This window comes from Pseudomonas sp. Irchel 3H7 (genome assembly GCF_900187605.1).
GTDB lineage: Bacteria > Pseudomonadota > Gammaproteobacteria > Pseudomonadales > Pseudomonadaceae > Aquipseudomonas.
Map to the genome: position 1 here is coordinate 339441 of NZ_FYEA01000006.1, position 57671 is coordinate 397111.

Here is a 57671-nt window from a genome sequence, read left to right on the forward strand (position 1 = left end):
CTGGACGAGCCTATGAAAGCCAAGGCTGATGTACCTTTCGTGCCGCTCAATATTGCGGTGCTGACTGTCAGTGACACTCGAACACTGGAAACCGACACCTCAGGTCAGGTCTTCGTCGACCGTTTGACGGCGGCAGGCCATTTTCTGGCGCAGCGGGTGTTGCTCAAAGATGACCTCTACAAAATTCGTGCGCAAGTCGCCACCTGGATTGCCGACGATGTCGTACAGGTCGTGCTGATCACCGGCGGGACCGGATTCACTGGCCGCGACAGTACTCCTGAAGCAGTTGCCTGCCTGCTCGACAAACAGGTCGACGGGTTTGGTGAGTTGTTCCGGCAGATTTCGGTAGCCGATATCGGTACCTCCACGGTGCAGTCCCGTGCGCTGGCCGGTCTGGCCAATGGCACGCTGGTTTGCTGCTTGCCGGGTTCGACCAACGCCGTACGCACCGGTTGGGATGGCATCCTGGGCGAGCAGTTGGACGCGCGTCACCGTCCGTGCAATTTCGTGACTCACTTGAAGCAGGCGGCGCCTTGTGAATCCCGTGGGTAAGCCGGGCAAGACCGGGGCATTGATGCCGGTTGAGTTGGCGCTGGCGCGTTTGCTCGAGATGGCCGAAGCCTCGCCAATTGCAGAGCATGAAGACTTGCCGTTGGCTCAGGTTCAGGGACGTGTGCTGAGCGAAGATCTGATTTCGACGCTGGATCTGCCGCCTTGGCCTAACAGTGCCATGGACGGATATGCGTTGAACCTGGCGGACTGGACTGGCGAACCCATGCCGGTCAGTCAGAAAGTGTTCGCCGGGCAATCCCCGGAGCCTTTGAAACCGGGCTCCTGTGCACGGATTTTCACCGGCGCTCCAGTGCCCGCGGGCGCTGACTGCGTGGAAATGCAGGAAAACGCTGAGGTTCAAGCTGATGAAACGGTGCGCTTCCTCGAGCCGATGAAGACCGGGCAGAACATCCGTCCACAAGGCCAGGAAACCACCGTCGGTGAGCTGATCCTGCCTGCCGGAACCCGCTTGGGTCCGATAGAGCAGGGACTGGCTGCGTCGTTGGGGTGTGCCGGGTTGAAGGTCGTGCGCAAGGTTCGCGTTGCGGTGATCTCCACGGGTGATGAATTGGTCGAGCCGGGCCAGGCATTGGGGCCGGGTCAGATTTACAACAGCAATCGGGTGTTGCTATGCAGTTGGCTGCAACGTCTGGGCTGTGAGGTGATCGATGCCGGTATTCTTCCGGATAATCTGGCCACTACCCGTGCCCGTCTGGGGGAGTTGCAGGATGTTGATCTGATCCTTTCCACGGGGGGCGTGTCGGTAGGTGAGGCGGATTTTCTGGGTGTCGCCTTGCGAGAAGAGGGCGAGCTTGCCCTTTGGAAGCTGGCGATCAAACCTGGAAAACCGCTGACATTTGGCCATTTCCGCAATGTACCGGTCATTGGTTTGCCAGGAAATCCGGCATCGACGCTGGTGACCTTTGCGCTACTCACTCGGCCATATCTGTTGCGCCGTCAGGGCGTGCAGGACGTCGAGCCGCTGAAGTTCAGCGTGCCAGCGGGTTTTGACTGGCCGGTGGCAGGCAATCGGCGTGAGTACCTTAGAGGCCGTCTGGAGCAAGGGCGGGCCACTGTTTATCGCAACCAGAGCTCAGGCGTACTGCGTAGCGCCGCATGGGCAGATGGATTGGTCGAAGTGCTGGAGGGCCGCACACTGAGCGCCGGCGATGAAGTGGTCTTCATTCCGCTGAGTGATCTGCTGGACTGACCGCTGTCTCGCAAATGCAGGCGTCGGCTGTCGTCGGCGCCTGCAATGACTCATTCATTTAATTGCTGATCAGTGTTACAAGCTGGTCGAATCGGCTATTGGCCACCCAACCCAGCAGACCCAGCACTACCGCTGTCGCACCCGCCGAGTAGGCAAGCCGGTGTTTGATTGTTCTGACATCACTGCGGACTTCGTCCATGTCCCGCCGAAGGTACTTGAGATGGGTTTCCAGCTCGGTTACACGAGGTTCCATATCAATTTCTCCAGTGGTTCTGGCGCTGTTTTTGAATTCTGACTTTTGATTCGAGCGACTTTCGACGAGAGGGCCAACCGGGCTCAATGGCACTCTGGCTTCATGACTGGGCATGGAAGCATCCACCGATCGTTTCAACTGTTCGCTTGCAAACTTTTTCAGCTATCGAGCTGGCAAGAGCCTTGGGGGGGTATCCACTCATTACATGCACATCCTTGTGTGTTGGATTGAAGATTGCTACCGCCGGCACACGGTGACCCAATGTCGAAGCCGGGTCAATTAAGCCGATTCCGCATGTTTTGTAAGAAAAAATACCGCTGTGTAGGACGTTTAGGCCAGAAGGCCGAATTAATTACAGGTCTGACGGCTTTTTTGCGGGCGGCAGTGGTCAAGATGTCTCGAACCGATTCGATTAGGGAGTGATGTGATGAGTGAACGCCGGGCACTGTTGATTTTGCATGGCAAGCAGGCACTCAACGAGGCGGTACGCACCGCCGTCGAGGACAAGCGCAAGCAAGGCTGGGAGCTGGCCGTGCGCCTGACGTGGGAGGCAGGGGATGCTCAGCGGTGGGTGGAGCAAGCCTTGGCGGACGGCTACACAAAGATTATCGCCGGTGGTGGAGATGGCACGTTGCGCGACATCGCCGAAGCGCTCGCGGCGCACCCGGGCAAAGCCAGCCTCGTTCTTTTACCCTTGGGCACCGCTAACGACTTTTCCCGCGCCGCCGGTGTGCCATTGGAGCCTGCCGAAGCGCTTGAGCTGCTTGATGTGCCGCCGCGCGACATCGATCTGGGCGAGGTGGGCGGGCAGATTTTCCTCAATATGGCCACGGGTGGTTTCGGCAGTCAGGTCACGGCCAATACTTCCGAGGACCTGAAAAAAGTACTCGGTGGTGCAGCCTATCTGTTCACCGGTTTGTCACGATTCAGCGAGCTGCATGCTGCTTATGGTGAGCTTCAGGGGCCGGACTTTCACTGGAGTGGCGAAATGCTCGCGCTGGGTATCGGCAATGGCCGTCAGGCCGGTGGCGGGCACGTATTGTGCCCGGAAGCGCTGGCCGATGACGGTTTGCTGGATATCAGCATCCTGCCGGCGCCACAGGAGCTGGTCGGCACGTTGAAGACGCTGCTCAGCGATGGTTTCGGCATCGATAACATGTTTGTCCGAGCCCGTTTGCCATGGGTCGAAATCAAAGTGGCCGAGGGGCTCTGCATCAATCTGGATGGCGAACCACTGGAAGGTGAGAGCTTGCGATTTGAGGCGCGTCCGGCAGCGTTGCGCGTGCACTTGCCGGAGCATTCTCCATTGTTGGGCGGCGCCCGCTCGGTCAGTCGTCCAGGCTGATGATCTGTTCGCGCACGGCGAACAGTACCAGGCCCGCTACGTCGTAGATTTGCAGGCGCTTCATGATCTGTGAGCGGTGGGTCTCGACTGTCTTGATGCTCAGCCCCAGGCCATTGGCGATTTCCCGAGTGGATTTCCCCCGCACGATCAAACGCAGGATTTCCAGCTGGCGCGCGGTCAGATTGTGCGAGTCGGCGGCCTCCGGCTGCTGCTTCTGATTACGGGTCAGGGCCTGATTGATCACGGTGTGTGCGATGGCGGGGCTCAGGTAGCGCTCGTTGTTGCGCAAGGCTTCCAGTGCATGTTCGAGCTCGGTAGCGGTCGTGTCCTTGAGCAGATAGCCGTGGGCGCCGGACTCGAGCGCCTGCATGATCAGCGCCGGATCGGTGTGCATCGACAAGATCAGCACCTTGCTCTGCGGACGCACCCGCTTGAGCCGTTGCAGGGCTTCCAGGCCACCGGTTTCTTTCATGGAGATATCCAGCAACACGATATCCGGACTCAGTTGCTCGACCATTTCGAGCAACTGCGAACCGTCATTGGCCTCGCCAATCACCGCGTAACCGGGAATATCCAGCACCAGAGCGCGCACGCCGGCCCTGATCAGCGAGTGGTCATCCACCAGAAGTAAGTTGCAAGTCAACGCATAACCTTATTCGTACTGGCCCGCTCGAGTGCGCGAGGCGCCCAGGGGAAGAGTGCTTCGATTTGAGTGCCTTTACCCGGTTCGCTGATGACGTTCAGGGTGCCACCCAGTTGCTCGATTCGTTCGGCCATCCCGGCCATGCCTCGTTGTCCTTCTCGACCCGGATTGGCCGACGGGGCGAATCCCATACCGTCATCGCTGATCAGCAGCGTCAGCCCTTTAGGCAGACGTTGCACGCGTATCACCAGGTTTTTTGCCTGGGCGTGACGCAGGATATTGGTAACAGCCTCCTGGGTGATGCGAAAGGCGGCGACCGCCATTTCTTCCGGAATACCGTTGAGGCGCTGCTGGCAATCGAGGCTCCAGTGCACGCTGGTGTTGGTCAATGTCTTGAGCAGATGTGCACGCAGACTGGCTTCAAGCCCCAGGCTGGTCAACTGCCGTGGATTGAGAATGGCCGAAACGTCGCGCACTTTGTCGAGGGTTTCTTCCAGGGTGGCGCACAGCACCGTGCATTGCTCCTGCAAGTCATCCGGCAGGCGTCGCTTGAGCCACTCGCTCTGCAGTTTGGCGGCCGTCAGCAATTGGCCGATATCGTCGTGCAATTCGCGGCTGAGGCGATGGCGCTCGTTTTCCTGGACTTCCAGCAAGCGGTCGGCGAGCTCCTGAGGCTGAAATTTGATCGATTTGCGTGACAGTCGATATTGCACCCAGACACATGCGGTAGCGGCGATGTCGAGCAGTAGCAGCCCGAGGCTAAGGGGTGTCGAAAGACCATAGGTCAGCAGGCTGCCGAGGGTGGCCGCGACACACAGTATGAGCGTGAACCGGCGTGCATTTTCCCGGGAAGGTGGCCATGTAGTGATTGACTTGAGACTGGCGTACATAACGGATGGAGCCAATGGATGTTCGCTGCGGGCAGACCGGCCTGAGGCTGGCGGGTCTCTGTCTGAAAATGCTGTCAATTATGTTATTGCTTTCAACGCGGTCCAGTGAATGTATTGACCGCCAACTTCAGTGGACAGCGGTCGCTGAAATCACTGTGCCATTAATTTGAAAGCAACTAATGGGCGGCATAATACCACTTAAGATACCGTTGGTCGCGCTCGCTATATATGTCCATTGAGTCAGGAAATACGTGTTTTGGACGCAAGTTCCATAATGGAAAAAGTCGATTTATTGAGTTCGATAGATGTAGGTGTTACCTGAAGTTGTGCTTCTTAACACACAGGTAAACCCTGAGGTCGGCAGAAAACATGGGTGTCTGTCGTCGGTGATTATTTAATTCGATTTTGTCGCTGGCAGGTATGAAGTATTCAATTACGACATTCAACGTTTCGCTGCAAGCGCCTGCGTGGATACAGCGTGTTGATCAGGCTTGTCCCGAGTAGGGCAATTGAGGCAAACGTTTGCCCGTCAGTGGCGGCTTGAGCTGGCTTTGACCAACCTGGAATGCGAAAGCTTCGATCAGCGAAGTCTGTTCACTTTCATCCAGACTCAGTTGCCCGGTCTGTTGATCGACCAGTTCAAGCTGCCAGGCCATCAACGTGAAGCAATCCTGCAACGCGACCAGGGCCTCTTCGTGAAGGTCGACGCGATCCTGGGTCAGGTTGAGCAGGCTGTAAATATGCAGAGAGAACTCGGAAATTGCCTCCAGCGCCAGGGCTTCAGCCCTGCGTGCGAGTTTCAGGAGGGTATTGAGCATGCACTCGATAGCGTCCTTGTCATTGCTGATCAGTTGCAGATGGCTGAGGCATTCTTCGGACTTGGCCAAGAGTTGTTCGGCCTCGACAAGGAATTCGGGGAAGCGTTGTACCCACTCTTTGCGGTCCATTGGCATGCTTATCTCCACCACGTCATGTCTCATGAGGGAATGCCGTGTGTGGCGACGATCATGAATCGTCGGGAGATCGCGCCCAGACGTGCAGGTGCACTGGCTGAGGGGTTCCAGAGGGGTTGTTTCCACTGAACTGCGATCGCACACAATAGCCTGACTCCGTTCATGCAATGAGAATGGCGTCACATTAATGGCTATTGGATATTGCGAATATCAGGTTGGGCCTGATTGTTACTAGGGGAATCCCTTAGACACGGGAACCTACGGTGCAAACCGAGGTCGCGCCGCAGAGAATGTAGCAGATGAAAATCACCGGGCCAGTAAAGCATGATGTTAATGTGACATCAATGCCTGATCATGGCATTTTTGACGGGTCGGGTTTGGCAATCAAGAACTGCCATTTGCCGCCGATAACCTCACATAGTGAATTCATCAGAACAAGCCCAGGAGTCATTGATGGCCGGCATTCTCGACACGGTAGACCAACGCACGCAACTGGTGGGTGAGAATCGCCTGGAAATTCTCATGTTTCGACTGGCCGGGCGCCAGTTGTTCGCGATTAACGTGTTCAAGGTCCAGGAAGTGCTGCAACTGCCGAAACTGACTTTGATGCCGCAGCGTCATCCGTTTGTGTGCGGGGTGGTCAATCTGCGCGGTCAGACCTTGCCGGTGATTGATCTGTCGCAGGCAATCGGCATGCGTCCATTGGTGCCTGGCCCAAACAGCACCATCATCGTCACCGAGTACAACCGTTCGGTGCAGGCATTCCTTGTGGGCGGTGTGGACCGCATCGTCAACATGAACTGGGAAGCCATTCTGCCGCCGCCGACCAGCGCCGGGCGTCAGCACTATCTGACTGCGATCAGCAAGGTCGACGATCAACTGGTGGAAATCATCGACGTCGAGAAAGTCCTCGCCGAAATCGTCCCTTACAACGCCAAGGTCTCGCGTGAAAAACTCGAAGATCCGGTGCTGGAGCGCGCCCGTGGCCGTGAAGTACTGCTGGTGGACGACTCCAACGTGGCTCTCTCGCAATTGCGCGACACCCTCGGCCAGCTCGGCGTGAAGATGCACATTGCCAGCGATGGTCTGAAAGCCCTGAACATGCTCAAGGCCTGGGCCGATACTGGCGTGAGCATGACCGACAAACTGCTGATGATCTTCACCGATGCGGAAATGCCGGAAATGGACGGTTATCGCTTGACCACCGAAATTCGCAATGACCCGCGTCTGCGTGGCTTGTACGTGGTGTTGCACACCTCGCTGTCCGGCAGTTTCAACGACTCGATGGTGAAGAAGGTCGGCTGCGACAACTTCCTCTCCAAGTTCCAGCCGGACAAGCTGGTCGACGTGGTGCGCCAGCGTCTGATGCTCGACGAAGTCCCGGCCTGATCACACACCCATTGTAGGAGTGAGCCTGCTCGCGGAAGCGGTGTGTCAGCCCCCAATCATTACCTGACACATCGCTATCGCGAGCAGGCTCACTCCTGCAGTCATTGCTCTTTGATTCCTGATCAAGCTCGTATAGGGTGGCGTTTTTATCCTCCAGGGAGCTGGCCATGCTGCGTCTGAGCGCGCTTTATCGTTACCCGTTGAAATCCGGCAAAGTCGATGTGCTGCAACGCGTCGACCTCGACAAGCTGGGGCTTGATGGCGACCGACGCTGGATGCTCGTGGACGAAGCCAGCGGCCGCTTTCTGACCCAGCGCGCCGAAGCGAAGATGAGTCAGTTGTCGGCCCTGTGGAATGCGCAGGGCGGTCTGACCCTGAGCGCACCTGAACAGTCCTCCATCGAAATCGCCTTGCCGGGCAACGACGCCGAACTGCGCGGTGTGACGATCTGGCGCGACACCTTGCGCGTGCCGGATGCCGGTGATGAGGCCGCGCGCTGGGTCAGCGATTTCATCGGCAAGCCGACCCGGCTGGTGCAGGTGCCGCTGGATCGCGCTCGCACCACCCAGGCGGGCTATGGCAACGATGAGGATCAGGTCGCGTTCGCCGATGGATTTCCTCTGCTGTTGATTGGTGAGGCATCCCTGCAGGATCTATCGCAAAAGGTCGGACGACCGCTGGAAATGCTGCGTTTTCGGCCTAACCTGGTGATCGAAGGCAGCGAGGCGTATGCCGAAGATGGCTGTAAGCGCATACGCATTGGCGAAGTCGAGTTCCGTGTGGTCAAGCCGTGTTCGCGCTGCATTCTCACCACCATCGACCCGCAAACCGGTGAGCGCAGTGCCGATCGCGAGCCGCTGGCAACCTTGCAGAAGTATCGCGCTCAAGCCGATGGTGCGATGTTCGGGCAGAATCTGGTGAATGACAGCAATGGTCGACTCGAAGTCGGCATGCCGGTGGAGATTCTCGAGTAGTCCGTCACTGCAACGAAAAATGCCCGTGTCCTTGGACACGGGCATTTTTGTTGGTGCGGTGAAACCGTTGCTTTAGCCGCGGTATTCGCACAGGTAAGCGGTGTCGACCGCGACCTTGAGCTGGAACTTGCTGTTGGCCGGAACGTTGAACTGGCTGCCGGCGGCGAAGGTTTCCCAGTCGCTGCTGTCGGGCAGTTTGACGGTCAATGCGCCGGACACCACATGCATGATTTCACGCTGAGCGGTGCCGAACTCGTATTCGCCCGGGGCCATGACGCCGATGGTCGCCGGACCTTCAGCGGTGCCAAAGGCGATCGACTTGACGGTGCCGTCGAAGTACTCGTTGACTTTAAACATGGGCGATTCCTCGAAAAGGGTTAAAAAATGGAGGCGGCCAGTATGCACAAGGCTTTTCGCGCCGTCACCTGCCCGGCTTCTGTCTGGTGAGTTCTCGAATTCACCCTAGAGTGGCAAGACCAGTGGCAACAACCGTGCGGTGTTGCGCGCATCCTCCAGCGCCCGATGCTGCTGACCACTGAACTGCATGCCAGCCAGTTGCAGCGCACCGTTGAGGCCCAACGGCCGCTCCAGGCGTCGGGCCTTGGCGAAGCGTTGTTTGAGGTTCATGTGCGGCACCTTGCTCAATCCACTGTCGATTTGCAGACGCTGCCATTCCTGCAACAACTGCTTGCGGTCGTAATCGCCCCAGCTGGCCCAGCCTTCGAGGCGCGTCTGATGCTGCGCGAGCCAGCGTTCGAACGCCGGCCAGACTTCAGTCAACGGCTGCGCCGTGTCGATATTGGCCTGGGTGATGTGCGTCAGTTCACGACAAAAAGGTGTGAGCAACGGCCGCCGCGTCGGTTTGACGAAGCGCTGGAAGTGATCCTGCTCGCGCCCGGCACGATCGACCAGTGTGGCGCCGATCTCGATAATTTCCATTTCGGTGACCGGCCAGCCACCCTCATCGGTGGTGGCTTCCAGATCTATGACCAGCCAGTGAGGCATCGCAGGGTTCCTGATTTCCGCGTTCTGATAACTCAGAGCGTAGTCAAAACCCGCATGCGTGTGTGGGCGACTACTCGACCTGCAACAGAACCTGACGATTTTTTACCTGATCGCCGACCTTGACCTGCACCCGCTTGAGCACGCCGTCGATGCCGGCCTTGAGCGGGTGCTCCATTTTCATTGCCTCCAGTACCACCAGCAGCTGACCTTTGCTGACCGGGCTGCCTTCGCTGACCAAAACGTCGACGATGGCGCCGTCCATCGGTGCTTTCAAGGTGCCGGAGCTGACGCTGGTCTGACTGTCGATCACGGCATGAGTTCGATCCTCCAGGCGCAGACTGCCGGGATGGCTGAACAGCCAGAGGTGCCCGCTATCCAGTCGATACGCGTGACGCTGGCGCAAACCGTCGATTTCCAGTGTCAGCGACTGCGTGTCCTGGTCGATGAGTTTTAACTCGAGCGCGCGCTCGGCAACCTGCACGGTGAAGGCGCCTTGCGCTTGAGCGAGCAGTTGCACTGTCCAGTTCTGATCATCAAGCCCGAGTCGATAATGCAGCGGCACACTGGCGTTGTTGCGCCAGCCGGTGAGTGGCGCGCGGTGGGCGAGGGCGCTTGCTTGATAGAACAGCATCGCCGCAATCGCCAGTTCCTCGGCATCCGCAATGTAACGGTGCAAACAAGGGTGTTCGCTGAAGTGCCGGGCAATAAACGCGGTACTGAATTCGCCACTGATGAACTGCGGATGTTGCAACAGGCTGACGAGCAGGCGCTGATTGCTTTGCACCCCGAGCAGCACCGTGTCTTGCACCGCGCGCAACAGTTTGCGCCGGGCCTCTTCGCGGGTGGCGCCGTGGGCGATCAGTTTGCCGAGCATCGGGTCGTAGAACGGGCTGACCGCTTGCCCTTCAAGCAAGCCATGATCGATTCGCGCGCCGTGTTGCAGCGCCGGCTCCCAGGCCTCTACTCGACCGGTTTGCGGGAGGAAGTCTTGCGCGGGATCTTCGGCGTAAAGCCGCACTTCCATGGCATGTCCGTTGAGCAGGATCTGGTCCTGGGTCAGCGGCAACGGCTGACCTTCGGCAACCAATATTTGCCACGCCACCAGATCCAGTCCGGTGATCAATTCAGTCACCGGGTGTTCCACTTGCAAACGCGTGTTCATCTCCAGAAAGTAAAACTGCCCACGCGCATCGAGCAAGAATTCCACCGTGCCAGCACCGACGTAATTCACCGAGCGGCCAGCCTTGAGCGCCGCTTCACCCATGGCTTGACGCAGCTCAGCGGTCATCACCGGGCAAGGTGCTTCTTCGATGACTTTCTGGTGGCGACGCTGAATCGAACAGTCGCGCTCGCCAAGGTAGATCAGGTTGCCGTGTTGGTCGCCGAACAGTTGCACTTCGACGTGCCGTGGTTCGATCAACGCCTGTTCGAGGATCAATTCGTCGCTACCGAAACCGTTCAATGCTTCGGAGCGCGCGGTACGCAGTTGCGCTGGCAAATCAGCGGCGTCGTGCACCTGACGCATGCCGCGTCCGCCACCGCCGGCGCTGGCCTTTATCATCAGTGGAAAACCGATGCGTTCGGCCTCGCGCAGCAACGTTGCGTCATCCTGTTCAGCGCCCTGATAACCGCCGATGCACGGTACGCCGGCTTCGAGCATGGCGATTTTTGAGCGGCGTTTGCTGCCCATCAGTTCGATGGCTTCGGCGCTGGGACCAATGAAGATCAGCCCGGCCTGTTTGCAGGCGCGGGCGAATTCGGCGTTCTCCGAGAGGAAGCCGTAGCCGGGGTGGATGGCGTCGGCGCCGCTGCGGCGGGCGGCGTCGAGGATGGCCTGGGTGTTCAGGTAGGACTGCTGCACGGGGGCGGGGCCGATGTGTACGGCTTGATCGGCCATTTTCACGTGCAGGGCATCGGCGTCGGCATCGCTGAAGACGGCGACGGTGCGATAGCCGAGGGCTTGCGCGGTGCGCTGGATGCGGCAGGCGATTTCACCGCGGTTGGCGATCAGGATTTTGTGGAATGCAGGCATGGGCTATTTCCTTGGAAAGTTGCATTGCATGTGCTGGCCTCATCGCTGGCAAGCCAGCTCCCACAGGTTTTGTGAGCGACGCAAATCCCCTGTGGGAGCTGGCTTGCCAGCGATGCTTTTAGGTCGCCCACCGCGGTTTCCGCTTTTGCACAAAAGCCATGGTGCCCTCGATCCCTTCGTCGCCAGTCACTGCTTCGCTGAACCACTGCGCGGCCTCATCGAGCAATTCGCTAGACGGCTGACCGGCACTCGCCAACAACAATTTCTTGGTCATCGCATTCGCCTCGGGCGCGCAACACAGCACATGCTGCAACACTTCATCGAGTCGCTCGGCCAGCGCTTGGGCATCCTGCTCGACAAAGTGCACCAGCCCCAGACGCCGTGCCTGATGCCCATCGAAACGCGCCGCCGTCAGCGCCAATCTTCGGGTTTCGGTCAGGCCGATACGTTGCACAACAAACGGCGCAATCTGCGCCGGCAGCAAGCCGAGGCTGGTTTCCGGCAGGCCGAATTGCGCCTGATGGTCGGCAATCGCGATATCACTGACACACGCCAGCCCGAAACCGCCGCCAAGCACCGCGCCTTGCAGCACCGTGATCAGCACTTGCGGCGCGTGCTGTGCTTCCTCCAGCAAGGCACCGAACGCGCGATTCAAATCGCGGTAAGCCTCGGCGCCCTGAGCGCGTGCATTGGCCATGTCCTTGATATCGCCGCCGGCACAGAAATGCCCATCGGCCCCGCTGAGCACCAGTGCCCGAACAGCGCGGTCATCGCACACAGCCGCCAGCACCGCGCGCAGTTCGCTGACCATCTGCAGGCTCATCGCATTGCGACTGTCCGGCCGATTGAGGGTGATGTGCAGCACGCCGCCATGCAGTTCCAGCAACAGCGTCTGACATTGCGGCAGGTTGCTCATTTCTTTTTCCCCGGCAGGATGCCCATCAGTTTGCAGATGATCCCCAGCATGATTTCGTCGGCGCCGCCGCCAATCGATACCAGCCGCACATCGCGGTAGGCGCGGGCCACCGGGTTGTCCCACATGAAGCCCATGCCGCCCCAATATTGCAGACAGCTGTCGCTGACTTCGCGGCCGAGGCGCCCGGCCTTGAGCTTGGCCATCGACGCCAGCCGTGTCACATCCTGACCTTTCACGTATTGCTCGGTCGCCTGATAGACCAGCGCGCGCAGGCATTCGATTTCGGTCTGCAATTCGGCGAGGCGGAAGTGAATGACCTGGTTGTCGATCAGCGCATTGCCGAAGGTCTTGCGCTCCTTGCAGTACTCGATGGTGCTGTCGACGCAATATTCCAGGCCCTTGATCATGTTCGCCGCACCGAACAGACGTTCTTCCTGAAACTGCAGCATCTGCATCATGAACCCGGCGCCTTCATGGCCGATGCGATTGCGCTGGGGCACGCGTACGTTGTCGAAAAACACCTGTGCGGTTTCCGAACTGCGCATGCCGAGTTTGTCGAGGTGCGAACTGAGGCTGATCCCCGGCGTGTTCATCGGCACCATGATCAGCGACTTGTTGATGTGCGGTTTGTCGTCCGAAGTGTTGGCCAGCAGGCAGATGAAATCGGCGCTCGGCGAGTTGGTGATCCACATTTTGCTGCCGTTGATCACATAGTCGTCGCCGTCCTTGCGCGCGGTGGTTTTCAGCCCGGCGACGTCGGAGCCGGCGCCGACTTCAGAGACACCGATGCAGCCGACCTGCTCACCAGTGATCGCCGGACGCAGGAACTCTTCGCGCAGTTCATCAGAGCCGAAGCGGGCGAGGGCGGGGGTGCACATGTCGGTCTGCACGCCGATCGACATCGGAATGCCGCCGCAGTGAATGGTGCCGAACTCTTCGGCAGCGACAATCGAATAGCTGTAGTCGAGGCCCATGCCGCCGAATTTTTCCGGCTTGGAAATACCGAGCAAACCGAGGTCGCCGGCCTTGCGGAAAATTTCGTGAATGGGAAAGCGTCCGGCCTTTTCCCATTCATCGACGTGCGGATTGATCTCGTGCTCGACGAACTGGCGGACGGTACGGCGCAGGGCTTCGTGTTCCGGGGTGAAGATCATTGTTATTGTTCTCCGTAAGATCCGTGGCGGTCAGAACCGGCTGACGCCGAAGCTGTTGGGTTGCAACGTGCGAATGTCGGCTTCGTGACAGATATCGAGCAAATAACCGAGCAGGGTGCGCGTGTCGCGCGGATCGATCAGCCCGTCGTCCCACAGGTTGGCGCTGCCATAAAGCGCGGTGGACTGGCTGTCGAGTTTCTGCGCGGTGACCTGTTCGAGCATGTCGAGCATCTTCGGGTCCGGCGTCAAGCCGTCCTTGAGCTGTTTGGCTTCGGTAACGATGCGCAACACCTTGCCGGCCTGCGCACCGCCCATCACCGCCGTGCGGCTGTTCGGCCAGGCGAAGATGAAGCGCGGGTCGAGGCCGCGGCCGCACATCGCATAGTTGCCGGCACCGTAGGAACCGCCGACGACGATGGTCAGTTTAGGCACCCTTGCATTGGCCACCGCTTGAATCAGTTTCGAGCCGTGTTTGATCACGCCTTGCTGCTCGGATTCGGTGCCGACCATGAAGCCGGTGGTGTTGTGGAAAAACAGCAGCGGGGTCTGGCTCTGGTCGCACAACTGGATGAACTGCGCTGCTTTGCTTGCACCGTTCGGGGTGATCGGGCCGTTGTTGCCAATGAACCCGCAGGCGCGGCCCTGAATCTTCAATTGGCCGCAGATGGTTTGCTGATCGAACTCGCCCTTGAATTCGACGAAGCAGGATTCATCGGCGATGCGCGCGATGATTTCGCGCACGTCGTAAGGCTTTTTCGGATCATCGGGGATCAGCCCGAGCAATTCATCGATCGGGTAAAGCGGCTCTTTGTATTGCGGCTCCGGCAGCCACGGCAGCTGCTCGTTCCATGGCAGCATACGGAGGATTTCACGCACCTGACGCACGCCATCGGCATCGTTTTCCGCGAGGTATTCAGCCGTGCCGGCGACTTGCGCGTGCATCTCGGCACCACCCAGTTCTTCATCGGTGGCGACTTCGCCGGTGGCGGCTCTGAGCAACGGCGGGCCGGCCAAAAACAGCTTGGCCTTGCCGCGCACCACCACCACGTAATCCGACAGCCCCGGCTGATAGGCGCCGCCCGCCGTCGCCGAGCCGTGCACCACAGTGATCTGCGGCAAGCCCATTGCCGACATCCGCGCCTGATTGGCAAAACTGCGCGCGCCTTCGACGAAAATCTCGGCGGCGTAATTGAGGTTGGCGCCACCGCTCTCGGCGAGGGTGATCACCGGCAGTTTGTTTTCCTGAGCGATCTGTTGCAGGCGCAGGGATTTTTTCAGGCCGCTGGGCGAGATCGTGCCGCCCTTGATCGCGCTGTTGTTCGCCACGATCATCGCGCGGATGCCGCAGACGTAACCGATACCGGCGATCAGCCCGCCACCGGCCGAACTGCCATCCTTGTCGTCATGCAATTTGTAGCCGGCGAGGCTGGCCAGTTCGAGGAATGGCGCACCGGGATCAAGCAACAGGTTCAGGCGCTCGCGGGGCAGCAGTTGCCCGCGCTTGTCGAATTTCGCTTTGGCTTCGGCGGCTTTGTTCAGCAGGTTCTGTTCGAGTTGCTGCACTTGTTCTATGGCCGTAAGCATGGCCGCACGGTTGCGGGCGAACGCTTCGCTGTGCGGATCGAGTTGGGACTGGATCTGCGGCATGAGCTACTCCTTGTCCTTCAGCACATCGGGCAAGTAGGCCCGGTGAAAGCCGTTGAATGACTCGCTGTGAGTGGCCTTGTGCAGTGGCCATGCACGACTGCCGAGGCTGGCTGCGCCATCGATTTTCAAGGTGCTGCCACTGATGAACGCCGCCGCCGGGCTGAGCAGAAATACAATCGCCGCGCTGACTTCCGATTCGGTGCCGATGCGCTTGAGCGGTACATGTTCACGCAGGGTTGGAATCACCGCTTTGAACGCGCCTTCGTAAGTGTCCATACCGCTGGAGGCGATCCAGCCCGGCGCCACCGCGTTGACCCGCACGCCGGCATGACCCCATTCGAACGCGGCGGTTTTGGTGAAGTTGTCCATGCCCGAACGCGCCGCGCCGGAGTGGCCCATGCCGGGCATGCCACCCCACATGTCGGCGAGCATGTTGACGATATTGCCGCCGTGTTTGCTCATCGACTGGTTGAACACTTCGCGAGCCATCAGGAAACCGCCGACCAGATTGGTGCGCAACACGGTTTCGAAACCTTTCTGATTGATCGAGGCCAAGGGCGACGGGTACTGGCCGCCGGCATTGTTGACCAGACCATGGATCGGCCCGTGTTCGGCAATCAGTTCTTTCACCAATTGCTTCACCGCTTCTTCATCGCGTATATCGCAGGCCTTCCAGGATGCGCGGCCACCGTCCTCGGCGATTTCGGTGGCGACTTTTTCGAGCTTCTCCGGCTTGCGCCCGACCAGCAGCACATTGGCCCCGAGCGCTGCCAGTTCATGCGCGGTGCAGCGACCGATGCCGCTGCCGCCGCCGGTAACGATGATGGTCTGGCCGCTGAACAGATCGGCGTTGAAAATCGACGCGTAAGCCATGCAAACCCTCCTCTAGTCGAGCTGTTCGGCGATGCTCTGTGGCACCGGGATCTGGATTTCCAACAGTTGCTGGGCGAAGGCTTTGCCTTGCGGGTCGATGCGCAGACTGGCCACGCCACCACCGCCAAGTGCGTTTTCCAAAAGAAAATTCAGGCTGTGGGTGCCGGGCAGATACCAGCGTTCGACCCGGCCGTGGATCGGGTCGAGCACGTGGCTCATCCAGTCGACGATAACGGCTGGGGTCAGTGCTTCGGCGATCCACGCTAGGTACTCGGGTTTGCGCGGCATGACGCCGATGTTGCTGTGATTGCCTTTGTCACCGGAGCGCGCCACGGCCAGTTTCACCAAGGCCACACTGGCATCGGCGCGGCCCTGTGGTTTGGGCGGCTGATGGGGCAGGGGTAAATTCTCGCTGTCGAGCGCGCTCAGTGAGGGCAGGGTGCATGGATAGTGTTCACCGGCCATGTCGATGTGCAGCGAGCAAGCGCTTTTCTCGATCAGAAAGGAGAACAGACGGATCAACGGATACACCGTCGGCCGTCCGCCGACGATGCCGGTCAGCCCCGGTGCCATGCCGGTGGCGGCCTGGGCGATTTCCCGGGAGAACAGCACCAGTGCCTGTTTCAGCGGGTGGCGCACGGCGAGTTTGATCACCACTTCACGGCTGTCGCGGCGCTGGCCATGAGGGCCGTAGGTGGCTTCGCTGCCGAGCAGTTCGATGTTGATTTCGCTGTAGGGCGCCCAGCCGCGCTGGCTGTACATTTCCGAAGTCTTGTCGATGATCGCCTGACTGACGCGTCGTGCCTTATCCACCGCATCGATGCCGGCGATCAGGCAACTGGCGGTACAGCGAAAGCCATCCGGATAGGTGGCGCTGACCTTGTATTTATCCGGCGGCGGCAGGCCTTTGGCGCCGTGGACATGAACGAGGTTTTTGCCTTGTTGCTGAAGTTTGACCTGAGTGAAATCGCAGACCACGTCAGGCAACAGATACGCCTGCGGATCGCCGATTTCATACAGCATCTGCTCGCCAACGGTCAGTGGTGTGACCAGGCCGCCAGTGCCTTCAGGCTTGCTGACGATGAATTGGCCGTCGGCGCTGACTTCGACGATAGGGAAACCGATGTGCTCGTAATCCGGCACCTCGCGCCAATCGGTGAAATTGCCGCCGGTGCATTGCGCGCCGCATTCGATGATGTGCCCGGCCAGCGCGGCCTGGGCGAGTTTGTCGTAGTCGTGCCACGACCAGCCGAATTCATGCACCAGCGCCGCACTGACCACGGCGCTGTCAACCACGCGCCCGGTGATGACGATGTCGGCGCCCAGGCGCAAGGCTTCGACAATGCCCGGCGCGCCGAGGTAGGCGTTGGTCGATACGCATATCGGCGGCAGCGGGGCGCCGCTGAACATCTCGGTGATGCCGCTGAGTTGTTTGAATTGTGGTTGCAGGTCATCGCCGAGTAACACGGCGATTTTCAGCAGGACGCCGGCCTTGTCGCAGGCCGCTTGCAGGGCGGCGGCGCAGGCTTGTGGATTGACCCCGCCGGCATTGCTGACGACGCGGATGTTCTGCTCGGCCAACTGCGGCAACAGAGGCGTGAGCACTTCGATGAAGTCGCCGGCGAACCCTGCCTGCGGATCCTTCATGCGTGCGCCGGCCATGATCGACATGGTGATCTCGGCGAGGTAGTCGAACACCAGATAGTCCAGCTTGCCGCCCTCCACCAACTGCGCGGCGGCGGTGGACGTATCTCCCCAGAATGCACTGGCGCATCCGATGCGAACGGTGGTGGGCATTTTTATCTCCGACTCAGCAACCTGCGACAGAAGTGTCTGGAGGCTACCAAGCAAGCGCTTGGTTTGTAAACAGTTGAAACTATCTTCTGCCCAAGCGCTTGCTTGGTTGCCGCTGGCGGCTTAAATTGCGCGCAACCCTGCGGTTTCAGGGGGCAACAGACTGATCGACTGTAGGAGAGAACGGGTGGACGAGCAAAAAGCCCTGAGGGTCATGCGTGATTTGGTCGACGAGGGCCAATTGACCGACCCCGACAGCGCCCGTGGCAAATTGCTGCAAGTGGCCGCTCACCTGTTCCGTAACAAAGGCTATGAACGCACCACAGTGCGCGATCTGGCCGGCGCCGTCGGTATTCAGTCGGGAAGCATTTTTCATCACTTCAAAAGCAAGGATGAAATCCTCCGCGCGGTGATGGAAGAAACCATCCGCTACAACACTGCGTTGATGCGTGCTGCACTCGCCGATGCGGCTGATGTGCGCGAGCGCGTGCTGGCACTGATCCGCTGCGAATTGCAGTCGATCATGGGCGGCAGCGGTGAAGCCATGGCGGTGCTGGTCTACGAATGGCGCTCGCTGTCCGAAGAGGGCCAGGCCAAAGTGCTGGCGTTGCGCGATGTTTACGAAGACATCTGGCTGCAAGTGCTGGGTGAAGCCAAAGACGCCGGATTTATTCGTGGCGATGTATTTATTACCCGACGTTTCCTCACCGGCGCACTGTCGTGGACGACCACATGGTTCCGTGCCGGCGGCAGTTTGAGCCTCGATCAGTTGGCCGACGAGGCGTTGATTCTGGTCCTTGAAGCGCGCTGAAGCACTTTCTATCCGGCCGGGAAACTGGCTAACTTGGCGAAACCGCCTAGCTTGAATGCATTGATCGGTATTTTTTCGGGGAGTGGGGTGTTTTGAAGTCTTCGCCAATTCGGACGGCCGCGGGTTTGATGCTCGCAGCGCTGGCTGCATTTTGGGTTTTGCCCGCTCAGGCAGCGCAACTGGTTCGGGTCGGCGCGGCGCATTTTCCGCCTTACACCATTCGCCCGGAGAACGGTGCCGACACAGGCCTCCTGCCGCAACTGGTCGAGGCCCTCAATCGTTTGCAAAGCGACTATCAGTTCGTCCTCGTGCCGACCTCGATTCCCCGGCGTTTCGGTGATTTCAAGCAGGGCCGGATCGACATGGCGATTTTCGAGAATCCTGATTGGGGCTGGAAAGACATTCCGCACACGGATGTCGACATGGGCCTCGAGGATGCGGAGATTTTCGTCGCGCAACGCGAGGACGGTCGTCAGCAGAACTACTTTGCCGACCTCACCGGCAAGCGCCTCGCGCTGTTCAGCGGTTATCACTACGAGTTCGCCAACTTCAACGCCGACCCCAAATTTCTTGCACAGAATTACAAGGCCACGCTGACCTATTCCCACGACAGCAATCTGCTGATGGTCCTTCGTAGTCGCGCCGATATCGCCTTGGTGACCCGTTCCTATCTGTTCGATTATCTGCTGCGTAACGAAAAGGTGCGCGACGAGTTGCTGGTGTCACAACGTATCGATCAGGTCTATCACCACTACGCGATTCTTCGCCCGACGGCGCCGATTACCGGTGCGGCGTTTGGCAAGCTGCTTAAGGGGCTGCGCGACAACGGTGAAATGCTGAAAATTTTCGAGCCGTACAAGATTGCGGTGGTACCGGTGCCGAAGTAACGGCGTGTCATGCCCATCCGTTGGTCGGATACTTGGCTGACCCTGTCAGATCTGACAGTAGACGCCGTATTGGCTTCAGGTTTTGATTCCTTTCCACACCCGCTCTTTGTGAGCGGCTTGAGAAAAAGGAATTTGCCATGTCCAATCCATCCCCGATTTCACTGCGTTGTGTGCCTGCTCCATTCGTAGAGCAAGCCAGCGGGAATGTCCTCACCTTGAACAAACCCGATGGTTCGACCGGCATTACAGTCGAAGTGTCGAGGTGGCCCTTTATGGCGCTCGGGCAACCGACGACGCTGCATGCCTGTGGTCAGACAAGCGATGGTTCGCCAATCATGTTGCGCATCGCCGATGCTGAACCATTGACGCAGCAGGAATTTGAGGAGGGCTGGCGCAGAACGATTGCGTGGGATGACCTGCAGGATCTGAAACACAACAGTCAACTGATGCTTATTTTTCAGCTGGCCCTGAATAACGCGGGTTGTGATTGCCCACTGCTGTTTCCTCCGATCAGCCTCAAAGTGCGAGTTCCCTTCGAGGATCTGACGACCTTCTCCGACGCTGAAGAAGCGCCCTGGAACGGCTGGACAAAAGGCCCGGCTGCAATCGACCCGAGAGATCTGGTTGTCGCCAAGGACGGGGACATCTACGTTCTCAACAACCGCACGTACACCAACGCATCGGCTGGCATTATTCTGGAAAAAAACTTCGCGAACCTTGAAGCCGGTACGCGTTATGAGTTCGGTCTACAGGTTCGTCGAACCAACACCAGCTCCAGTGTGCCGAGTCTGTCGCTTGCAGCAGGCACCCAGACCGTCACTGAAGCCAAGGATTTTCCAGCCATGACTTGGGAATCACTGGAGGGCACGTTTACTGCTGATTCTTCGCAGTGCACGTTGGCAATCATCAGTCATACGGCGAGTGGCAGCGGAAACGATTACGCAATCAAAAGGATCTGTGTCAGGTCTGTTTAGTTTGAGAACATGGGGTTTGTCAGCTTCAGAGAGCCCCGCCAGCAAACAGCATCGTTAGATTGTTGGTGGGGATCTCTAAATTTTCCGGGCGCGATCACGTTCCAGCATTTAACTGTCGACGATTATCGTGAGCCCGACCCATGTCCAATCTGAATGACCTGACTGCCCTGGCCTTGCCTTCGGGCAGCCAACTGATCGCTGATGCCACCGAAAGCCGTCTGAGCCTGAGCCTGGACGGGCAACCGCTGATCCGCTTGCGCCTCGATCGAGAGGTCAAGGGGCCGATCCAGATCGATGAGCGCTTTGCGCTGCCGCCCGGGCAGGCGTTATGGGCGGCCTGTTACTGGCTGTTCGCGCGGGATCCGGCGTGCCAGCAATTGACTTGGCAACTGGATCAGCCGCCGACCGAAGCCTTGCTCAGTGGCTTGTTGATGAATACCGAAGTGGCTGGCGAATATCGCTGTGAACGCGCGCTGTTCTGGCAATTGCCGCAACCGTGGCTCGGTACTTCGTTGACTGGCAGCTACCCGCAGCAAATGGTCATTAGCCAAGGCAAACGTCATCCACTGCGCCCGGTGAAGCCACGGGGTGAGGTGTATCGGCGTTTCGATGCGCGTCTTGGTGCGTGGATTTCCCTGCGCACGGTCGAGATCGAAGAAGACCTGCCGCGCTTCAACCGCTGGCAGAACAGCCCGCGCGTTGCCAGTTTCTGGCAGGAAGAGGGCAGCCTCGAGAAGCACCGCGAATACCTGAGCAAGCTCGATGCCGATCCGCACACGCTGACCTTGATCGGCTGTTTCGATGATCAGCCGTTTGCCTATTTCGAAGCCTACTGGGCCAAGGAAGACCGGATTGCGCCGTTCTACGATGCCGACAATTACGATCGCGGCATTCACATGCTGGTGGGCGAGGAGGATCACCGTGGCCCGCACAAAGTGGCGAGCTGGCTATCGGCGCTGGTGCATTACCTGTTTCTCGATGATCCGCGCACTCAGCGTGTGGTCGCTGAGCCTCGGGCCGACAACGCGAAGATGATCGGCCACATGCAGAATCAGTGTTTCCACTGTGAGAAGGAGTTCGACTTTCCGCACAAGCGCGCGGCGCTGATGATGCTGGGGCGTGAGCGGTTTTTTGATCGGTGCAAATTGGCCTGAGGTGATTTAAAAGCAAAAGATCGCAGCCTTCGGCAGCTCCTACAGAGGAATGCATTTCCATGTGAGAGCTGCCGAAGGCTGCGATCTTTTTTATCTGGCGACGCGGTCTTAACGACGACCGGCAATCGCCGCATCCTGACGGCTGCCCGAGACCTTGCGGCAGTGCACCAGCGCATCACGAATCATGAAGTTGACCAGGGTTGGCGAAACGCCGAGCTCCTTGGCGATGTCCTTTTGCGGCACGCCATGCAGGCGGTACATCTCGAATGCATAGCGCGTGCGGCTGGGCAGTTCGGTCAGCGCGTCGGCGATGTTTTCCAGGGTCGAGAAGTTGATGTGCGAGGTTTCCGGCGAAGCACCTTGAATAACCACGTTCAGCCCTTCCTCTTCAGGGCCGGAGTACTTCTGCTCAAGCGCCTGTTTGCGGTAGTGATCGATGGCCAGGTTGCGCACGATCTGGAACAGATAGCTCAGTTGCGCCTTGATCGACGACGTGATTGGTGGCGCCGATTGCAGTCGGAAAAACGCATCCTGCACCACATCTTCGGCGCGCGACCGGCAGCCGGTAATACGGGCTGCAATCTTGACCAGAATCAGTCGATTGTCGACGAATGCCTGAAGTAGCGGTGAATCGCACTTGCTTGTGGATACTTGTTCCGTCATGGAAATCACCTTGCTGCCAAATAGGTTAGTGGGACGCCTGGGGACGAGGCCGTCCTACACATCGAGCGACAAATTATGTTGAATGATAATGATTGTCAATTGAGAAAGAGAAGTAATGCGCCACAAAGGTGCGATGTGAGAACTGCGACACGCCGCCACACCCCGGCCCCATTGGCGATCCAGCCTGCCGACTAATTATTTCAAGACGTCATCCGTTCTCATTGGTGAATGGTTCCGGGTGCACGACCCCGGCCAGACAGCATTCCAGCGCCTTGCGCGGTCGGCACAGACCGCGCCCAGCAGGCCCTTCGCGGGGCGTGACGCAGCAACCCGATTCCATTAGCAAGCCGAATTCAGGCAGGAAACCTCATGACCGACGCGTTCGAACTCCCCAGCACCCTGGTCCAAGCCCTTCAGCGCCGCGCGGCCCTGACGCCGGATCGACTGGCCTTGCGTTTTCTTGCCGAAAGCGAAGAGCAGGCTGTGGTACTCAGTTATCGCGAACTGGATGAGCGCGCGCGAACTATTGCGGCCGCATTGCAGGTCGAAGCCGAATTCGGCGACCGCGCGGTGCTGTTGTTTCCCAGCGGCCCGGATTACGTCGCGGCCTTCTTTGGATGCTTGTACGCCGGCGTGATCGCGGTGCCGGCTTATCCGCCGGAATCTGCGCGGCGTCATCACCAGGAGCGGTTGCTGTCGATCATTGCCGACGCCGAACCGCGTCTGCTACTGACCAGCGCCGACTTGCGCGACGCCTTGCAGCAGATCGAAGGCGCGCCGCCGTTGCTGTGTGTCGACACTCTCGACCGCACGCAGGCCGAAAGCTGGGTTGAACCGAGCTTGCCGCAAGACCATATCGCTTTCCTGCAATACACCTCCGGCTCCACCGCGTTGCCCAAAGGTGTGCAGGTCAGCCACGGCAATCTGGTCGCCAATGAACTGTTGATCCGTCACGGTTTCGGCATCGATGTAAATCCGGACGACGTGATCGTCAGCTGGCTGCCGCTGTATCACGACATGGGTCTGATCGGCGGTCTGTTGCAGCCGATTTTCAGCGGCGTACCGTGCATCCTGATGTCGCCAGCGTACTTCCTCGGCCGGCCTTTGCGCTGGCTGGAAGCGATCAGCCAATACGGCGGCACCATCAGCGGCGGGCCCGACTTCGCCTATCGCTTGTGCAGCGAGCGGGTCAGTGAGTCGGCACTCGAACGCCTCGACCTGAGCCGCTGGCGCGTGGCCTATTCCGGCTCCGAGCCGATCCGTCTCGACACCCTCGAGCGCTTCGCCGAGAAGTTCACTGCGTGCGGCTTCAGCGCAGACAGTTTCATGGCCTCGTACGGTCTGGCCGAAGCGACGCTATTCGTCGCCGGCACCCCGCGCGGCACCGGCATCCCGGCACTGCGCGTGGACGATCAGGCGCTGGCGCAAAACCGTGCGGAGCCGGGTGAGGGCAGCCCGATCATGAGCTGCGGCATCAGCCAGCCGGAACACGCCGTGCTGATCGTCGAACCCAATACCCTCGAAGCGCTGGCCGACAATGCTGTCGGCGAAGTCTGGGCTACGGGTCCGAGCATCGCCCTCGGCTATTGGCGCAACCCGGAAGCCAGCGCCAAGACGTTTGTCCAGCATGCCGGCCGCACCTGGCTGCGCACCGGTGACCTGGGCTTCGTCCGCAACGGCGAACTGTTCATCACCGGGCGCCTGAAAGACATGCTCATCGTGCGCGGCCACAACCTCTATCCGCAGGACATCGAGAAGACCGTCGAGAACGAAGTGGAAGTGGTGCGCAAGGGCCGCGTCGCTGCATTCGCGATCAATCAGAATGGCGAAGAAGGCATCGGCATCGCCGCGGAAATCAGCCGCAGCGTGCAAAAAATCCTGCCGCCGGAAGCCTTGATCAAAGCGATCCGCCAAGCGGTAGCCGAGGCGTATCAGGAGGCACCAAGCGTTGTTGTACTGCTCAATCCAGGCGCCTTGCCGAAAACCTCCAGCGGCAAATTACAGCGTTCGGCGTGCCGCAATCGTCTGGCCGATGGCAGCCTCGACAGCTACGCGGTGTTCCCGTCGACCACAGCCGAAACCGCAGAGTCGGCCACCAGCGCCTCCGAACTCGAAGCGTTGATCGGCAACATCTGGGCCGAACAACTCAACGTCAAACAGGTCAACGCCGACGATCACTTCTTCCTGCTCGGCGGCAACTCGATCGCCGCCACGCAAGTGATTGCCCGGGTTCGCGAAGAACTCAGCCTTGAGCTGAGCCTGCGTCTGCTCTTCGAAGCCCCGACACTGTCGGCATTCGCTGCTGCCGTGGCGCAACAGCAACAGGACGGCGGCAGCGCCCAAGGCGCAATCATTGCGTTGTCGCGCTCCGAGCCAATGCCACAATCGCTGGCGCAAAACCGTCTGTGGATCACCTGGCAGCTAGACCCGCAGAGCAGCGCCTACAACATTCCCGGTGCCCTGCGTTTACGCGGCGAACTGGACGAAGACGCCTTGCGCACTAGTTTCCAGCAACTGATCGAACGCCATGAATCGCTGCGCACGCGTTTCTTTGAGCGCGACGGCGTGGCCCTGCAACAAGTCGCTGCCGCCGCCGAATTCAATCTGCAACTGATCGACATCAGCGACCTGCCGGCCCATGAGCGCGAGGCCCGTGCGCAACAAATCCGCGAAGATGAAGCGCGCACCCAGTTCGACCTGGAGAAAGGCCCGCTGCTGTGGGTGACGCTGGTGCGTCTCGACGACGAAGATCACCAACTGCTGGTGACGCTGCACCACATCATCGCCGACGGCTGGTCGCTGAACGTATTGATCGACGAATTTTCGCGCCTGTACGCCGCCGCTTCGCAGGGCGCGACCGCGACCCTTGCGCCGCTGCCAACTCAGTACGCCGACTACGGCAGTTGGCAGCGCCAATGGCTGGCGCAGGGCGAGGGCGAGCGGCAACTGGCGTACTGGAAAACGCAGTTGGGTGACGAACATCCGACCCTGGAACTGGCCACTGATCATCCGCGCTCGACCCAACAAAACCACAGTGCCGCGCGCCACACCGTGCGTTTGGGCGCGCACCTCAGCGAGGCGATCCGCAACACCGCGCAAGCGCAACAAGCGACGCCGTTCATGCTGCTGCTCTCGGCATTCCAGAGCCTGCTGCATCGCTACAGCGGTCAGCGCGACATTCGCATCGGCGTACCCAACGCCAACCGTCCGCGCCTGGAAACCCAAGGCTTGATCGGTTTCTTCATCAACACCCAAGTGCTGCGTGCGCAAATCGATTCGCGCCTGTCGTTTGTCGAGCTGCTGGCCCAGACCCGTCAAGCCGCACTCGGTGCGCAAGCGAATCAGGATCTGCCCTTCGAACAACTGCTCGAAGCCTTCCCACAGGCCCGTGAACAAGGCTTGTTCCAGGTCATGTTCAACCATCAGCAACGCGACCCGAGCGCACTCAAGCGTCTGCCGGGTCTGCTCGCCGAAGAACTGCCGTGGCACAGCCGCGAAGCCAAGTTCGACCTGCAACTGCACAGCGAAGAAGACCGTAACGGTCGCCTGACGCTGTCGTTCGACTACGCCAGTGAACTGTTCGATTCGGCCACCATCGAGCGTCTGGCCGAACACTTCAGCAACCTGTTGCGCGAAGTCTGCGAACGCCCGGAGCAAGCCATCGGCGACCTGCAGCTGTTGACCGTCGGCGAACACGACCAGCAAAAAAACTGGAGCGTCGCACCGTGCACCCCGGCGCAACAATGGCTGCCGGAACGGCTCAACGAACAGGTGCGCAAAACCCCGGAACGCACCGCGCTGGTGTGGGACGGTGGCAGCCTCGACTTCGCCGAACTGCACACGCAGGCCAACCGCCTCGCGCACTACCTGCGCGACAAAGGCGTCGGCCCGGACGTTTGCGTGGCCATCGCCGCCGAGCGTTCGCCGCAACTGTTGATCGGTCTGTTGGCGATCATCAAGGCCGGTGGCGCCTATGTGCCGCTGGACCCGGATTACCCGGCTGATCGTCTCGCCTACATGCTCAGCGACAGCGGCGTCGAACTGCTGCTGACTCAGACCGAATTGCTCGAGCGTTTGCCGGCCAGCGACGGCGTCAGCGTGATCGCCATGGATGCGTTGCACCTGGAAAACTGGCCGAGCCAGGCGCCAGGTCTGCACCTGCACGGCGACAACCTCGCCTACGTGATCTACACCTCGGGTTCCACCGGCCAACCGAAAGGCGTCGGCAATACCCACGCAGCACTGGCCGAGCGCCTGCAATGGATGCAGAACGCTTACGCGCTCGATGAAACGGATGTGCTGATGCAAAAAGCGCCGATCAGTTTCGACGTGTCGGTGTGGGAATGCTTCTGGCCGCTGATCACTGGCGCGCGTCTGCTGATCGCCGGCGCCGGTGCACACCGCGATCCGCATCGCATTGCGCAGCTTGTTCAGGCCTATGGCGTGACCACGCTGCACTTTGTGCCGCCACTGCTCTCGCTGTTCATCGACGAACCGCTGAGCGCCGAATGCACCAGCCTGCGCCGGGTATTCTCCGGTGGTGAAGCGCTGCCCGCCGAACTGCGCAACCGCGTGTTGGCGCAACTGCCGGCGGTGCAATTGCACAACCGTTACGGCCCGACCGAAACCGCAATCAACGTCACCCACTGGCATTGCACCCCTGCCGATGGCGAACGTTCACCGATCGGTCGTCCGTTGGGCAACGTGATTTGCCGCGTGCTCGACGCCGATCTCAATCCGGTGCCGGCCGGCGTGCCGGGTGAGCTGTGCATCAGCGGTATCGGTCTGGCTCGCGGTTACCTTGGCCGTCCATCGTTGACCGCGGAACGTTTTGTGGTCGATCCGCTGGGCGAGCAGGGCGCACGTTTGTACCGCACCGGCGACCGCGCGCGCTGGACGTCCGACGGCGTGATCGAATACCTCGGCCGTCTCGACCAGCAAGTCAAACTGCGTGGTTTCCGCGTCGAACCGGAAGAAATCGAAGCGCGTCTGCTTGCCCAGAACGGCGTCGCCCAAGCCGTGGTGCTAGTGCGCGAAACCGCTGCCGGCGCGCAGCTGATCGGTTACTTCACCGCGACCGATGCCAGTGAACATCCTGACGAGCAAAGCGCTCGCCTGAAAACCGCGCTGGCCGCCGAGCTGCCGGAATACATGGTCCCGGCGCAACTGATGCGTTTGGACGCAATGCCTCTGAGCCCGAGCGGCAAACTCGACCGCCGTGCCTTGCCGGAGCCGCAATGGCAAGTACGTGAACACGTCGAGCCGGTGACTGCACTGCAACAGCAGATCGCCGCGATCTGGCGCGAAGTGCTCGGTCTGGCGCAAGTTGGCCTGCGCGACGACTTCTTCGCCCTCGGCGGTCACTCGCTGCTGGCCACGCAAATCATCTCGCGCACCCGTCAGGCCTGCGACGTCGAACTGCCGTTGCGCGCCTTGTTCGAGCACAGCGAGCTGGCTGATTTCGCCGAGCAGATCCGCCTGATCCAGGCCAGCGGCCGCACCAACAAACAGCCGCCGATCGACAAGGTCGATCGCAGCCAACCGGTGCCCTTGTCGTACTCGCAACAGCGCATGTGGTTCCTCTGGCAGATGGAGCCGGACAGCCCGGCGTACAACGTCGGCGGCATGGCGCGTCTGCGTGGCGTGTTGCATGTCGAGCGTTTCGAAGCCGCGTTGCAAGCGTTGATCCTGCGTCACGAAACCCTGCGCACCACCTTCCCGAGCGTCGACGGCGTCGCCCGCCAACAGGTGCATGCCGAAACCGGCGTACGCATGGGCTGGAAGGATTTCTCAAAACTTTCCGCCGATGTGCGCGAGCAAAAGGTTCAGCAATTCGCCGACGAAGAAGCGCATCTGCCGTTCGATCTGGAGACCGGCCCGCTGCTGCGTGCCTGCCTGGTGAAAACCGCCGAGCAGGAGCATTACTTTGTCCTGACTCTGCACCACATCGTCACCGAAGGCTGGGCGATGGATATTTTCGCCCGCGAACTCAGTGCGCTGTACGAAGCGTTTGTCGATGACCGTGATTCGCCGCTTGAGCCGCTGCCCGTGCAGTACCTCGATTACAGCGTCTGGCAGCGCAACTGGCTGGAATCCGGCGAGCGTCAGCGCCAACTCGACTACTGGACCGCGCAACTCGGTCGTGAACATCCGTTGCTGGAATTGCCGGGCGATCGTCCGCGTCCGCCGGTACAAAGCCATCAGGGCGAACTGTTCCGTTTCGACCTCAGCGACGACCTCGCCGCGCGGGTTCGTGCGTTCAACGCGCAAAACGGTCTGACCCTGTTCATGACCATGACCGCCGCGCTCGCGACATTGCTTTACCGCTACAGCGGCCAGACCGATCTGCGCATCGGCGCGCCAGTGGCCAACCGCATTCGCCCGGAAAGCGAAGGGCTGATCGGTGCGTTCCTCAACACCCAGGTGCTGCGTTGTCAGCTCGACGGCATGATGTCGGTCGGCGAGTTGTTCGAGCAGGTGCGTCACACCGTGATCGAAGGCCAGTCGCATCAGGATCTGCCGTTCGATCATCTGGTCGAAGCCTTGCAGCCGCCGCGCAGTGCCGCCTACAACCCGTTGTTCCAAGTAATGTGCAACGTGCAGCGCTGGGAATTCCAGCAGAGCCGCATGCTCGCCGGCATGACCGTCGAGTATTTGGCCAACGATGCGCGGGCGACCAAGTTCGACCTCAATCTGGAAGTCACCGACCTCGACCATCGCCTTGGTTGCTGCCTGACTTACAGCACCGATTTGTTCGATGAGCCGACCATCGCGCGCATGGCCAAGCATTGGCGCAATCTGCTGGAAGCGCTGATCGCCGATCCGCAACAGCGTCTAAGCGAATTGCCGCTGCTGGACGCTCTGGAGCAACAGCAACTGCTCGACAGCCTCGGCGTCGAACCGGGTGAGCGTCGTCTCGACCAGTGCATCCATCACCTGTTCGCCGAACAAGCGCTGGCGCGCAAAGATGCACCTGCGCTGACCTTCGCCGGGCAAACCCTGAGCTACGCTGAACTCGACGCCCGCGCCAATCGCTTGGCCTGGGCCTTGCGTGAACGGGGTGTCGGCCCGCAAGTGCGCGTTGGCCTGGCGCTGGAGCGTTCGCTGGAAATGGTTATCGGCCTGCTGGCGATTCTCAAGGCCGGCGGCGCGTACGTGCCGCTGGACCCGGAATACCCGCTCGACCGTCTGCATTACATGATCGAAGACAGCCGCATCGGCCTGTTGCTCAGTGATCGCGCAATGTTCAAAGCCCTTGGCGATCTGCCGCCAAGCGTGGCGCGCTGGTGCCTGGAAGATGACAGCGCAGCACTCGCTGCTTATCCGGCCAGCGAGCTGCCGTTTATCAGCCTGCCGCAACATCAGGCCTACCTGATTTACACCTCGGGCTCGACCGGCAAACCGAAAGGCGTAGTGGTCTCCCACGGCGAAATCGCCATGCACTGCCAAGCCGTGATCGAGCGGTTTGGCATGCGCCCGGATGACTGCGAACTGCATTTCTATTCGATCAACTTCGATGCGGCGACCGAGCGTCTGTTGGTGCCGCTGCTCAGTGGTGCGCAGGTTGTATTGCGTGCACAAGGTCAGTGGGACGCGGAAGAAATCTGCGGTTTGATCCGCACGCATAAAATCAATGTGCTCGGTTTCACCCCGAGCTACGGTAGCCAGTTGGCGCAGTTCCTCTCGACGCAAAACGAAATCCTGCCGGTGCGGATGATCATCACCGGCGGTGAAGCATTGACCGGTGAACACCTGCAACGCATTCGTGCAGCGTTCAAACCGGCGATGTTCTTCAACGCCTATGGCCCGACCGAAACCGTGGTCATGCCACTGGCCAGTCTGGCGCCGCAGGTGCTGGAGGAGGGCGCCGGCAGCGTGCCGATCGGCAGCGTGATCGGTGCGCGCGTGGCGTACATTCTCGACGCCGATCTGGCGCTGGTGCCGCAAGGTGCGACCGGTGAATTGTTCGTCGGCGGCGCCGGTCTGGCGCAGGCCTATCACGACCGTCCGGGCATCACCGCCGAGCGTTTTGTTGCTGACCCGTTTGCTACCGCTGGCGGGCGCATGTATCGCACCGGCGATCTGGTGCGCCAGCGCGCCGATGGTTTGGTGGAATACCTGGGTCGGATCGACCATCAGGTGAAGATCCGTGGTTTCCGTATCGAACTGGGCGAAATCGAAACGCGCCTGCTCGATCACGATTCGATCCGCGAAGCCGTGGTGCTCGCCCTCGACGCGCCAAGCGGCAAACAACTGGTTGGCTATTTAGTCACTGAAGTCGCTGAGCAAAGCGAAGCCAATCAGGCTGAACTGCGCGACGCGCTCAAGGCGCACCTCAAGGCACAATTGCCGGATTACATGGTGCCGACGCACCTGATTCTGCTGGCGAGCATGCCGCTGACCGCCAACGGCAAACTCGACCGTCGCGCCTTGCCGGCGCCGGATCCTGAGTTGAATCGTCAGGACTACGTTGCGCCAAGCAACGAACTGGAACAGACCCTGGCGCAGATCTGGTGCGAAGTGCTCAACGTCGAGCAGGTCGGTCTCAACGACAACTTCTTCGAATTGGGTGGCGACTCGATTCTGTCGATTCAAGTGGTCAGCCGTGCACGGCAGCAGGGCATTCATTTCAGCCCGCGTGATCTGTTCCAGCATCAAACTGTGCAGACTTTGGCTGCTGTGGCCAGCCGCACTGAACAGGTCACGGCCGAGCAAGGTCTGGTGTCGGGTGAATCGCGCCTGACGCCGATTCAGCACTGGTTCTTCGACACTGCAATCCCCGAGCGTCAGCACTGGAATCAGGCGTTGTTGCTGGAGCCGACCGTGACCCTCGAACCGCATCGTCTGGAGCAAGCGTTGCTGGCGGTGATCGAGCAACATGATGCCTTGCGCCTGCGCTTCACCGAGACCAACGGTCAATGGCAAGCGACGCACCAAGCCGTCTCCGAAGCGGCCGTGGTGTGGCAAGTGCGCGTCACCTCGATGGACAAGTGCGAAGCGCTGTTCGCTGATGCGCAACGCAGCCTTGATCTGCAAAATGGTCCGCTGGTTCGCGCCTTGCTGGTCGACGGCCCTGAAGGTCAACAACGCCTGTTTATCGCGATCCATCACTTGGTGGTCGACGGCGTGTCGTGGCGCGTATTGCTCGACGATGTGCAAACCGTTTACCGCCAACTCGACGCCGACCAGACGGTGAAACTGCCAGCGAAAACCAGTGCCTTCAAAGACTGGGCCGCGCGTTTGCAAGCCTATGCCGGCAGCGAATCCCTGCGCGAAGAACTCAACTGGTGGCAGACCCAACTGGCCGGTCCGAGCGCCGATTTGCCGTGCGAAAACCCGCAGGGCGGCCAGCAGAATCGTCACGCGCAAACCGTCAGCGTGCGCCTCGATGCCGAGCACACCAAACAGTTGCTGCAACAGGCGCCAGCCGCCTATCGCACGCAAGTCAACGACTTGCTGCTGACCGCGCTGGCCGGTGTGCTCTGCCGCTGGAGCGGTCAACCGTCGGCACTGATTCAACTGGAAGGCCACGGTCGCGAAACCCTGTTCGACGAGATCGATCTGACCCGCACTGTCGGCTGGTTCACCAGCGCTTACCCACTGCGTCTGACCCCGCACAACATCGAAGAGGCTGCGGGGCAGGGCGCTTCGATCAAGGCGATCAAGGAGCAACTGCGCGCGGTGCCGCACAAGGGCCTGGGCTACGGCGTACTGCGTTATCTCGCCGATGATCTCAGCCAGCGCAGCATGGCCGCGTTGCCGAACGCGCCGGTCACCTTCAACTACCTCGGCCAGTTCGACCAGAGCTTCGGCAGCGATGCGCTGTTCCGTCCGCTGGATGAAGCGGTCGGTGCCGCCCACGATCCGCACGCGCCATTGCCGAACGAACTGAGCATCGACAGTCAGGTCTACGGCGGTGAATTGCTGCTGCGCTGGACCTTCAGCGCCGAGCGTTACGACGCGCAAACCATCAACGATCTGGCCGACGCTTACCTCGGTGAGCTGCAAAGCCTGATCGCCCATTGCCTGCAAGACGAGGCCGGCGGCCTGACGCCGTCGGATTTCCCGTTGGCCAAGCTGACTCAGGCGCAACTGGATGCCTTGCCGGTACCGGCCGCGCACATCGAAGACGTTTATCCGCTGACGCCGATGCAGGAAGGCATGCTGCTGCACACCTTGCTCGAACCGGGCACCGGTCTGTACTACATGCAGGATCGCTACCGCATCAACAGCGAACTCGACCCGGAGCGTTTCGCCCAGGCGTGGCAAGCGGTGATCGCCCGTCACGAAGCGCTGCGTGCGTCGTTCTGCTGGAATGTCGGCGAAGACATGCTGCAAGTGATTCACACACCGGGTCGCACGCCGATCGAGTATCTGGACTGGAGTGCCATCGCTGAAACCGAGCAGGAACCGAAGCTGCAAGCGCTGCTGAAAAGCGAGCGCGAGGCCGGTTTCGATCTGCTCAATCAGGCGCCGTTCCACCTGCGTCTGATCAAGGTCGGCGCAGCGCGTTACTGGTTCATGATGAGCAACCACCACATTCTCATCGATGCATGGTGCCGCTCGTTGCTGATGAACGACTTCTTCGAGATTTACACCGCGTTGGGTGAGGGTCGTGAAGCGCAACTTGCCGTGCCGCCGCGTTATCGCGATTACATCGGCTGGCTGCAACGTCAGAGCCTGGCCGAAGCGCGGCAGTGGTGGCAGCACAATCTGCAAGGGTTCGAACGCACCACACCGATCCCGAGCGATCGTCCGTTCCTGCGCGAACACGCCGGTGAAAGCGGCGGCATGGTCGTCGGCGACCGCTACACCCGCCTCAATGTCGAGGACGGTGCGCGTCTGCGTGAACTGGCGCAGGCGCATCAATTGACCATCAACACTTTCGCTCAAGCCGCGTGGGCCCTGGTACTGCGCCGCATGAGTGGCGATCGTGACGTGCTCTTCGGCGTCACCGTGGCCGGGCGTCCGGTGGAAATGCCGGAGATGCAGCGAACCGTCGGCCTGTTCATCAACAGTATCGCGCTGCGGGTGAAAATGCCTGAGGACGATCAGCGCAGCAGCGTGCGTGAGTGGCTCAGCGCTTTGCTCGACAGCAACATGCAACTGCGTGAGTACGAATACCTGCCGTTGGTGAACATCCAGGAACAAAGCGAATTGCCGAAAGGCCAGCCGCTGTTCGACAGCCTGTTCGTGTTCGAAAACGCCCCGGTGGAAGTCTCGGTACTCGATCGCGCGCAGAGCCTCAATGCGACCTCGGACTCGGGCCGTACGCACACTAACTTCCCGCTGACGGCGGTGTGCTACCCGGGTGATGACCTTGGTCTGCATCTGTCCTACGACCAGCGCTATTTCGACGAATCGACCATCGAACGCATGCTCGGCGAGTTCAAGCGTTTGCTGCTGGCGCTGGTCGATGGCTTCCATGGCGACATGGCCGACCTGCCGCTGCTAGGCAGTGAGGAAGAGGAGTTTCTGCTGCACGGTTGCAACCAGAGTGCCCACGATTATCCGCTGGAGCAGAGCTACGTTGCGCTGTTCGAAGCGCAGGTCGCCGCGCATCCGCAGCGCATTGCAGCCACGTGCCTTGATCAGCAGCAGAGTTATGAGGAACTGAATTACAACGCCAACCGTCTCGGCCATGCACTGGTCGCGGCCGGGGTGCAGATGGATCAACCGGTGGCCTTGCTCGCCGAACGAAATCTCGATCTGCTCGGCATGATCATTGGTAGCTTCAAGGCCGGTGCCGGTTATCTGCCGTTGGATCCGGGCCTGCCGAGTCAGCGTCTGCAACGCATCATCGAATTGAGCCGCACGCCGGTGCTGGTCTGCTCTAAAGCATGCTTTGAACAGGCGCAGACTTTGCTGGATGAATTCAGCTGCGCCAATCGACCGCGCTTGCTGGTGTGGGAAGAACTTCAGGCAGCGGTAACATCGGCGCACAACCCGGGGATTTACAGCGGCCCGGACAACCTCGCTTACGTGATCTACACCTCGGGCTCCACCGGCCTGCCGAAAGGCGTGATGGTCGAGCAGCGCGGCATGCTCAATAACCAGTTGAGCAAGGTGCCGTACTTGAATTTGAGCGACGCCGACGTGATCGCACAAACGGCTTCGCAGAGCTTCGATATTTCGGTCTGGCAGTTCCTTGCTGCACCGTTGTTCGGCGCACGGGTGGACATCGTACCGAACACCATCGCCCACGATCCTCAAGGGTTGCTGGTGCATGTGCAGGCACAGGGCATCACCGTCCTGGAGAGCGTGCCGTCGCTTATTCAGGGCATGCTCGCTTCGGATCGTCTGAGTCTGGATGGCCTGCGCTGGATGCTGCCGACCGGTGAGGCAATGCCGCCGGAACTGGCGCACCAATGGCTGCTGCGTTACCCGGACATTGGTCTGGTCAACGCTTATGGCCCGGCGGAATGTTCCGATGACGTGGCGTTCTTCCGCGTCGACATGGCGTCGACGCGCGCCAGTTACTTGCCGATCGGTACGCCGACCGACAACAACTTGCTGTACCTCGTTGATGGCGCTCTGGAACTGGTGCCTTTGGGCGCGGTGGGGGAGTTGTGTGTGGCGGGGACGGGCGTTGGTCGCGGTTATGTAAGCGATCCGTTGCGTACCGCACCGGTGTTTGTGCCGAACCCGTTCGGCGCGCCGGGCGAACGTCTGTATCGCACCGGTGACCTGGCGCGGCGTCGCAGTGACGGTGTGCTGGAGTACGTTGGCCGGGTTGACCATCAGGTGAAGATTCGCGGTTATCGCATCGAGCTGGGCGAAATCGAGGCGCGTCTGCATGAGCAACCGGAAGTACGCGATGGTGCGGTCGGTGTGCAGGAAGGCGTCAACGGCAAGCACTTGGTCGGCTATCTGGTGGCGGCCGATTCGGCACTCAATCCGAGTGAACGCCTGGAGCGGATCAAGCAGCGCCTGCGCGCCGAGTTGCCTGAATACATGGTGCCGCTGCACTGGTTGTGGCTCGATCAGCTGCCGCTCAATGCCAACGGCAAACTCGATCGCAAAGCCTTGCCGGCACTGGAGATCGGCCAGTTGCAGAGTCAGGATTATCTGGCCCCGCGCAATGAACTGGAGCAGACCCTGGCGGATGTTTGGGCCGAGGTGCTGAAGGTCGAGAAGGTCGGCGTACGCGACAACTTCTTCGAACTGGGCGGGCATTCGTTGCTGGCCACGCAGATCGCCTCGCGGGTGCAGAAAACCCTGCAGCGCGATGTGCCGTTGCGGGCGATGTTCGAGTGCAGCACGGTGGAGGAGCTGGCCGAGTACATTGATGGACTGGCGGCGAGTGATATCACCGAGGAGAAGGTCGATCGGTTGAATGATCTGATGGCGGAGCTGGAGGGCCTTTGATTCTCTAGTGCCTGTAGTGGCCTTATCGCTGGCAAGCCAGCTCCCACAGTAATCGAGTGTAGCCACAGATTTTGTGTTCACTCTGGAACCTGTGGGAGCTGGCTTGCCAGCGATGGCGTCAGCGCGTTCAACACAATTAAACCAGTACAAACGCGTACATTTTCAGGGTTGACGACAAGGAACCGGCAGCTCAGTCTGCCGGTTCTCTTTTTTGTCGCGGGGGGTGGTCGATGCCTTTTTTCACGGTTGACGGACAAGCGCTGCATTACATTGATCAAGGCACAGGCCCGGCGGTATTGCTGGCCGGCAGCTACCTGTGGGATCAGGCCATGTGGGCACCGCAGATCGCTGCGTTATCGCCGCACTATCGGGTGATCGCACTGGACTTGTGGGGCCACGGTGAGTCGGGACGGTTGCCTGAAGGCACCACATCACTGGACGACATTGCTCGTCAGGCGCGGTCCCTGATCGATCATCTTGATATCGATCAGGTCACTCTTGTCGGGCTGTCGGTCGGTGGCATGTGGGGCGTACGTCTGGCGTTGTCGGCCCCGCAACGGATCAACGGTCTGGTGCTGATGGACACCTACGTCGGCGTCGAGCCGGAACCGACTCGTCAGTACTACTTCTCGCTGTTCAAGCAGATCGAAGAAAGCGGCGAAATTTCCGAGCAGTTACTGGATATCGTCGTGCCGATCTTCTTCCGTCCGGGTATCGATCCGCAGTCGGCGCTGTATCAGGATTTTCGCGCGAAACTGGCGGCGTACTCCTCGGATCGACTGCGCGAAAGCATCGTACCGATGGGGCGTATCACCTTTGGCCGGGATGATTTGTTGCCACGACTGGGCGAATTGAATGCGGCCTCCACGCTGGTCATGTGCGGCGATCAGGACAAACCGCGACCACCGTCGGAAACAAAGGAAATGGCCGAGTTGATCGGTTGCCCGTGGGTGCTGGTGCCGGAGGCGGGGCATATCTCCAACCTGGAGAACCCGCAGTTTGTCACCGAGGTGTTGTTGGCTTTCCTGGCTGACCGCCGTTGAAAAGATCGCAGCCTGCGGCAGCTCCTACAGAAAACGCTTTCCATGTAGGAGCTGCCGCAGGCTGCGATCTTTTGATTTTGCTTATTTAGGCCCGAGAATCTTCACCAACTTGTCCGGCGAAGGCGCACCTTGCTGCTGTTGCAGCTCACCCTTGTCATCCATATAGAAGATTGCCGGCGTCGCCTGCAAATCGAGGTCTTCCATCAACTGCATGTTCGCCGCCAATTTGCTCTGCACGGCCGCTGGAATATCTTTCAGCGCTTTTAGCGAACTGCCCTTGCCAGCCTTTTCGTGATCTTCCAGCGCCTTGACCGGATCCTTCGCGGCCAGCAGTGCCGCTGATTTGCCCGGGCTGTCCTCGCGAATGATGCCAACCATGATGTGCCGCAACTGCACCTTGCCAGCCTTGACCCACGGCCGCGCCTGTTCCCAGAACATGTTGCAGTAAGGACAGTTCGGATCGCTGAACAGGTACACCGTGCGCGGTGCATCCTTGTTGCCGTCCTGAATCCAGTTGCTCGCGTCGAACTTGGCCCAGACTTCCTTGGCCATTGGCGCGTAGACCAGTTTTTGCAGCGGCTCGCTGCTCAGGTCCTTACCGTCGGCGTCGTACAGATTACCGAGCAAAACGTGTTTGCCATCCGGAGTCAGGTACAGGGCCATGCCACGGTTCTGATATTGCGCCGCATAACCGCGCAGACCGTCGGGCGCATCGAACTGGCCGACGATTTTCGCGCCTTTGGCTTCGATCTGCTTGATCGCCGCAGGCAATTCTTCAGCGGCCTGCACCGACGGCAAGTGCAGCAGGGCGCTGCCCAGAGTCAGCGTCAGCAGGTGGCGGAGGCGGGGCATGGCAGTTTCCTTGCAGAGGTGGCCGGTGCAGTGGCCGGGTTCGAATTCGGGGTCGGGGTGTCGAAGTTTTCCAGGGCGCGCGCCAGGCTGGCGTTGGATAACTCGCCCAGGTGACTGCTCAGCAGCCGACCGTCAGGGCTATAGAACAGCGTAGTCGGCAAAGCCATGGAACCCACGGCCTGACCCAGGCGGCCGCTGCGGTCGAACAGCACGTTGTTCAGGCTCAGGCCCTGGGTCTCAAGAAACGTCGCCACGCTTTGCATGCTTTCGGCCTGATTGACGAACAGGAAGGTCAGGTCCGGGCGTTGTTGCTGGGCATTCTCCAGGACTGGCATTTCGCGCCGACACGGCGGACACCAGGTCGCCCACAGATTGATCACCAGCGGGCCGCCCTGATAATCGCTGAGCTGGATGGTTTCCCCGGCCGCGTTGCGCAGAGAGATGTCCGGCAGTCGGGTGCCTTGTTCATAGATGTTTAACGACAACGTCGCCAACAGCCAGAACGCCACACCGCTGGCCACGCCAAAGCCCAGTGGACGACGCAGCCCTGGACGCCGCCAGCCGCGATACAGCGCCGCCAGCAGCAACACAATCACACCCGGCCAGGCAAGGAAGCCACCGTCACGCAAATCGATGATCTGCCACGGGTCATTGCGATAGTGCGACCAGTACAGCAGCACAAAGGCAATCCGCGCCGCGAGCATGCCCAGCAGAAACAGGCTGAACAACGCCGACTCGGGGTTATCGCCGCCACGCTTGGCTACCCGCCAGCCGACAAAGGTCGCCAGTGCCAGAGCACTGATCAGCAGCAGGTGATTAAGCGCGATGGCAAATGTGCCGAGGGTGAAAGTCAGCATTAATTGGCGTCCCGGGTGGTGGCCCAGCGTTGCAGGAACGTCTCGGCATCGACTTCGCCGGTGATGCGCTGGCTGCGGCGTTCTTCGCCATCGGTGCCGATCCAGACGAAACTCGGTGGCCCCGGCACTTTGTAGCGGCTGAGCAGTTCGCGGCTGGCGGCATTGTCGGCGGTGACGTCCAGCCGCAGCAGGCGCACGTTACTCAAGGCTTGCATGACCTTGTCCTTGCCGAACACCTGCTTCTCCATGACTTTGCACGACACGCACCAGTCGGCGTAGTAATCGAGCAGCACCCACTGACCCTGAGCCTTGGCGGCATCGAGTTCGCGTTGCAGCGCAGCCGGCTCCTTGATCGTGGTGAACGCGTCATGAGCCGATGGCTGCGCTGCGCTGGCGCGGCCGGCGCTGTAGACCTGCAACGGCTGATACGGATCATCGCTGCCGCCTGCCGCGCCAATCACCAGCAGACTGCCCCACAGCCCGAGCAATAGCGAGCTGGCGCCGAACAGCTGGGCTACTCGGCCAAAACCTTCGGACTGTTTCCAGGCACAGAACGCAGCGATCAACAGCAGTGCACCGCACAGGCCCAGCCACAACGAAGCCTCCAGCACCGGACGCAACATCAACAGCGCCGTGGCGAGGAAGAGGAAACCGAACACGCCTTTGAGCAGGTTCATCCACGCGCCGGGTTTGGGCAGGAAGCGATTGCCCACGGTCACCAGCAACAACAACGGCACACCAATGCCGATACCCAGCGAGAACAGAATCAAGCCGCCGTACAGTGCGTTGCCGCTCTGCGCGATGTACAGCAACGCACCGGCCAGCGGCGCGGTCATGCACGGGCCGACCAGCAGACCGGACAATGCACCGAGGACCCCGGCGCCAATCAGGCTGCCACCGCTGCGACTGCGCGAGGCGTGTTCCAGGCGATCACGCAGGGCCACCGGCAATTGCAGTTCAAAGAAGCCGAACATCGGCAGGGCCAGCACCACGAAGATCGCGGCGAACGTGCCGAGCAGCCACGGATTCTGCAACCATGCCTGCAGGTTTGCGCCGAGCAGCGCAGCGATCACGCCCATCGCCGCATAGACCAGCGCCATGCAGATCACATAACTGCCGGCCAGCGCGAAACCGCGACGCGGGGTGGCGCCACTGCCAACGACCATGCCGGCCAGAATCGGCAGCATCGGTAACGTGCAAGGAGTAAACGCGAGCAACAGACCGAGACCAAAAAACACCAGTAAGCTCCAGCCCAGCGCGCGTTGTTGCAGGCTGCTGGCCAAGGCCTGATCCGGCGCTTCAGCGCTGGCGGCCACCGCCGCTTTGCCGCCCAGATCAATGACCCGGGTCTGCGGTGGATAGCACAGGCCGGCATCGGCACAGCCCTGATAGCTGACCTTGATCTGGCCTGTGGCTGTCGCCGGGATTTTCACTTCCAGCCCTTGGCGATAGACCGGTTGTTCCCCGAAAAACTCGTCGCTGTGGGACTCGCCTTCAGGCAGCGCGGGCTGTTGCTCTGCGCTCAATCCGTCGAATTTCAGGCGTTTCTGATACAGGTAATAGCCGTCGGTGATTTGCCAGAACAGTTGGGTTTCACCGGATTCCAGGCGTTCGGAGGTGAGCACGAATGCCTGGTCGACCGGCAGAAATTCCGGTTTAGTCTCAAATGGATTGTTTCCAGCCTGGGCCAGGCTGGACATCAGCAGAGCAAACAATAGAAAAAAATGACGCATGGAGGAGCCTTGTCCCTGTGCAAGTGAGGCGCAGAATGGGCGGCGGCGATTAACCGATAATTAACCGTATCCTACAAGGCCCTCCGGGCTTCGGCCAATCAGCCGCGCAGCAGTCCCGGCCAGTTCGCGTCATTAATGGTTTTCGGTCCGGAGACCAGACGGTCGGACTGAATGTTGTAAGTCAGGTATTGGTTGTCGGTCAGGAAGATGTACCAGTAGCTGTCGGCCAAAGTCCGGTCATTTTGCGCTGCCGTGATGATGCGGTCCTTGTACGGTTTCAGCGCGCCCAGCCGATAATCCCCGAAGGATTTGTAGGTCAGGGTCTTTGCCTTGTAGTTAAACGATAGATAGTGTCCGTCGTTGAGGATGAACCTGAATAGAAACGGGTGACCGGTCAGTTGGAACCAGGTGCCGGCGATGATCTTGTCGAAGTAGGGCAATATCGGCTTCCAGATCGAATCGGAAACTTTATAAAAGGCATCGACCTTGTCTTTGTCTTGATTATATTTACACACCACGGGTGTGATGCCCTGATAGAAAAACAACCAGGCAATATCTTCATCTGACGAGGTGTTCCAGCCGAATGAAGTGGTTGTCAGGCCGAAACGCAAGTCTTTGGCATGGGGGCCAAAGGTGTCCCAGCTATCGCCGACCGATGCGGGATAGTTGGCGGATACCTTATTGTCACCGAGATCGAATCGGGAATAGGTGTCGCTGTCCTTGAAGAAGAAATAAATACGGTCGGGGCCGGAGCGCCAATCGAGCGCGACGAAGTTTTTTAGTTGAGGCATGTTTATTAAGTCCCTTTAAAGTTGTTGGTGGTTGCCAGTCGAAAACTAAATGATCGAAGGGTTATTACATAGGGAGAAACTGTTTCTTTATTAGTGGGAAAGTTTCAGCGCCGGGTGAGGCCCTGCAACAGGTGGCGCCCCGATGTTTTTGCCCGGCTTTCCGTAAGCGCCGGTGACGGCCATAATTGCCGCTTAATCCTCGCCTGCTTCACTCGCCTTTTTTATCCACGGAGCACCCATGCACGTACTGGTTTGCGAAGACGATGAGCTGATTGCCAGCGGGATCGTTGCCGGCCTCACGGCTCAGGGTTTGACCGTTGAGCACGTCAACACCGCGTCGAAGGCGCGGGCGATGCTCAAGGTGGCCGAATTCGACGTGATGGTGCTCGATCTCGGCCTGCCCGACGAAGATGGCCTCAAGTTGCTGCAACAACTGCGGCAGAGTGGCCTGGAAATTCCGGTGCTGATCCTGACCGCGCGCGACTCGGTCACCGACCGCGTCGATGGTTTGCAGGCCGGGGCTGACGATTACCTGCTCAAACCGTTCGATCTGCGTGAACTGTTCGCCCGTCTGCAAACTTTGCTGCGCCGGGTCGCCGGGCGCAGCGTCAACCTGATCGAGCACGGCGCGCTGACCTACGACCCGAGCAGTCGCGAAACCACCCTGGCCGGGCAACCGGTGGACTTGTCGCGCCGCGAGCAATCGCTGCTGCAGGCGCTGCTGCACAATCGTGGTCGGGTGCTGTCCACTGAACAGTTGAAGGACAGTGTCTACGGCTTCAACGATGAACTGGAAAGCAACGCGCTGAACGTGCACATTCATCACCTGCGCAGCAAACTGGGCAAAGGCATCGTCGAAACCGTGCGCGGTCTGGGCTATCGCCTTGGCCCGGCCGATGGTGGAGATCAAGGCAAGTGATGAGTCTGCGACTGCGCCTGAGTCTGACCCTCGGCGCCGCGTTTGCACTGATCTGGGCGCTGGCGGCGGCGTGGATGCTCAGTGACCTGCGCAATCAGATGATGTTTTCCCTCGACCAGCGTCTGGTGGCGTCGGCGCGCATGGTCGCCGGGCTGCTGGAACAGTTGCCGACTTTGCCGAGCAAAGGCGAGGGCACGCATTTCAGTGCCGAACAACTGAATATCCCCGGTGGCATGGCCTGTCAGGTCAGCTCCTTGCGCGGGGAAATCCTCGCGCGCAGCCACAACAACCCCGAACAAGCGCTGGAAGCCGAGAAGATGGGCTTCCATGACCAGATGATCGACGGTGCACCGTGGCGCAGTTTCACCCTTGCCCGAGGCGATGTGCGGATTACCACCGCTGACCGGCAGATCGAGCGCGAGGCGCTGAACATGTCGATCCTGCTGGCGGCTTCGGTGCCGGTGGGTGTGGCGTTGCTCGGCTGTCTGTGTCTGTTGTGGCTGGGCATTGGCCAGGGTCTGGCGCCGCTCAACCGTCTGCGTGAAGCACTGATGCGGCGCAATGCCGACTCGCTTGAGCCGTTGCAGATCCAGACTTTCCCCAGTGAATTGAAGCCGCTGCTTGAAACGCAAAACCAGTTGTTCCAGCGCATTGGCAAAACCATCGAGCGTGAGCGCCGTCTGACCGGTGACGCGGCGCATGAACTGCGCAGCCCGCTGACGGCGATCAAGACCCACCTGCAAGTCGCACGCATGACCGATGGCAACGCCCGCGATCAGTCGCTGGCACGGGCCGAGGAGGGCGCCGATCGCTTGCATCGCACGCTCGAGCAACTGCTGTTGCTGGCGCGGGTCGAGGGCAGTCTGTCGTTCGATGACGGCTCGCAATGCAGCGCCGAGCAAGTGGCACGCCTGGCGATTCAGGACGCCACGGGGGGCGAACGCCTGCGCATCAAATTGCACCTGCCGGCCGAACTTTCTGTTGCACCGTTGCAAATGCCGGCAGTGCTGTCGATTGCGGCGCTGCGCAATCTGCTCGACAACGCCCTGCGCCATACGCCCGAAGACTGTGCGGTTGAGCTGAGCCTGGAAACCATTGGCAACCGCGTGCGTTTTGTCGTGCGCGACCATGGCCCGGGGATTGCGCCGGATGATCTGCAACACCTGACCCAACGCTTCTGGCGCAACGGCCAAAGCACCGGTTGCGGCCTCGGTCTGGCAATTGTTCAGGCGATCGTTCAGCGTTGTGACTGCGCCCTGCATTTCGACAGCCGCCCGGATGGCCTGCGCGTCGAACTGACCATGCCGTTGCAACCTGTCTGATTCCAGCACAGCCTGTGGAAGGAAATCGCGCCAGACACATCAAATGTAACTTCTCGGCGTTCGCTATCCGGACCGGGTGGGGATAAGGTCAGCGCAGCTTTGACTCAATGGATTGAGGGAACTGCGCCATGGAAGCACCCATCTGCATTCGTCCGGCCACTCTGGCCGACGCCGGTATCATCAGTCGCATCATCGAACGTTCGATCCGCATCGGTTGTGCGCTCGATCACCGTAACGATCCGTCACTCGTCAGCCAATGGATCGGCCTGCAATCCGCCGACTTCATCAGTGCCCGGCTCGCCGACCCGCACTTCTATCTGTGTATCGCGTTGCTGGCGGACAAACCGGTCGGTGTCGGCATGGCTCGGGCCAGCGGCGACATTTTGCTGTGTTACGTCCAGCCAGAGTCATTTCGCCGGGGCGTCGGACGGGCGCTGATGGAGGATCTGGAAGGCTGGTTACGGGTTCGCGGTGTTTCTCACGCTGATCTCAACAGCACGTATACCGGCCAGGCATTTTATCGGCGTCTGGGCTATCACAAGTCAGCGCCGCCCCTCGAATACCAAGGCTTGCAGAGTCTGCCCATGCACAAGTCGCTGGCAGCGCCGGGCTGACAACTCGATCTCGGGCTAAATCCTCAGGCCCCTTAAGCGTTTCCAGAACAGGAAAACCTGCAAGTGCGCCCCGCGATCGGAATGCGCACCTGTCCGGTGTGCTGTTTTGGTCACTATCCATAGCCAATTGAGGGGTCGAGAGATGTCAGTCGCCACCAGCCTTATCGAAGAGTCGTCGGCCCGGGTTACTTCGGCGCCGGCCGAAACGTTGTACCAGTTCAATGAATCGCCATTGCTGGCCCGGCAGGCCCGGCAGGAATCCAACGCCCGCAGTTATCCGCGGCGCATTCCGCTGGCGCTGAAGCGCGCCAAAGGCCTCTATGTCGAAGACGTCGAAGGGCGCACGTTCATCGACTGCCTGGCCGGTGCCGGCACGCTGGCGCTGGGGCATAACCATCCGGTGGTGATCGAAGCGATCCAGCAGGTGCTGGCCGATGAATTGCCACTGCATACCCTCGACCTGACCACTCCGGTCAAGGATCAGTTCGTCCAGGATCTGTTTGGCCTGCTGCCTTCCGCGCTCGCGGCTGAAGCGAAAATCCAGTTCTGCGGCCCGACCGGCACCGATGCCGTGGAAGCCGCGTTGAAGCTGGTGCGCACCGCGACCGGGCGCAGCACCGTGCTGTCTTTCTCCGGCGGTTATCACGGCATGAGCCAGGGCGCGCTGAGCCTGATGGGCAGCCTGGGGCCGAAAAAGCCGTTGGGTGCGCTGCTCAGCAATGGCGTGCAGTTCATGCCGTTCCCGTACGACTACCGCTGCCCGTTCGGCCTCGGTGGCGCGGCAGGTGTGAAAGCTAACCTGAGTTACCTGGAAAACCTGCTCAACGACCCCGAGGCCGGTGTGCAATTGCCCGCCGCGGTGATTGTCGAGGCGGTGCAGGGCGAGGGCGGTGTAATTCCGGCAGACATCGAGTGGCTGCGCGGCTTGCGTCGGATCACTGAGAAGGCCGGTGTGGCGCTGATCGTCGACGAGATCCAGAGCGGTTTTGCCCGCACCGGCAAAATGTTTGCCTTCGAACACGCCGACATCACCCCGGATGTGGTGGTGTTGTCCAAAGCCATCGGCGGCAGCCTGCCGTTGGCCGTGGTGGTCTATCGCGACTGGCTCGACACCTGGCAACCGGGCGCGCACGCCGGCACCTTCCGTGGCAATCAGATGGCCATGGCGGCAGGCTCTGCGGTGATGCGTTATCTGGTCGAACACAAGGTCTGCGAACACGCCGCGGCCATGGGCGAGCGCCTCAGCGAGCACTTGCGCATCCTGCAACGCGACTTCGCGCAACTGGGTGATATTCGTGGTCGTGGCCTGATGCTCGGGGTCGAGCTGGTCGAGCCGAACGGCACTCCCGATGCGCTCGGTCATCCGCCGGCGTTTGCGCGACTGGCGCCGCTGGTTCAGCGCGAATGCCTCAAGCGCGGGCTGATTCTGGAGCTGGGTGGTCGGCATGGCGCGGTGGTGCGTTTCCTGCCACCACTGGTGATCACTGCCGCCGAAATCGACCGTGTCGCGGAAATCTTTGGCCGTGCTTTGGCCGCTGCCACCGCTGCGCTGTAAATTTTTCGCCGCGCCAAACGTTCTTTCTACATACCCGGCTGCACCCCGCGTGCAGCCCACCCTTACAACGATGGAGAACCAGCATGACGTCAGTATTCGACCGCGAGGACATCCTTTTTCAGGTTGTGGTCAACCACGAAGAGCAATACTCGATCTGGCCGGATTACAAAGCCGTGCCGGAAGGCTGGCGCACCGTGGGCAAGAGCGGCCTGAAAAAGGAGTGCCTGGCCTACATCGAAGAAGTCTGGACTGACATGCGTCCGCTGAGCCTGCGCCAGAAGATGGAAGGGCAGGCCGCCGCGCAGTAAGCGGCCGGGCAAAAACAAACCCGCTGGACTGGAAACAGTCAGCGGGTTTTTTCTTGCCTTGGATTTGTGTTGCCTTTCAGGGCCCCATCGCTGGCAAGCCAGCTCCCACAGGTATTTTGGTGATTACAAAATCTGCGTTCACCGAGAACCCTGTGGGAGCTGGCTTGCCAGCGATGAACGATAACGCGGTGCAACTGGAATCACGCCCCGCTCAAGCCCTTGAGCAGCAAATCCACATTGCCTTCCAGCTCCGCCACCGGGTCCGCCGCATCGGTGCTCAACACCACCAGATGACTGCCGGACTCGGCAATCGCCGCTTTTACCGCGTCCGATGGCTGCCGATGATGCAACACCACCGCCACCTCATTGTCCTTGAGCATCGCCGTGAGTTTTTTCAGATCTTCAGGCGTCCACTCGGCATCCGGCCGTGGATCCTCGCCGATGAGTTCCAGATTGAGGCTGCCGATCAAATAGCCGAAGTGATCACTCAAACTCATCACACTGAGATTGTCGGCGCTGGCCAGTCGCGCCTCGCTGTCGGCGCTGAGCTTCAGCAAACGCTGCTTCAATGCCGCCAGATTCGCCTCGATCTTTGGCTTCGCGCTGGGTGCCAGGCGCACCAGATCCGCCGCCATCACATCCGCCATGCGCCCCATGTTGTTGCTCGCCAGCCATGGCTGACTGTTCAAGCCATCGACCTTCAGATCCGGTTGCACGGCGATGCCGGGCAGGGCGCCATCCACCGGTCGCGCGGCGTCGACTTCAACGATGCGGATATTGCTGCGACGGGCGATCGGGTACAGCGGATCATCGGCCCACAGCGAGCGCACGCCGATTACAGCATCGGCGCCGGTGGCCAGTTTGCTCAGTGCCGGCGCGCCGCGACCGGTGAAATACGCGGTCTGACGGCTGCCCGGCAGATTCGCTGGCGCCGCACGTTCAAGGTTGACATCAGTGCCTTTGAGCAGCACTTCGCCCAAACCATAAGTAATCGGCAACGACGCCAGCACTCGCAGCGGTTTAGCATTTTCGGCAGCCATCAACGGCGCGCAGACCACGCCGCACAAGGCCATGGCCAAGGTCAGTTTGCGAATTGAAAAAGTCATTTATCCAAGATTCCCTTTCAGACTCGGGACAACCCCGCGCGCAATGGCGGCAAGGGCAAAGGCAATACCGGCGACCAGAATGATTGCGGCGCCGGACGGAATCGGCAGATCGAACACGATCGGCGCAAGAATCCCGCACAACGTGCTGACCGTGGCGATCAACACCGAGCACCAGAAGAACCCTTTGAGCGACTGGCTGAGCAAGCGCGCCGCCGCGGCCGGGATCACCAGCAGAGCACCGACCAGAATCGCGCCGATGACTTTCACCGCTGCCACTGTGATCAGCGTCACCAGAATCACGAACAGATAATCCAGGGTCTTCACCGCCACTCCGCGCACGGCTGCCAGTTGCGGATTGAAGCTGGCGAGCATGATGCGGTTGTACAGCGGTAGCGCCAATGCCATGACCAGCGAACCGACGATGGCCAGCACCGCCAGATCGTTGCCGTTGACCGTCAGCACTGAACCGAACAGCACGTTCTCGAGAATGTGCACGTTGATCTTGCCCGCCAGAATCAACAGCAGACTCGCGCCCAACGCCAGCGACACTGACAGAAACACGCCAATCAAAGTATCCGGTGCGAGGCCGGTACGGTTGCGCAGGTAATTGAGCAGGATGCCGAACAGCAGGCAATAACCGAACAGGCTGCCATAGGGGCCGGTGTAGGGTTCGCCGAGCAGTATGCCGATGGCCACGCCGGTCAGCGCCGCGTGGCCCACCGCTTCGGAGAAAAACGCGAAGCGCTTGACCACCACCAGCGTGCCGAGGCCGCCGAGCACCGGGCCGATCAGCAGGCCGGCAAGCAGCGCATTGACCACGAAACCGTAGGCCAGCGCTTCCGGCAGATAACCGGACGAGGCCCAGCCTTGCACCATCAAACGAAAGGCTTCGTAACTCATCAGGCAGCGCTCCGTGGATGGGTCGAGAACAGCGTCAGCAGGCGTTCCGGGGTCAGCGCCTGTTGTGGCGTGGCGTCGAACAGCACACGACGGTTCAGGCCGGTGACCCGATCGGCCAGGCGCCCGACCGCTTCCAGATCGTGCTCGATCCACAGCACGGTGATACCTGCCGCGCGCCAGTCATTGAGCAGGCGCTCGAACACCTGAATCCCGGCTTCATCGAGGGCCGACATCGGCTCATCCAGCACCAGCAATTGCGGCGTCGGAATCAAACCTTGTGCGAGCAGCACCCGCTGGCGCTCACCGCCGGACAGCGCACCCATGCGCCGCTTGCGTTTGTCCTGCATGCCGACGCGTTCCAGCGCATCGCCAATGGCGCCGGAGTAACGCTTGCTCAAGCCGAGAAAAGCCGGGCGTCGCTGACACATGGCAGCCATGAAGTCGTCGACGGTCATCGGCAGACCGCGATCGAATTCCAGCGCCTGCGGTACATAACCGATGGTGCCGGGTTCGCCGGGCCATTGCAGGCTGAGCTGGCCCTGATGCGGCATTTGCCCGAGCAGGGTCTTGATCAGCGAACTCTTGCCGCCACCGTTGGGGCCGACCAGCGCGTGTACGCTGCCGGGCTGCACCTGGAAGGTGACCTTGTCGAGAATGGTTGTGCGACCCAGCGTCAGACAAACCTGCGCAAAATCCAGCGTCGGCCCCATAACCTGTAGGCCTTCGCCTGCTCGCGATAGCGGTGTGTCATTCAACAAAGGTGTCGACTGATCCGGCGCCTTCGCGAGCAGGCTCGCTCCCACAGGGGACTCGGTGTTTTCGGGGGAAAGGTTTTCTCTGGAAGTCATGCGCCAGACTCCTGAATCGCCCGCACCACGGTATTGAGGTTGCCGGTCATTTCCTTTTCGTATTTGTCGGCGGTGTATTCGCCGTAGGAAATGTGCGACAACGGATACAGCTTCACGCCGGATTCACGCTGAATCGTTTCGACGTAGGTGGAGGGGAAATCCATCTCCGAGAAGATCACTTTCACGTCCAGTTCACGCAATTGGTCGATGGTCTTCTTCAACTGGCTTGGGCTTGGCTCGATGCCGTGGGCCGGTTCGACCACGGCAGTCACTTCCAGGCCGAACTCACGCAACAGATAGTCGTAAGCCGCGTGTACCGTGGCCACGCGCAGTTCGGCATTCGGCGCTTGAGTCAGTTTTGCCAGCGCGTCGGCGCGCATCTGCCGCAGGCGCTTGCCGTAGGCGCGGGCGTTCTGTGTATAGGTCTTGGCGTTGTCCGGATCGAGTTTGCCCAGTTCGCGGGCGATGTTGTTGACCTGAGCGATGGAGGCGCTGATCGACAGGAACGTGTGCGGATTCACCACTTTGCCGGCCCCGCGTGCGGCAACGCCGGTGGCGGCCAGCAGCGGAACGTTTTCGTTGGCTTCGATGGTTTTGATGTTCGGCGTTTCGCTGGCGGCGATCATGCGGTCGGCGAAGTCGTCATGACCGACACCGTTGAGCACGATCACATCCAGCCCGCTGATGCGTTTGATGTCCTCGGCCCGAGGCTCGTAGGCGTGCGGATTGAAACCGGCCGGGATCAGCGGCACCACTTCGGCCTTGTCGCCGACGATGTTCGCCACGTAGCTGTAATACGGGTGCAGGGTGATGCCGATGCGCAGGCGCTTGGCCTGATCGGCGCTGGCCAGCGGGCTCAGCAGGCAGGCACACAGGCCCACTAAAAACAGGCGTAACAACGGACGGCGAGGCGATGAAATAGACATGGGCAAGCGGTCTTCTCTCGGAGTAGGGCGAGGAATCAATGGCGATGTTCGCGGGTAACCCCGGCATCGTATTGCGCGACGATCTGTTTCCAGCCAGCAGCGGACAGCGCCGCCGCATTCAGTTGCGCCGGGGCTTGAGCGGCGGCATCACGGTTGAGCCAGATGTCCGGCGCAGCCTTGTCATCGGTACTCAGCAGCATGACGAACGAGCCAGCGACAGTCGGATTCTGGCTTTGACCGACATACGCGGTGTTCGCCAGCAACTGCCAGGCATGACCCCCACGGCTGACCGAGCTCGCATCCTGGGCAAACGGGGCAAAGCCTTCGTCGGCCAGATTCTGCGGCGTCGGCAGGGCTTGCTGTTCTTCGCGCAGCAGGCGGATTTCGTCGAGGGTCACCCGCAGGTCGGCGTAGATGCCTTGCTCGGCAGCACTGAGGTCGCGACGGGCGTCGAGTTGATTGGACGCAACCGGCTCCGGCTCATGGGAAACCCCGCGCCACGCGACCACGGAACCGGCGACTGCCAGAATCAACAGGCACAACAGCAGCACATTGAGGGTTTCATGACCGGCGCCGGCCGGACGCACGATTTGTGTGGTTGGCGTACTCATGGGGCTTCGATATCCGCCTGGTCGATTTCCACAACGTGGCCTGGACCTGCGTCGAACAGCACGTAGAACTCGGCGCCAGGCTTCTTGAAGGTCAGCGTCGAGTCACTGCCGAGCTTGCCCGGCACCAGGATCGTTTCGTCGTAGCCAATCACATCGAGGGTCACCCCCGGCGCGCCGCTGCCGTCGGAGAAACCACCGGTGCATTTGATCTGCTCGGCGTCGATGGCTTTGCATTCGCACATCGGGTTGTGGGCCAGCGCACTGCCACTGAAACCGGCGCACAGCACCAGCAGCGCGGCCTTCAGGCGCAGGCGAGAAGGGCGTTGAGAGCAAGTCATGGTTTGACTCCTTGTTTGTTCAGCCAGGCGAAGGTGGCGGGGGAGGCCTGACTCAGGGGAATCGAAGCCTGGTGCATGCTGCCGTCCCAGCCTTCCATGGTGATCCACAGTTCGGCGTCGGCTCTGGTCTTCTCCGGGATCGGCATTTGCGTGCCCATGCGATAAGGCGTGCCGAAGAAAATGCTGCCGGCGGCGCGCAGGCTGCGTGGCTTGCCGATGCGCAGGTAGGTCGCCTTGACCTGATCGACACAGGCATCGCACAGCGCGGCGCTGAAGTCTTTCATGTAGCCGGCCGGACCGGTCAGCACCGGTGCTTCGTTGCGTAACTCGGCCAGGCGCAGGCTCCATGGCCCGACCTGGACAGTGCCGATCTCGTGCTGGCCCAAGCCGCTGTCACCGCGAAACAGCGAGGCGTCGGCGAAGTACTTGGGCATGAAACCCAGCGGGATCAACAGCAGCAGAACATTGATGTGGAAGCGCCATCTGTGCCAGAAACGCGCCAGTCGAGAAGGTTGGGCCTTGGTGATGGACTTGCTCACAGGCTGGCCTCCGAGGTTTCACGGCTCATGGCCGGTTGTGCCTTGATGCGGTTTTTCTTGTCTTCGCGCTTCAACGCATTGGCGGTGGCCAGGGCGGTGCGTTTGGTCCAGATCAACAAGCCGCTGAGGATCATCATGCTCAGGATCAAACCGAAGAAGAACCAGATCAGCTTGATCCAGATGCCGCCGAAATCCCCGGTGTGCAGTGGCCGCATGGACTCGGTGACGAACTCCAGCGACGAGCGATCGGACAGCAACCGTGAAGCGGCGATGTCGCCGTTGTACGGATTGAGCGTGGCGGTCTGGAACATCAGCGGATACCAGCCGCGCCCGCCGACGCTCATGTGGCTGTAGGCGTTGCCCGGCAGGCTGACGAAACTGGCTTCCAGCCCCGGAATCTTCTCTTGCGCGAGTTCGACGGCACGGTCCAGGCTGATCCGTGGCGGCGGGGTGCCGGCGGCAGAGATCGGCACGCTTTCGCGGGACATCGCCGGAATGATCGGCTCGCTGGAGATGGCGATCTGGTTATCGAACAGAATCGCCCGAATCAGAAACCAGATGCCGGTGATGGAAATCACTGCAATGAACCAGATCGACCAGATACCGCACAGCCGATGGAAGTCACCCCAGAAAATCCGTGCGCCGTGGCGCACGCGCAGGGTCGGGCGCAGAAAACCCTTCCAGAAGCGCTTGTAGACCACCAGACCGGTGATCAACGAGACCAGCATCGGCACGCCGAGGAACGACACCAGATACCAGCCCCAACTGAAGCCATTGGTGAACGGCACCAGCCACCAGCCATGCAGGGCCCGGGTGAAGGCTTTGAAATCGAAGGTCGGCGCAGGGCCCTGGATCACCCCGGTGTAAGGATTGACGTAGACCGTCTGCGAACGACCGTCCGGATAACTGACCGCAACGTCGAGCGCGAAGTGTGACTCATCGGGGCGACTGATGCTTTCAACGAGGGTCTGCGGTTCGGCTTTTTTGATCGCTGCCATGATCTGGTCATAGCTGAGCAGCGGCGCATCCTCCGCAGGCTGGCTGGCGCGCATCTGCGGGTTGGCCAGCCAGACGATTTCCTGACTGACCACCGCCAGTGTGCCGGTGACACAGACGATCAGGACAAAGAACCAGATCGGTAACGCCAGCCAGCTATGAACGAGGAACCACAGTTTGGAGCGGGATTTCTTCGACATGATTGCGCGTCTTGATAGCGGTGAAAGGGTGCCTGGCTACGGGCTTCGCAGCACGGGGACCCGGAAAGACCGGACGTGGCTTTTGCCTACGCGAACGGTCTGCATCTCTATAGGACGGATGAGCGAGGAAAATCCCGAAAGATGATATGAAAGCAAATGTTTCCCAATTCGCAGGGTTTGACAGATCCCACTGTAGGAGCTGCGGCACGCTGCGATCTTTTGATCCTGATCTTTAAAAACAAGATCAAAAGATCGCAGCCTCGTTGCAGTCGACAGCTCCTACAGGGTTTCGCTGATCGGCAGATCAAACACGATTCATGATCCACGCCATCACTGTCTGCCAATTGATGGCCGACCCGCGCTCCCTATGATGGGAATCACCTGATTTCCCTGAGTGAGCGCCTTGATGACTGCCAGAACCCTCTATGACAAACACATCGATTCGCACACGGTGTGCCGCCTCGACGATCAGGGCCATGTCCTCTTGTATATCGATCGTCAGGTGATCAACGAATACACCAGCCCGCAGGCGTTCAGCGGTTTGCGTGCCGCCGGGCGCGGGGTCTGGCGTCCGGGCACGGCGCTGGCGGTGGTCGATCACGTCAACCCGACCACGCCTGTGCGCATCGCGGCAATGCCTGATGCCGGCGGCGCCCGGCAAGTCTCGTATCTGGCGGAGAATTGCCGGGACTTCGGCATCGAGTTGCTGGACATCCTCGACAAACGTCAGGGCATTGAACACGTGATCGCTCCCGAGCAGGGGTTCATTCTGCCCGGCATGGTCATCGCCGCCGGCGACAGCCATACCACCACCTATGGCGCACTCGGCGCTTTCGGTTTTGGCATCGGCACCTCCGAGATCGAACACCTGCTGGCCTCGCAGACGCTGGTCTACAAACGTCTGAAAAGCCTGCGCGTGACCGTCGACGGCGAGTTGACAGCGGGCCTGACGTCCAAAGACGTGATCATGGCCCTGATCGGTCGCATCGGCGCGTCCGGGGCCAGCGGTTACGCGATCGAGTTCTGCGGCTCGACTATCGATGCCTTGAGCGTTGAAGCGCGCATGACCATCTGCAACATGGCTGTCGAGGCCGGTGCGCGCGGCGCGTTCATGGCCCCGGATGAAAAGGTCTTCGCCTATCTCAAGGGCAAGCCGCGCGCGCCGCAAGGTGAGTTGTGGGAACGGGGCGTGAAGAAGTGGCGCGAACTGCGCAGTGATCCCGGTGCGCTGTTTGACCGCGAGATTCACCTGGATGCCAGCATTCTTGAACCGATGGTCACCTGGGGCACCAGCCCCGATCAGGCCGCCGCGATCGGTGCGCGGGTGCCGGATCCGCAAGCGATCAGCGATCCGATCCTGCGCCAGGACATGCGCCGCGCCCTCAACTACATGGGCCTCGAAGCGGGCATGGCGCTCAGCGACATTGTTATCAGCCACGCCTTTATCGGTTCGTGCACCAACGCGCGGATCGAAGACTTGCGCGATGCCGCCAGCGTCGTGCGCGGTCAGCAAGTGGCCGGGCATGTACGCGCAATGATCGTCCCCGGCTCCAGCGAAGTTCGCGCGCAGGCCGAGGCCGAAGGGCTGGCGCAGATCTTTATCGACGCCGGGTTCGAATGGCGTCAGTCCGGCTGCTCGATGTGCCTGGCGATGAACGACGACGTACTTGCCCCCGGCGACCGCTGCGCGTCCAGCACCAACCGCAACTTTGAAGGCCGTCAGGGCGCCGGCGCGCGCACTCATTTGATGAGCCCGGCGATGGTCGCCGCCGCAGCGATCAGCGGTCGACTCACCGATATCCGCCACTTTGGAGTACGCCCATGAGCCTGCAACCTTTCACTCTAGTCAGTGGCCAGGCTGCGCCGTTACTGGCAGCGAACGTTGATACCGACGTGATCATGCCCAAGCAGTTTCTCAAGGGCATCGATAGAAACGGGCTGGATCGCGGATTGTTTTTCGATCTGCGGTTTCAGCGCGATGGCACGCCCAACCCTGAGTTCGTGCTGAACCAGCCCGCCTGGAAAGGTGCGAACTTTCTTGTGGTCGGGCCCAATTTCGGCTGCGGTTCCAGCCGTGAACACGCGGTGTGGGGCCTGCAGCAGATGGGCATCCGCGCGTTGATCGGCAGCAGCTTTGCCGGGATTTTCTATGACAATTGCCAGCGTAACGGCGTGTTGTTGATCACCCTGGAAGAGGTACAGGTGCAGCGCATTGGACAGCTTGTCGGTGAGCCTGAAACGGCGCGGGTCAGCATTGATCTGGAGGCGCAGCGGATTAGTCTGGCGGATGGCAGCGTGGTCGATTTCCAGATTGATAACCTGCGCAAAACCGCGTTGCTGCTCGGCCTGGATGCCATCGGCAGCACCCTGCAACGGCGCGAACAGATCAAAGATTTCGAACGCGAGCATTTGGCCAGTAACCCTTGGTTAGGCTGAACGCATAACCTGTGGGAGCTGGCTTGCCAGCGATGAGGCCGGCACTTCCAGCATTTGTGTTGGCTGAGCTGACGCCATCGCTGCGATGCGGCGTTCCGACAAGCCAGCTCCCACAGGTTTTTGTGGTGTTTTGAGCTACAGCGACAATCCTTTGAAATGCGCCTGCAAAAACTCCACACACGCGCGCAACTTCCCCGAATGCGCCAGCCGTGTCGGGTACACCGCCCAGACATTGGCACTCTGGCTGTAATCGTCCAGCACCTGCACCAAGCGTCCTTGCTCCAGCAGCGGTTTCACATCCCACAGCGAGCGCAACAACACCCCACGCCCGTCCAGTGCCCACTGCAAAACAATCTCGCCGTTGTTGGACGACAACGGCCCGCTGACCCGCACGCTCTCTTGCCCGCCGTCGCGATCCAGATGCCAGATCCCGAAAGCGTTGTCGCGTTCCTTGATCACCAGGCAATCGTGTTGTTGCAGTTCGTCCAGGGTCTGCGGCGTGCCGCGAAGTTGCAGATAACCGGGGGCGGCGCACAGCACTCGGCGGTTACTGACCAGACACCGGCCGATGTGCTGGCCGGGAATGTCGTCGCCGACGCGGATCTCCAGGTCGAAGCCTTCGTTGATGATGTCCACCACCCGGTCGAACAGGTCGAGGCGAATCTCCAGGTCTGGATAACGTTCGGCCAGCAGCGACACCGCCGGCGCGACGTGATTGCGACCGAAACCGAAACTGCTGCAGAGGTGCAAGCGCCCACGCGGGCTGTCGTGGGCGTCGGACAGTTCGTCGTGCAGTTGCTGGAAGTCATCGAGAATGCGCAACGCCCAGCGCTGCACCCGTTCGCCGTCCTCGGTCAGCGAGACGCGACGACTGGTGCGGTGCAACAGTCGCGTGCCAAGGGTGGTTTCAAGAATCTGGATGCGTTTGCTGACATAGGCCGGCGACAGGCCGAGTTCATCCGCTGCGGCGGCAAAGCCGTTCTTGCGGATCACGGTGAGTAGCACGCGCAGGTCTTCGGGCAGGGGCACGCTGTCTTTCTTCTGTGGCATGTCAAAACGAACACTGGCGGCAGAAGCCGCCAGCATAGCACCGAGATCCGGCGGCTCGGCTCAGCGCAAAAAGGCCAGTGCTTCGCCAAGCAACAGTTCAGGGACTTCTTCGGCAAGGTAATGGCCGGCGGGCAATGCCTGACCGCTGACGTCAGTCGCCACGTGTTGCCATTCCTTGAGCGGATCGAAGCAACGGCCGACGGTGCCTTCGGCGCCCCACAACACGCGCAGCGGTAGATTCAGGTGATGCCCGGCCGAGATGTCGGCGCGGTCGTGCTCAAGATCGATGCCGGCGCTGGCGCGATAGTCTTCGCAGATGCCACGGGCGCTGCCCGATTGGCGCAGGCAGCGCAGGTATTCGCCGAAGGCTGCATCGGTAAACGGCTTGAGCCCGGCGCTGCGGCTGCCCATGACGCTGCGCAGATAACCTTCGGGATTGGCTTCGAGCAAGGTTTCCGGCAATGGCGCCGGGCGGATCAGGAAGAACCAGTGCCAATACGCGCGAGCAAAGGCTTCGTTGGTTTGCGCGTACATCGACAGGGTCGGCGCGATGTCGAGCAGCATCATCCGTTGCACGGCATCCGGGTGATCGAGGGCGAGGCGATGGGCGACCCGCGCGCCACGGTCGTGAGCGAGAATCGAAAACTGCTCGAAGCCCAGCGCCTGCATCAACTCGACATTGTCGCGGGCCATTTCGCGTTTCGAGTAATTAACGTGCAGCTCATCGGCGGCCGGGCGACTGCTGTCGCCGTAACCGCGCAGGTCGGCGGCGACCACGCTGAAGTGTTCGGCCAATTGTTCGGCAATCTTGTGCCAGATCACATGGGTCTGCGGGTGCCCGTGCAACAGCAACAGGCCCGGGCCGCTGCCGCCGAGGCGGTAGGCAATGTCGACGCCGTTGACGTGGCGCTGGTCTTTGCGGAATCCGGCAAACATCGGGCTGATCCTTTTTCAGGGTTCTGGTTGGCTGCATCCTGAAATCGTCCGGCGTTTGCGACAAGGGGCAAAACGTGGTGGGCCGGTTCATGAAGTGTGATGGGTGTTGATAGTTATGGCCTCATCGCGAGCAGGCGAAGGCCTACAGTTGAAATGCGTTCCCCTGTAGGCCTTCGCCTGCTCGCGATAGCGCTATTGCAGACACTGCAACTCTCAACCCTGACTAAACATCTCCATCGCCCGCTGCTTGATCTGCTCTTCAGTCAGATCTTCCTTGCGCGAGGCGAGAAACCACAGATGCCCATACGGATCCTTCAACGTCCCGCTGCGATCACCGTAAAACTGGTCCTTGACCTCCGACACCGCCTTCGCTCCGGCATCCAGCGCTCGCTGAAAGGACTTGTCGACATCGGTCACATACAGATGCAAACCAACTGACACGGCTTGATCAGGATTACTCAACGGCCCCTGATCACAGGGCGAACCGAGCATGATCGCGCTGTCGCCGATGCGCAGTTCGGCGTGGCCGATGCCGCCGTCAGGCATGGCCAGACGCATGACCTCGGTGGCGCCGAAGGCTGTTTTATAGAAATCGATGGCCTCGGCGGCTTTGTGGATGCCGAGATACGGGGTAATGCTGTGATACCCCTCGGGAATGGGTTTGACGCTCATGACGTTCTCCCTGAATTGTTGTTCTATGGGACAGGACTCCACCGAATTTGTGGAAGATTCACTATAGAACCGTCCTCGCCGTGCAGACTTTTGCCCGACGAGCAGTCAATCCTTTGGAAAGTGCGGGCCAGGCCCTTGTTCGCCGAGTACATCGCCCTGATTGCGCAGCGGACAGGCCTCCATCGACAAACAGCCACAACCGATGCAGCCATTGAGCCGATCGCGCAGCAGCGTCAGTTGCTCGATCCGCGCGTCCAGTTCCTGTCGCCATTGCTGTGAGAGGATTTTCCAGTCTGCCGCGCTGGGCGCACGATCCTCCGGGAGGATTTTCAATGCCTCGCCAATTTCCGCCAGCGGAATCCCCAGCCGCTGCGCGACTTTGATCAACGCTACGCGGCGCAGTACTTCGCGCGGATAGCGCCGCTGATTGCCGGCATTGCGCTGGCTCTTGATCAGGCCTTTGGATTCATAAAAGTGCAGGGCGGTGACGGCCACGCCACTGCGCGCTGCGACTTCACCAACCGTTAACTGTTTGTGCACATTTTCTTTGCTGATCATTTGAAGACAGCTCTTGACCTTGACTTAACTAGAGGTTTTACCCTGCAGGTCTTCGAGTCGCAAGGCTCGTCTTA

47 protein-coding genes are annotated in these 57671 nt (G+C 60.4%); 18 read left to right on the forward strand and 29 right to left on the reverse strand.

The features are described from left to right. Window positions 1-12: 12 nt before the first annotated feature. Together moaB and glp are read left to right on the forward strand one after the other, a co-directional pair. On the forward strand, window positions 13-552 hold the full coding sequence (gene moaB / locus CKW38_RS13985) for a molybdenum cofactor biosynthesis protein B (RefSeq protein WP_007908664.1): 540 nt from the start codon (window positions 13-15) through the stop codon (window positions 550-552). Beyond that, a complete protein-coding gene (gene glp / locus CKW38_RS13990) occupies window positions 536-1762 on the forward strand; it encodes a gephyrin-like molybdotransferase Glp (protein ID WP_095113040.1) in 1227 nt (408 codons plus the stop codon). The genes moaB and glp overlap by 17 nt, the downstream gene beginning before the upstream one ends. Window positions 1763-1820: 58 nt before the next feature. Here glp and CKW38_RS30195 read toward each other — a convergent pair whose 3' ends face one another. Then, the gene (locus tag CKW38_RS30195) at window positions 1821-2129 is read right to left on the reverse strand and encodes a hypothetical protein (RefSeq protein WP_176472330.1); all 309 of its coding nucleotides are present in this window, start codon (window positions 2127-2129) and stop codon (window positions 1821-1823) included. A gap of 313 nt (window positions 2130-2442) precedes the next feature. Here CKW38_RS30195 and yegS point away from each other — a divergent pair, with 313 nt between their 5' ends. Continuing rightward, entirely contained in the window at window positions 2443-3360 is a 918-nt protein-coding gene (gene yegS, locus CKW38_RS14000) for a lipid kinase YegS (protein WP_007908672.1), read from the forward strand. Here the strand turns inward: yegS and CKW38_RS14005 are convergent. From CKW38_RS14005 to CKW38_RS14015, 3 genes are all read right to left on the reverse strand, one after another. Then, entirely contained in the window at window positions 3344-4003 is a 660-nt protein-coding gene (locus CKW38_RS14005; RefSeq protein WP_007949957.1) for a response regulator transcription factor, read from the reverse strand. The genes yegS and CKW38_RS14005 overlap by 17 nt on opposite strands. Next, window positions 4000-4893, reverse strand: a complete 894-nt coding sequence (locus CKW38_RS14010) for a sensor histidine kinase (protein ID WP_007908674.1) — start codon at window positions 4891-4893, stop codon at window positions 4000-4002. Before CKW38_RS14010 ends, CKW38_RS14005 begins: the two co-directional genes overlap by 4 nt. Before the next feature lie 485 nt (window positions 4894-5378). Further along, window positions 5379-5846: a hypothetical protein gene (locus CKW38_RS14015; RefSeq protein ID WP_007908675.1), complete on the reverse strand. Its 468-nt coding sequence runs from the start codon at window positions 5844-5846 to the stop codon at window positions 5379-5381. Window positions 5847-6299: 453 nt separating this feature from the next. Here CKW38_RS14015 and CKW38_RS14020 point away from each other — a divergent pair, with 453 nt between their 5' ends. Both CKW38_RS14020 and CKW38_RS14025 read left to right on the forward strand, forming a co-directional pair. Further along, window positions 6300-7235, forward strand: a complete 936-nt coding sequence (locus CKW38_RS14020) for a chemotaxis protein CheV (protein WP_095113041.1) — start codon at window positions 6300-6302, stop codon at window positions 7233-7235. 167 nt (window positions 7236-7402) lie between these two features. Further along, entirely contained in the window at window positions 7403-8209 is an 807-nt protein-coding gene (locus tag CKW38_RS14025; RefSeq protein WP_095113042.1) for an MOSC domain-containing protein, read from the forward strand. Between the two features lie 72 nt (window positions 8210-8281). On the opposite strand, the gene CKW38_RS14030 is transcribed toward CKW38_RS14025, so the two are convergent. The 8 genes from CKW38_RS14030 to CKW38_RS14065 all read right to left on the reverse strand — a co-directional run bounded on the left by CKW38_RS14030 (window position 8282) and on the right by CKW38_RS14065 (window position 17633). Beyond that, complete coding sequence (locus tag CKW38_RS14030) at window positions 8282-8566, reverse strand: pyrimidine/purine nucleoside phosphorylase (protein ID WP_003226701.1); 285 nt, start codon at window positions 8564-8566, stop codon at window positions 8282-8284. A gap of 105 nt (window positions 8567-8671) precedes the next feature. Further along, a complete protein-coding gene (locus CKW38_RS14035) occupies window positions 8672-9214 on the reverse strand; it encodes an exonuclease domain-containing protein (RefSeq protein ID WP_007908678.1) in 543 nt (180 codons plus the stop codon). Window positions 9215-9284: 70 nt separating this feature from the next. Then, window positions 9285-11246 (reverse strand): acetyl/propionyl/methylcrotonyl-CoA carboxylase subunit alpha, encoded by a 1962-nt coding sequence (locus tag CKW38_RS14040; RefSeq protein ID WP_095113043.1) that lies wholly within the window; start codon window positions 11244-11246, stop codon window positions 9285-9287. Between the two features lie 118 nt (window positions 11247-11364). Then, window positions 11365-12162, reverse strand: a complete 798-nt coding sequence (locus tag CKW38_RS14045) for an enoyl-CoA hydratase/isomerase family protein (RefSeq protein ID WP_095113044.1) — start codon at window positions 12160-12162, stop codon at window positions 11365-11367. Next, entirely contained in the window at window positions 12159-13316 is a 1158-nt protein-coding gene (gene atuD / locus CKW38_RS14050; protein ID WP_007908685.1) for a citronellyl-CoA dehydrogenase, read from the reverse strand. Before atuD ends, CKW38_RS14045 begins: the two co-directional genes overlap by 4 nt. A gap of 30 nt (window positions 13317-13346) precedes the next feature. Beyond that, a complete protein-coding gene (gene atuC, locus CKW38_RS14055) occupies window positions 13347-14963 on the reverse strand; it encodes a geranyl-CoA carboxylase subunit beta (RefSeq protein ID WP_095113045.1) in 1617 nt (538 codons plus the stop codon). 3 nt (window positions 14964-14966) lie between these two features. Then, window positions 14967-15836, reverse strand: a complete 870-nt coding sequence (locus CKW38_RS14060; RefSeq protein ID WP_007908689.1) for an SDR family oxidoreductase — start codon at window positions 15834-15836, stop codon at window positions 14967-14969. Between the two features lie 12 nt (window positions 15837-15848). Continuing rightward, on the reverse strand, window positions 15849-17633 hold the full coding sequence (locus tag CKW38_RS14065) for an acyclic terpene utilization AtuA family protein (protein WP_095113046.1): 1785 nt from the start codon (window positions 17631-17633) through the stop codon (window positions 15849-15851). 184 nt (window positions 17634-17817) lie between these two features. Between CKW38_RS14065 and CKW38_RS14070 the strand changes: the two genes are divergently transcribed. The 4 genes from CKW38_RS14070 (at window position 17818) to CKW38_RS14085 (ending at window position 21456) form a co-directional block, all read left to right on the forward strand. Continuing rightward, on the forward strand, window positions 17818-18441 hold the full coding sequence (locus tag CKW38_RS14070; RefSeq protein ID WP_007908692.1) for a TetR/AcrR family transcriptional regulator: 624 nt from the start codon (window positions 17818-17820) through the stop codon (window positions 18439-18441). A 92-nt stretch (window positions 18442-18533) separates the two neighbouring features. After that, entirely contained in the window at window positions 18534-19328 is a 795-nt protein-coding gene (locus CKW38_RS14075) for an ABC transporter substrate-binding protein (protein ID WP_007908693.1), read from the forward strand. Window positions 19329-19465: 137 nt separating this feature from the next. Continuing rightward, entirely contained in the window at window positions 19466-20302 is an 837-nt protein-coding gene (locus CKW38_RS14080) for a sugar-binding protein (RefSeq protein WP_095113047.1), read from the forward strand. A gap of 140 nt (window positions 20303-20442) precedes the next feature. After that, window positions 20443-21456, forward strand: a complete 1014-nt coding sequence (locus CKW38_RS14085) for a GNAT family N-acetyltransferase (RefSeq protein WP_095113048.1) — start codon at window positions 20443-20445, stop codon at window positions 21454-21456. Window positions 21457-21564: 108 nt separating this feature from the next. Here CKW38_RS14085 and CKW38_RS14090 read toward each other — a convergent pair whose 3' ends face one another. Continuing rightward, a complete protein-coding gene (locus tag CKW38_RS14090; RefSeq protein ID WP_095113049.1) occupies window positions 21565-22119 on the reverse strand; it encodes an RNA polymerase factor sigma-70 in 555 nt (184 codons plus the stop codon). Between the two features lie 369 nt (window positions 22120-22488). On the opposite strand from CKW38_RS14090, the gene CKW38_RS14095 reads away from it, so the two are divergent. Both CKW38_RS14095 and CKW38_RS14100 read left to right on the forward strand, forming a co-directional pair. Further along, the gene (locus CKW38_RS14095) at window positions 22489-35487 is read left to right on the forward strand and encodes a non-ribosomal peptide synthetase (RefSeq protein ID WP_095113050.1); all 12999 of its coding nucleotides are present in this window, start codon (window positions 22489-22491) and stop codon (window positions 35485-35487) included. A gap of 230 nt (window positions 35488-35717) precedes the next feature. Continuing rightward, window positions 35718-36530: an alpha/beta fold hydrolase gene (locus tag CKW38_RS14100; RefSeq protein ID WP_095113051.1), complete on the forward strand. Its 813-nt coding sequence runs from the start codon at window positions 35718-35720 to the stop codon at window positions 36528-36530. An 81-nt stretch (window positions 36531-36611) separates the two neighbouring features. Here the strand turns inward: CKW38_RS14100 and dsbG are convergent, their stop codons facing one another. From dsbG to CKW38_RS14120, 4 genes are all read right to left on the reverse strand, one after another. Next, on the reverse strand, window positions 36612-37382 hold the full coding sequence (gene dsbG, locus CKW38_RS14105; protein WP_095113052.1) for a thiol:disulfide interchange protein DsbG: 771 nt from the start codon (window positions 37380-37382) through the stop codon (window positions 36612-36614). Next, window positions 37358-38239, reverse strand: coding sequence for a TlpA disulfide reductase family protein (locus CKW38_RS14110; RefSeq protein WP_007908704.1), 882 nt, complete (start codon window positions 38237-38239; stop codon window positions 37358-37360). The genes dsbG and CKW38_RS14110 overlap by 25 nt, the downstream gene beginning before the upstream one ends. Then, window positions 38239-39972 carry a protein-disulfide reductase DsbD gene (dsbD, locus tag CKW38_RS14115; RefSeq protein WP_095113053.1) on the reverse strand — a complete coding sequence of 578 codons (1734 nt, stop codon included), beginning with the start codon at window positions 39970-39972 and terminating at the stop codon, window positions 38239-38241. Before dsbD ends, CKW38_RS14110 begins: the two co-directional genes overlap by 1 nt. Before the next feature lie 98 nt (window positions 39973-40070). Continuing rightward, a complete protein-coding gene (locus CKW38_RS14120; protein ID WP_095113054.1) occupies window positions 40071-40763 on the reverse strand; it encodes a hypothetical protein in 693 nt (230 codons plus the stop codon). A 238-nt stretch (window positions 40764-41001) separates the two neighbouring features. Here CKW38_RS14120 and CKW38_RS14125 point away from each other — a divergent pair, with 238 nt between their 5' ends. The 5 genes from CKW38_RS14125 (at window position 41002) to CKW38_RS14145 (ending at window position 45481) form a co-directional block, all read left to right on the forward strand. Beyond that, the gene (locus CKW38_RS14125) at window positions 41002-41682 is read left to right on the forward strand and encodes a response regulator (RefSeq protein ID WP_007908710.1); all 681 of its coding nucleotides are present in this window, start codon (window positions 41002-41004) and stop codon (window positions 41680-41682) included. Next, window positions 41682-43004 (forward strand): ATP-binding protein, encoded by a 1323-nt coding sequence (locus CKW38_RS14130; RefSeq protein WP_095113055.1) that lies wholly within the window; start codon window positions 41682-41684, stop codon window positions 43002-43004. Before CKW38_RS14125 ends, CKW38_RS14130 begins: the two co-directional genes overlap by 1 nt. A 128-nt stretch (window positions 43005-43132) precedes the next feature. Further along, a complete protein-coding gene (locus tag CKW38_RS14135; protein WP_095113056.1) occupies window positions 43133-43618 on the forward strand; it encodes a GNAT family N-acetyltransferase in 486 nt (161 codons plus the stop codon). 142 nt (window positions 43619-43760) lie between these two features. Continuing rightward, window positions 43761-45173, forward strand: a complete 1413-nt coding sequence (locus tag CKW38_RS14140) for an aspartate aminotransferase family protein (protein WP_095113057.1) — start codon at window positions 43761-43763, stop codon at window positions 45171-45173. A gap of 83 nt (window positions 45174-45256) precedes the next feature. Further along, window positions 45257-45481 (forward strand): MbtH family protein, encoded by a 225-nt coding sequence (locus tag CKW38_RS14145; RefSeq protein WP_003226665.1) that lies wholly within the window; start codon window positions 45257-45259, stop codon window positions 45479-45481. A gap of 200 nt (window positions 45482-45681) precedes the next feature. Here CKW38_RS14145 and CKW38_RS14150 read toward each other — a convergent pair whose 3' ends face one another. The 8 genes from CKW38_RS14150 to CKW38_RS14185 form a co-directional block, all read right to left on the reverse strand. After that, the gene (locus CKW38_RS14150) at window positions 45682-46587 is read right to left on the reverse strand and encodes a metal ABC transporter solute-binding protein, Zn/Mn family (protein WP_095113058.1); all 906 of its coding nucleotides are present in this window, start codon (window positions 46585-46587) and stop codon (window positions 45682-45684) included. Next, window positions 46588-47487 (reverse strand): metal ABC transporter permease, encoded by a 900-nt coding sequence (locus CKW38_RS14155; protein WP_007917717.1) that lies wholly within the window; start codon window positions 47485-47487, stop codon window positions 46588-46590. Further along, on the reverse strand, window positions 47487-48197 hold the full coding sequence (locus CKW38_RS14160; protein ID WP_007949602.1) for a metal ABC transporter ATP-binding protein: 711 nt from the start codon (window positions 48195-48197) through the stop codon (window positions 47487-47489). The genes CKW38_RS14155 and CKW38_RS14160 overlap by 1 nt, the downstream gene beginning before the upstream one ends. A 134-nt stretch (window positions 48198-48331) precedes the next feature. After that, entirely contained in the window at window positions 48332-49261 is a 930-nt protein-coding gene (locus tag CKW38_RS14165) for a metal ABC transporter substrate-binding protein (protein ID WP_095113060.1), read from the reverse strand. 35 nt (window positions 49262-49296) lie between these two features. Next, a complete protein-coding gene (locus tag CKW38_RS14170) occupies window positions 49297-49872 on the reverse strand; it encodes a DUF6162 family protein (RefSeq protein WP_095113061.1) in 576 nt (191 codons plus the stop codon). After that, a complete protein-coding gene (locus tag CKW38_RS14175) occupies window positions 49869-50210 on the reverse strand; it encodes a hypothetical protein (protein WP_095113062.1) in 342 nt (113 codons plus the stop codon). The genes CKW38_RS14170 and CKW38_RS14175 overlap by 4 nt, the downstream gene beginning before the upstream one ends. Beyond that, the gene (locus CKW38_RS14180; RefSeq protein WP_007917723.1) at window positions 50207-50749 is read right to left on the reverse strand and encodes a hypothetical protein; all 543 of its coding nucleotides are present in this window, start codon (window positions 50747-50749) and stop codon (window positions 50207-50209) included. Before CKW38_RS14180 ends, CKW38_RS14175 begins: the two co-directional genes overlap by 4 nt. Continuing rightward, a complete protein-coding gene (locus CKW38_RS14185; protein ID WP_007917724.1) occupies window positions 50746-51945 on the reverse strand; it encodes a PepSY domain-containing protein in 1200 nt (399 codons plus the stop codon). The genes CKW38_RS14180 and CKW38_RS14185 overlap by 4 nt, the downstream gene beginning before the upstream one ends. 406 nt (window positions 51946-52351) lie before the next feature. Between CKW38_RS14185 and leuC the strand changes: the two genes are divergently transcribed. Continuing rightward, on the forward strand, window positions 52352-53770 hold the full coding sequence (gene leuC / locus CKW38_RS14190) for a 3-isopropylmalate dehydratase large subunit (protein ID WP_095113063.1): 1419 nt from the start codon (window positions 52352-52354) through the stop codon (window positions 53768-53770). Continuing rightward, a complete protein-coding gene (gene leuD, locus CKW38_RS14195) occupies window positions 53767-54381 on the forward strand; it encodes a 3-isopropylmalate dehydratase small subunit (RefSeq protein ID WP_095113064.1) in 615 nt (204 codons plus the stop codon). Before leuC ends, leuD begins: the two co-directional genes overlap by 4 nt. A 135-nt stretch (window positions 54382-54516) precedes the next feature. Here leuD and CKW38_RS14200 read toward each other — a convergent pair whose 3' ends face one another. The 4 genes from CKW38_RS14200 to soxR all read right to left on the reverse strand — a co-directional run bounded on the left by CKW38_RS14200 (window position 54517) and on the right by soxR (window position 57597). Then, the gene (locus tag CKW38_RS14200) at window positions 54517-55467 is read right to left on the reverse strand and encodes a LysR substrate-binding domain-containing protein (protein ID WP_095113065.1); all 951 of its coding nucleotides are present in this window, start codon (window positions 55465-55467) and stop codon (window positions 54517-54519) included. A gap of 24 nt (window positions 55468-55491) precedes the next feature. Next, window positions 55492-56367 carry an alpha/beta fold hydrolase gene (locus CKW38_RS14205; protein WP_095113066.1) on the reverse strand — a complete coding sequence of 292 codons (876 nt, stop codon included), beginning with the start codon at window positions 56365-56367 and terminating at the stop codon, window positions 55492-55494. Window positions 56368-56580: 213 nt separating this feature from the next. Further along, a complete protein-coding gene (locus CKW38_RS14210; protein WP_007917729.1) occupies window positions 56581-57039 on the reverse strand; it encodes a VOC family protein in 459 nt (152 codons plus the stop codon). Between the two features lie 105 nt (window positions 57040-57144). Beyond that, window positions 57145-57597 carry a redox-sensitive transcriptional activator SoxR gene (gene soxR / locus CKW38_RS14215; RefSeq protein WP_007917730.1) on the reverse strand — a complete coding sequence of 151 codons (453 nt, stop codon included), beginning with the start codon at window positions 57595-57597 and terminating at the stop codon, window positions 57145-57147. Between the last annotated feature and the right edge of the window lie 74 nt (window positions 57598-57671).

What these genes read in the sequence shown, in the direction of transcription:
- CKW38_RS14125 (WP_007908710.1), top strand. Translation starts at nt 41,002, where the DNA reads ATGCACGTACTGGTTTGCGAAGACGATGAGCTGATTGCCAGCGGGATC.
- CKW38_RS14025 (WP_095113042.1), top strand. Translation starts at nt 7,403, where the DNA reads ATGCTGCGTCTGAGCGCGCTTTATCGTTACCCGTTGAAATCCGGCAAA.
- CKW38_RS14010 (WP_007908674.1), bottom strand. Translation starts at nt 4,893, where the DNA reads ATGTACGCCAGTCTCAAGTCAATCACTACATGGCCACCTTCCCGGGAA.
- CKW38_RS14150 (WP_095113058.1), bottom strand. Translation starts at nt 46,587, where the DNA reads ATGACTTTTTCAATTCGCAAACTGACCTTGGCCATGGCCTTGTGCGGC.
- CKW38_RS14140 (WP_095113057.1), top strand. Translation starts at nt 43,761, where the DNA reads ATGTCAGTCGCCACCAGCCTTATCGAAGAGTCGTCGGCCCGGGTTACT.
- CKW38_RS14065 (WP_095113046.1), bottom strand. Translation starts at nt 17,633, where the DNA reads ATGCCCACCACCGTTCGCATCGGATGCGCCAGTGCATTCTGGGGAGAT.
- CKW38_RS14155 (WP_007917717.1), bottom strand. Translation starts at nt 47,487, where the DNA reads ATGAGTTACGAAGCCTTTCGTTTGATGGTGCAAGGCTGGGCCTCGTCC.
- CKW38_RS14060 (WP_007908689.1), bottom strand. Translation starts at nt 15,836, where the DNA reads ATGGCTTACGCGTCGATTTTCAACGCCGATCTGTTCAGCGGCCAGACC.
- leuC (WP_095113063.1), top strand. Translation starts at nt 52,352, where the DNA reads ATGACTGCCAGAACCCTCTATGACAAACACATCGATTCGCACACGGTG.
- yegS (WP_007908672.1), top strand. Translation starts at nt 2,443, where the DNA reads ATGAGTGAACGCCGGGCACTGTTGATTTTGCATGGCAAGCAGGCACTC.
- atuC (WP_095113045.1), bottom strand. Translation starts at nt 14,963, where the DNA reads ATGCCGCAGATCCAGTCCCAACTCGATCCGCACAGCGAAGCGTTCGCC.
- CKW38_RS14160 (WP_007949602.1), bottom strand. Translation starts at nt 48,197, where the DNA reads ATGGGGCCGACGCTGGATTTTGCGCAGGTTTGTCTGACGCTGGGTCGC.
- CKW38_RS14090 (WP_095113049.1), bottom strand. Translation starts at nt 22,119, where the DNA reads ATGACGGAACAAGTATCCACAAGCAAGTGCGATTCACCGCTACTTCAG.
- moaB (WP_007908664.1), top strand. Translation starts at nt 13, where the DNA reads ATGAAAGCCAAGGCTGATGTACCTTTCGTGCCGCTCAATATTGCGGTG.
- soxR (WP_007917730.1), bottom strand. Translation starts at nt 57,597, where the DNA reads ATGATCAGCAAAGAAAATGTGCACAAACAGTTAACGGTTGGTGAAGTC.
- CKW38_RS14100 (WP_095113051.1), top strand. Translation starts at nt 35,718, where the DNA reads ATGCCTTTTTTCACGGTTGACGGACAAGCGCTGCATTACATTGATCAA.
- CKW38_RS14165 (WP_095113060.1), bottom strand. Translation starts at nt 49,261, where the DNA reads ATGTCTATTTCATCGCCTCGCCGTCCGTTGTTACGCCTGTTTTTAGTG.
- CKW38_RS14015 (WP_007908675.1), bottom strand. Translation starts at nt 5,846, where the DNA reads ATGCCAATGGACCGCAAAGAGTGGGTACAACGCTTCCCCGAATTCCTT.
- CKW38_RS14080 (WP_095113047.1), top strand. Translation starts at nt 19,466, where the DNA reads ATGTCCAATCCATCCCCGATTTCACTGCGTTGTGTGCCTGCTCCATTC.
- CKW38_RS14040 (WP_095113043.1), bottom strand. Translation starts at nt 11,246, where the DNA reads ATGCCTGCATTCCACAAAATCCTGATCGCCAACCGCGGTGAAATCGCC.
- CKW38_RS14205 (WP_095113066.1), bottom strand. Translation starts at nt 56,367, where the DNA reads ATGTTTGCCGGATTCCGCAAAGACCAGCGCCACGTCAACGGCGTCGAC.
- dsbG (WP_095113052.1), bottom strand. Translation starts at nt 37,382, where the DNA reads ATGCCCCGCCTCCGCCACCTGCTGACGCTGACTCTGGGCAGCGCCCTG.
- leuD (WP_095113064.1), top strand. Translation starts at nt 53,767, where the DNA reads ATGAGCCTGCAACCTTTCACTCTAGTCAGTGGCCAGGCTGCGCCGTTA.
- CKW38_RS14200 (WP_095113065.1), bottom strand. Translation starts at nt 55,467, where the DNA reads ATGCTGGCGGCTTCTGCCGCCAGTGTTCGTTTTGACATGCCACAGAAG.
- CKW38_RS14210 (WP_007917729.1), bottom strand. Translation starts at nt 57,039, where the DNA reads ATGAGCGTCAAACCCATTCCCGAGGGGTATCACAGCATTACCCCGTAT.
- CKW38_RS14175 (WP_095113062.1), bottom strand. Translation starts at nt 50,210, where the DNA reads ATGACTTGCTCTCAACGCCCTTCTCGCCTGCGCCTGAAGGCCGCGCTG.
- CKW38_RS14170 (WP_095113061.1), bottom strand. Translation starts at nt 49,872, where the DNA reads ATGAGTACGCCAACCACACAAATCGTGCGTCCGGCCGGCGCCGGTCAT.
- CKW38_RS14110 (WP_007908704.1), bottom strand. Translation starts at nt 38,239, where the DNA reads ATGCTGACTTTCACCCTCGGCACATTTGCCATCGCGCTTAATCACCTG.
- CKW38_RS14020 (WP_095113041.1), top strand. Translation starts at nt 6,300, where the DNA reads ATGGCCGGCATTCTCGACACGGTAGACCAACGCACGCAACTGGTGGGT.
- CKW38_RS14145 (WP_003226665.1), top strand. Translation starts at nt 45,257, where the DNA reads ATGACGTCAGTATTCGACCGCGAGGACATCCTTTTTCAGGTTGTGGTC.
- CKW38_RS14130 (WP_095113055.1), top strand. Translation starts at nt 41,682, where the DNA reads ATGAGTCTGCGACTGCGCCTGAGTCTGACCCTCGGCGCCGCGTTTGCA.
- CKW38_RS14095 (WP_095113050.1), top strand. Translation starts at nt 22,489, where the DNA reads ATGACCGACGCGTTCGAACTCCCCAGCACCCTGGTCCAAGCCCTTCAG.
- CKW38_RS14035 (WP_007908678.1), bottom strand. Translation starts at nt 9,214, where the DNA reads ATGCCTCACTGGCTGGTCATAGATCTGGAAGCCACCACCGATGAGGGT.
- CKW38_RS14185 (WP_007917724.1), bottom strand. Translation starts at nt 51,945, where the DNA reads ATGTCGAAGAAATCCCGCTCCAAACTGTGGTTCCTCGTTCATAGCTGG.
- atuD (WP_007908685.1), bottom strand. Translation starts at nt 13,316, where the DNA reads ATGATCTTCACCCCGGAACACGAAGCCCTGCGCCGTACCGTCCGCCAG.
- dsbD (WP_095113053.1), bottom strand. Translation starts at nt 39,972, where the DNA reads ATGCGTCATTTTTTTCTATTGTTTGCTCTGCTGATGTCCAGCCTGGCC.
- CKW38_RS14085 (WP_095113048.1), top strand. Translation starts at nt 20,443, where the DNA reads ATGTCCAATCTGAATGACCTGACTGCCCTGGCCTTGCCTTCGGGCAGC.
- CKW38_RS14120 (WP_095113054.1), bottom strand. Translation starts at nt 40,763, where the DNA reads ATGCCTCAACTAAAAAACTTCGTCGCGCTCGATTGGCGCTCCGGCCCC.
- CKW38_RS14045 (WP_095113044.1), bottom strand. Translation starts at nt 12,162, where the DNA reads ATGAGCAACCTGCCGCAATGTCAGACGCTGTTGCTGGAACTGCATGGC.
- CKW38_RS30195 (WP_176472330.1), bottom strand. Translation starts at nt 2,129, where the DNA reads ATGCCCAGTCATGAAGCCAGAGTGCCATTGAGCCCGGTTGGCCCTCTC.
- CKW38_RS14135 (WP_095113056.1), top strand. Translation starts at nt 43,133, where the DNA reads ATGGAAGCACCCATCTGCATTCGTCCGGCCACTCTGGCCGACGCCGGT.
- CKW38_RS14030 (WP_003226701.1), bottom strand. Translation starts at nt 8,566, where the DNA reads ATGTTTAAAGTCAACGAGTACTTCGACGGCACCGTCAAGTCGATCGCC.